Annotated in this window: 49 protein-coding genes and 2 pseudogenes (2 of these 51 running past the window's edge); 22 read left to right on the forward strand and 29 right to left on the reverse strand. The window is 46.3% G+C overall.

The genetic code is table 11. The features are described 5' to 3' along the window. From D0A34_02455 to D0A34_02475, 5 genes are all read right to left on the reverse strand, one after another. Positions 1 to 988, reverse strand: the 5' portion of a protein-coding gene (locus D0A34_02455) for a ferredoxin:protochlorophyllide reductase (ATP-dependent) subunit N (protein ID UNU22135.1). 413 nt of this gene lie to the left of the window's left edge; 988 of the gene's 1401 nt are visible here — the first part of the coding sequence; its start codon is at positions 986 to 988; its stop codon lies beyond the left edge, outside the window. Beyond that, positions 978 to 1274, reverse strand: coding sequence for a hypothetical protein (locus D0A34_02460; GenBank protein ID UNU17873.1), 297 nt, complete (start codon positions 1272 to 1274; stop codon positions 978 to 980). Before D0A34_02460 ends, D0A34_02455 begins: the two co-directional genes overlap by 11 nt. A 198-nt stretch (positions 1275 to 1472) precedes the next feature. Then, positions 1473 to 3026, reverse strand: a complete 1554-nt coding sequence (locus D0A34_02465; GenBank protein ID UNU17874.1) for a hypothetical protein — start codon at positions 3024 to 3026, stop codon at positions 1473 to 1475. Positions 3027 to 3060: 34 nt separating this feature from the next. Then, positions 3061 to 3927, reverse strand: a complete 867-nt coding sequence (locus D0A34_02470; GenBank protein UNU17875.1) for a ferredoxin:protochlorophyllide reductase (ATP-dependent) iron-sulfur ATP-binding protein — start codon at positions 3925 to 3927, stop codon at positions 3061 to 3063. A gap of 941 nt (positions 3928 to 4868) precedes the next feature. Next, positions 4869 to 6974, reverse strand: a complete 2106-nt coding sequence (locus D0A34_02475; protein ID UNU22136.1) for a CBS domain-containing protein — start codon at positions 6972 to 6974, stop codon at positions 4869 to 4871. A gap of 206 nt (positions 6975 to 7180) precedes the next feature. On the opposite strand from D0A34_02475, the gene D0A34_02480 reads away from it, so the two are divergent. After that, positions 7181 to 9742, forward strand: a complete 2562-nt coding sequence (locus D0A34_02480; protein ID UNU17876.1) for a PhoD-like phosphatase — start codon at positions 7181 to 7183, stop codon at positions 9740 to 9742. A gap of 120 nt (positions 9743 to 9862) precedes the next feature. Here D0A34_02480 and D0A34_02485 read toward each other — a convergent pair whose 3' ends face one another. The 5 genes from D0A34_02485 to purS form a co-directional block, all read right to left on the reverse strand. Continuing rightward, on the reverse strand, positions 9863 to 10102 hold the full coding sequence (locus D0A34_02485; GenBank protein UNU17877.1) for a hypothetical protein: 240 nt from the start codon (positions 10100 to 10102) through the stop codon (positions 9863 to 9865). A 249-nt stretch (positions 10103 to 10351) separates the two neighbouring features. After that, on the reverse strand, positions 10352 to 12562 hold the full coding sequence (locus tag D0A34_02490) for a WD40 repeat domain-containing protein (protein ID UNU17878.1): 2211 nt from the start codon (positions 12560 to 12562) through the stop codon (positions 10352 to 10354). Beyond that, positions 12559 to 14649: an ATP-binding protein gene (locus D0A34_02495; GenBank protein UNU17879.1), complete on the reverse strand. Its 2091-nt coding sequence runs from the start codon at positions 14647 to 14649 to the stop codon at positions 12559 to 12561. The genes D0A34_02490 and D0A34_02495 overlap by 4 nt, the downstream gene beginning before the upstream one ends. Before the next feature lie 385 nt (positions 14650 to 15034). Continuing rightward, on the reverse strand, positions 15035 to 15736 hold the full coding sequence (gene purQ / locus D0A34_02500; protein ID UNU17880.1) for a phosphoribosylformylglycinamidine synthase subunit PurQ: 702 nt from the start codon (positions 15734 to 15736) through the stop codon (positions 15035 to 15037). 277 nt (positions 15737 to 16013) lie between these two features. After that, on the reverse strand, positions 16014 to 16298 hold the full coding sequence (gene purS / locus D0A34_02505) for a phosphoribosylformylglycinamidine synthase subunit PurS (GenBank protein UNU17881.1): 285 nt from the start codon (positions 16296 to 16298) through the stop codon (positions 16014 to 16016). Positions 16299 to 16441: 143 nt separating this feature from the next. Between purS and D0A34_02510 the strand changes: the two genes are divergently transcribed. Next, a complete protein-coding gene (locus tag D0A34_02510) occupies positions 16442 to 16834 on the forward strand; it encodes a transcriptional repressor (GenBank protein UNU17882.1) in 393 nt (130 codons plus the stop codon). Between the two features lie 290 nt (positions 16835 to 17124). Here D0A34_02510 and D0A34_02515 read toward each other — a convergent pair whose 3' ends face one another. Together D0A34_02515 and D0A34_02520 are read right to left on the reverse strand one after the other, a co-directional pair. Then, entirely contained in the window at positions 17125 to 19335 is a 2211-nt protein-coding gene (locus tag D0A34_02515; GenBank protein UNU17883.1) for a peptidase domain-containing ABC transporter, read from the reverse strand. A gap of 477 nt (positions 19336 to 19812) precedes the next feature. Beyond that, a complete protein-coding gene (locus D0A34_02520) occupies positions 19813 to 20040 on the reverse strand; it encodes a secretion protein HlyD (protein UNU17884.1) in 228 nt (75 codons plus the stop codon). A gap of 335 nt (positions 20041 to 20375) precedes the next feature. Between D0A34_02520 and D0A34_02525 the strand changes: the two genes are divergently transcribed. From D0A34_02525 to D0A34_02545, 5 genes are all read left to right on the forward strand, one after another. Next, positions 20376 to 21491, forward strand: a complete 1116-nt coding sequence (locus D0A34_02525) for an HlyD family efflux transporter periplasmic adaptor subunit (protein UNU17885.1) — start codon at positions 20376 to 20378, stop codon at positions 21489 to 21491. A 239-nt stretch (positions 21492 to 21730) separates the two neighbouring features. After that, positions 21731 to 22741, forward strand: a complete 1011-nt coding sequence (gene trpS, locus D0A34_02530; GenBank protein ID UNU17886.1) for a tryptophan--tRNA ligase — start codon at positions 21731 to 21733, stop codon at positions 22739 to 22741. Positions 22742 to 22879: 138 nt separating this feature from the next. Next, the gene (locus D0A34_02535) at positions 22880 to 23770 is read left to right on the forward strand and encodes a 5,10-methylenetetrahydrofolate reductase (GenBank protein ID UNU17887.1); all 891 of its coding nucleotides are present in this window, start codon (positions 22880 to 22882) and stop codon (positions 23768 to 23770) included. Between the two features lie 113 nt (positions 23771 to 23883). Continuing rightward, a complete protein-coding gene (locus D0A34_02540; GenBank protein ID UNU17888.1) occupies positions 23884 to 24483 on the forward strand; it encodes a Uma2 family endonuclease in 600 nt (199 codons plus the stop codon). 63 nt (positions 24484 to 24546) lie between these two features. Next, entirely contained in the window at positions 24547 to 26169 is a 1623-nt protein-coding gene (locus tag D0A34_02545; protein UNU17889.1) for a mucoidy inhibitor MuiA family protein, read from the forward strand. Positions 26170 to 26259: 90 nt separating this feature from the next. On the opposite strand, the gene D0A34_02550 is transcribed toward D0A34_02545, so the two are convergent. The 5 genes from D0A34_02550 to D0A34_02570 all read right to left on the reverse strand — a co-directional run bounded on the left by D0A34_02550 (position 26260) and on the right by D0A34_02570 (position 30742). Further along, positions 26260 to 26751 carry a YajQ family cyclic di-GMP-binding protein gene (locus D0A34_02550; GenBank protein UNU17890.1) on the reverse strand — a complete coding sequence of 164 codons (492 nt, stop codon included), beginning with the start codon at positions 26749 to 26751 and terminating at the stop codon, positions 26260 to 26262. Positions 26752 to 26867: 116 nt separating this feature from the next. Continuing rightward, a complete protein-coding gene (locus tag D0A34_02555; protein UNU22137.1) occupies positions 26868 to 27278 on the reverse strand; it encodes a hypothetical protein in 411 nt (136 codons plus the stop codon). Positions 27279 to 27299: 21 nt separating this feature from the next. After that, positions 27300 to 27803, reverse strand: a complete 504-nt coding sequence (locus D0A34_02560) for a DNA recombination-mediator protein A (protein UNU22138.1) — start codon at positions 27801 to 27803, stop codon at positions 27300 to 27302. A 278-nt stretch (positions 27804 to 28081) separates the two neighbouring features. Next, positions 28082 to 29179: a hypothetical protein gene (locus tag D0A34_02565; GenBank protein UNU17891.1), complete on the reverse strand. Its 1098-nt coding sequence runs from the start codon at positions 29177 to 29179 to the stop codon at positions 28082 to 28084. Positions 29180 to 30367: 1188 nt separating this feature from the next. After that, positions 30368 to 30742, reverse strand: coding sequence for a hypothetical protein (locus D0A34_02570; protein ID UNU17892.1), 375 nt, complete (start codon positions 30740 to 30742; stop codon positions 30368 to 30370). Positions 30743 to 30988: 246 nt separating this feature from the next. Between D0A34_02570 and D0A34_02575 the strand changes: the two genes are divergently transcribed. The 3 genes from D0A34_02575 to D0A34_02585 all read left to right on the forward strand — a co-directional run bounded on the left by D0A34_02575 (position 30989) and on the right by D0A34_02585 (position 35049). Then, positions 30989 to 32506, forward strand: coding sequence for a glycosyltransferase family 2 protein (locus D0A34_02575; protein ID UNU17893.1), 1518 nt, complete (start codon positions 30989 to 30991; stop codon positions 32504 to 32506). Between the two features lie 333 nt (positions 32507 to 32839). Continuing rightward, positions 32840 to 34069 carry a succinate--CoA ligase subunit beta gene (locus D0A34_02580; GenBank protein UNU17894.1) on the forward strand — a complete coding sequence of 410 codons (1230 nt, stop codon included), beginning with the start codon at positions 32840 to 32842 and terminating at the stop codon, positions 34067 to 34069. A gap of 83 nt (positions 34070 to 34152) precedes the next feature. Further along, entirely contained in the window at positions 34153 to 35049 is an 897-nt protein-coding gene (locus D0A34_02585) for a CoA-binding protein (GenBank protein ID UNU17895.1), read from the forward strand. A 143-nt stretch (positions 35050 to 35192) separates the two neighbouring features. Here D0A34_02585 and D0A34_02590 read toward each other — a convergent pair whose 3' ends face one another. Then, positions 35193 to 35936, reverse strand: a complete 744-nt coding sequence (locus tag D0A34_02590) for an alpha/beta hydrolase (protein ID UNU17896.1) — start codon at positions 35934 to 35936, stop codon at positions 35193 to 35195. Positions 35937 to 36335: 399 nt separating this feature from the next. On the opposite strand from D0A34_02590, the gene D0A34_02595 reads away from it, so the two are divergent. After that, positions 36336 to 37997, forward strand: a complete 1662-nt coding sequence (locus D0A34_02595; protein UNU17897.1) for a hypothetical protein — start codon at positions 36336 to 36338, stop codon at positions 37995 to 37997. 112 nt (positions 37998 to 38109) lie between these two features. Here D0A34_02595 and D0A34_02600 read toward each other — a convergent pair whose 3' ends face one another. From D0A34_02600 to D0A34_02615, 4 genes are all read right to left on the reverse strand, one after another. Then, on the reverse strand, positions 38110 to 39522 hold the full coding sequence (locus D0A34_02600) for a hypothetical protein (GenBank protein ID UNU17898.1): 1413 nt from the start codon (positions 39520 to 39522) through the stop codon (positions 38110 to 38112). A 23-nt stretch (positions 39523 to 39545) separates the two neighbouring features. Continuing rightward, positions 39546 to 39992 (reverse strand): hypothetical protein, encoded by a 447-nt coding sequence (locus D0A34_02605; GenBank protein ID UNU17899.1) that lies wholly within the window; start codon positions 39990 to 39992, stop codon positions 39546 to 39548. Then, positions 39989 to 40861, reverse strand: coding sequence for a ParA family protein (locus D0A34_02610; GenBank protein ID UNU17900.1), 873 nt, complete (start codon positions 40859 to 40861; stop codon positions 39989 to 39991). Before D0A34_02610 ends, D0A34_02605 begins: the two co-directional genes overlap by 4 nt. Positions 40862 to 40998: 137 nt before the next feature. Continuing rightward, entirely contained in the window at positions 40999 to 41544 is a 546-nt protein-coding gene (locus D0A34_02615; protein ID UNU17901.1) for a hypothetical protein, read from the reverse strand. A gap of 170 nt (positions 41545 to 41714) precedes the next feature. On the opposite strand from D0A34_02615, the gene D0A34_02620 reads away from it, so the two are divergent. Beyond that, on the forward strand, positions 41715 to 42935 hold the full coding sequence (locus tag D0A34_02620) for a tetratricopeptide repeat protein (GenBank protein ID UNU17902.1): 1221 nt from the start codon (positions 41715 to 41717) through the stop codon (positions 42933 to 42935). A 56-nt stretch (positions 42936 to 42991) separates the two neighbouring features. Here the strand turns inward: D0A34_02620 and D0A34_02625 are convergent. Then, a pseudogene (locus tag D0A34_02625) lies at positions 42992 to 43262 on the reverse strand (Txe/YoeB family addiction module toxin). Next, positions 43262 to 43471 carry a hypothetical protein gene (locus tag D0A34_02630; GenBank protein ID UNU22139.1) on the reverse strand — a complete coding sequence of 70 codons (210 nt, stop codon included), beginning with the start codon at positions 43469 to 43471 and terminating at the stop codon, positions 43262 to 43264. The pseudogene D0A34_02625 and the gene D0A34_02630 overlap by 1 nt, the downstream one beginning before the upstream one ends. 69 nt (positions 43472 to 43540) lie before the next feature. Between D0A34_02630 and D0A34_02635 the strand changes: the two are divergent. Further along, positions 43541 to 44388 (forward strand): annotated as a pseudogene (locus D0A34_02635) (IS630 family transposase). 154 nt (positions 44389 to 44542) lie between these two features. On the opposite strand, the gene typA reads toward D0A34_02635, so the two are convergent. Then, on the reverse strand, positions 44543 to 46333 hold the full coding sequence (gene typA / locus D0A34_02640; protein UNU17903.1) for a translational GTPase TypA: 1791 nt from the start codon (positions 46331 to 46333) through the stop codon (positions 44543 to 44545). A gap of 272 nt (positions 46334 to 46605) precedes the next feature. Here typA and D0A34_02645 point away from each other — a divergent pair, with 272 nt between their 5' ends. The 7 genes from D0A34_02645 (at position 46606) to D0A34_02675 (ending at position 51447) form a co-directional block, all read left to right on the forward strand. Further along, a complete protein-coding gene (locus D0A34_02645) occupies positions 46606 to 46953 on the forward strand; it encodes a type II toxin-antitoxin system RelE/ParE family toxin (GenBank protein UNU17904.1) in 348 nt (115 codons plus the stop codon). After that, entirely contained in the window at positions 46937 to 47299 is a 363-nt protein-coding gene (locus D0A34_02650) for a transcriptional regulator (protein UNU17905.1), read from the forward strand. Before D0A34_02645 ends, D0A34_02650 begins: the two co-directional genes overlap by 17 nt. A 164-nt stretch (positions 47300 to 47463) precedes the next feature. Next, on the forward strand, positions 47464 to 47676 hold the full coding sequence (locus D0A34_02655; GenBank protein UNU17906.1) for an XRE family transcriptional regulator: 213 nt from the start codon (positions 47464 to 47466) through the stop codon (positions 47674 to 47676). Positions 47677 to 47901: 225 nt separating this feature from the next. Next, entirely contained in the window at positions 47902 to 48735 is an 834-nt protein-coding gene (locus D0A34_02660) for a D-alanyl-D-alanine carboxypeptidase family protein (protein UNU22140.1), read from the forward strand. A 157-nt stretch (positions 48736 to 48892) separates the two neighbouring features. Then, positions 48893 to 49471: a pantetheine-phosphate adenylyltransferase gene (locus D0A34_02665; GenBank protein ID UNU17907.1), complete on the forward strand. Its 579-nt coding sequence runs from the start codon at positions 48893 to 48895 to the stop codon at positions 49469 to 49471. Then, positions 49354 to 50040, forward strand: a complete 687-nt coding sequence (locus tag D0A34_02670; protein ID UNU17908.1) for a DivIVA domain-containing protein — start codon at positions 49354 to 49356, stop codon at positions 50038 to 50040. Before D0A34_02665 ends, D0A34_02670 begins: the two co-directional genes overlap by 118 nt. Positions 50041 to 50394: 354 nt before the next feature. Beyond that, a complete protein-coding gene (locus tag D0A34_02675) occupies positions 50395 to 51447 on the forward strand; it encodes an acyltransferase (protein ID UNU17909.1) in 1053 nt (350 codons plus the stop codon). 14 nt (positions 51448 to 51461) lie between these two features. Here the strand turns inward: D0A34_02675 and D0A34_02680 are convergent, their stop codons facing one another. Beyond that, on the reverse strand, positions 51462 to 52193 hold the full coding sequence (locus D0A34_02680; protein ID UNU17910.1) for a glycosyltransferase: 732 nt from the start codon (positions 52191 to 52193) through the stop codon (positions 51462 to 51464). Between the two features lie 229 nt (positions 52194 to 52422). On the opposite strand from D0A34_02680, the gene ubiG reads away from it, so the two are divergent. Both ubiG and D0A34_02690 read left to right on the forward strand, forming a co-directional pair. Continuing rightward, positions 52423 to 53268 (forward strand): 3-demethylubiquinone-9 3-O-methyltransferase, encoded by an 846-nt coding sequence (ubiG, locus tag D0A34_02685; protein UNU17911.1) that lies wholly within the window; start codon positions 52423 to 52425, stop codon positions 53266 to 53268. 386 nt (positions 53269 to 53654) lie between these two features. Further along, positions 53655 to 54563, forward strand: a complete 909-nt coding sequence (locus D0A34_02690; GenBank protein ID UNU17912.1) for an alpha/beta hydrolase — start codon at positions 53655 to 53657, stop codon at positions 54561 to 54563. 81 nt (positions 54564 to 54644) lie between these two features. On the opposite strand, the gene D0A34_02695 is transcribed toward D0A34_02690, so the two are convergent. The 3 genes from D0A34_02695 to D0A34_02705 all read right to left on the reverse strand — a co-directional run. Next, positions 54645 to 55088, reverse strand: coding sequence for a DUF4079 domain-containing protein (locus D0A34_02695; protein ID UNU22141.1), 444 nt, complete (start codon positions 55086 to 55088; stop codon positions 54645 to 54647). Between the two features lie 194 nt (positions 55089 to 55282). Then, a complete protein-coding gene (locus D0A34_02700) occupies positions 55283 to 56077 on the reverse strand; it encodes a glycosyltransferase (GenBank protein UNU17913.1) in 795 nt (264 codons plus the stop codon). A gap of 437 nt (positions 56078 to 56514) precedes the next feature. Continuing rightward, a protein-coding gene (locus D0A34_02705) for an O-antigen ligase domain-containing protein (GenBank protein ID UNU17914.1) crosses the window boundary here: on the reverse strand, positions 56515 to 57671 show its 3' portion. Its footprint extends 214 nt past the window's final position; 1157 of the gene's 1371 nt are visible here — the last part of the coding sequence; its start codon lies beyond the right edge, outside the window; the stop codon is at positions 56515 to 56517.

The raw sequence follows: 57671 nt of genomic DNA on the forward strand, positions 1-57671 counted from the left end.
GCAAATTGTCCCCCATAAAGAAGACAGATTTGCCGCGAATTATTTGCAGGTAATCTTCCAAACCAGCCCAAATTTGCGCTTCCCGTTCGTCCAAACCTTTTGGTTCAATTCCTAACACTGAGCAAATCTTTTCAATCCAAGCCCGAGTTCCGTCAGGGCCGATGGGGAACGGAGCACCAATTAGCTTACACTTGCGACGGCGCATCAACGTAGAAGCAGTACGCGACAAGAACGGATTCATGCCCGATACATAATAACCTTCTTCCAAGACTGGCAATTCAGTGTAGCGCTTGGAAGGAAGCCAACCGGAAACTTTGATTCCTTGCTTCTTCAATTCTAGAGTTAGCTGAGTAACAACCGGATCGGGCAAAGAACCGAAAAGTACCAGCGGTGTGTGCTTGACATATTCCGATTCATCTGCTGCAACTTCCTCTTTTTTCTTGCCGAAATTCAGCAGTTGAGAGATAGCATTTCTTTCTTGCTTCTGAGCTTCTACAACAGGAGCTTTGTCAGGGCATTTAGCAGCCATCGCGGCTAAAACGGTATCTTCCCCTTGAGTAAAAGCGTAATCCAAGCCGTTAGCACGGGCTGTGACGATGGGAATGCCAATTTCTGCTTCGAGTTTCGGTGCTAACCCTTCCAAATCCATTTTGATGATTTCGGTGGTGCAAGTACCGATCCAAACAATTACACTCGGGTTACGATCGCGCTTAATTTGCAAGCACAGCCGCTTCAACTCATCATAATCGTTTAACTGAGCGGAAATATCGCCCTCTTCCAACTCAGCCATCGCATAGCGAGGCTCAGCAAAAATCATCACGCCCATTGCGTTTTGCAAGAAATAGCCGCAAGTCTTGGTACCGATGACCAAGAAAAAGCTATCTTCAATTTTTTGATAAAGCCAAGCTACGCAGCTAATCGGACAAAAAGTGTGATAATTGCCCGTTTCGCATTCAAAGTTTAAAGCTTCCGGTTCATTAGTAGTAATAGCAGTCATATCTCAAATATTCTCCCTTTAAATTGTTTTTCGTCTCGAACAGGACTTGCGGCGGAGCGAGGAAACACCTGGATTTTGCGATCATCTCGGTGCGATCGCCCAGGAGAGGAATAGGTTGTTTTTCCTCTCGATCACGAACAGACGCAGTGGCGAGAAAACACCTGTTTTGCGCGATCGCGACGCACAGCGAACAATAAATAGAAATACCTATTTTTGGGCTAATTCCTCTGAAAAATAGATGCAGGCCACTCAATATTTCCGCAGCCGCAGCATCCAAAATTTGAGCTAAAAAATTCTGCGCGAGGGCCTATAATCCCTCACAGCAGGGATTTAGTTTTCTTCAACTCGCTAAGGCAAAAAGCCTTTTGGCAGTTGTGAGTTGGAGCTAATTAAAAATTAACAACTCGCAACTCACAACTCACAAATAGAGCGGGAAGCTTCAAGACTCGAACAGATGCGGGCGATCGCAACAACCTCACTTAAAATCCGACAAAAAGCCCGAAATTTCTTCATCCTCATCGTCGGAATCCAAATCACCGAGACCTAGAGCATCTAAATCATCTTCATCGGGATCTCCGGTAGTTGCTTCCCCCAGATCGTCGAGTCCGAGATCGTCGAGGTCATCGTCATCAGATACAGAGAAATCGTCAATACCGTCATCGTCCAAGTCGCCCAGATCCATGTCTAGGTCATCTGAGGTCGCTGTCCCAAAAGGATCGGGTATTTCTTCGGCGACAAACTCTGCATCTTCTTCCCCAAACGGATCGGAAATCCCCGCTTCGAGATCTCCAGAGGTCAAAGTCCCAAATTGTGAGGCTTCTTCTTCCTCGTCATCGCCGAGGTCGAGACCGCCCAAAGCCGAGGCTTCTTCTTCCTCGTCATCGCCGAGGTCGAAACCGTCCAAAGCCGAGGCTTCTTCTTCCTCGTCATCGCCGAGGTCGAGACCGCCTAAAGCCGAGGCTTCTTCCTCATCGTCGTCCATGTCAAAATCAGATACGGCATCTTCCTCGTCGTCGCCGAGGTCGAAGTCAGATACGGCGTCTTCCTCATCGTCACCCATATCGAAGTCAGATACGGCGTCTTCCTCATCGTCGCCGAGGTCGAGACCGTCCAAAGCCGAGGCTTCTTCCTCATCGTCGTCCAGGTCGAAGTCGGAGACTGCTTCTTCCTCATCGTCGTCCAGGTCGAAGTCGGAGACTGCTTCTTCCTCGTCGTCGTCCAGGTCGAAGTCGGAGACTGCTTCTTCCTCATCATCGCCCAGGTCGAAGTCGGAGACTGCTTCTTCCTCGTCATCGCCCAGGTCGAAGTCGGAGACTGCTTCTTCCTCGTCATCGCCCAGGTCGAAGTCGGAGACTGCTTCTTCCTCAAACTCATCGAAGGATTCGTCGTCGGAGCTCAGTGCTGACGCAGCAGCAGCCAGACCGGCGGCTCCGGCGACTCCGGCGACTACTCCGGCTGCTGCTAAGGCCGCACCGCCCAATTTATTAGATTTGGCATCAGCGGGTGCAGCAGTTGCAGTTTGAGCTGCTGCGGGTGCAGCAGTTGCAGTTTGAGCAGCAGCAGGTGCAGCAGTTGCAGTTTGAGCTGCTGCGGGTGCAGCACTTGCAGTTTGAGCCGCTGCGGGTGCAGTTTGAGCCGCTGCGGGTGCAGCAGTTGCAGTTTGAGCTGCTGCGGGTGCAGCACTTGCAGTTTGAGCCGCTGCGGGTGTTGGAGATGTGCCGGCCGTCTGCGGCGCGATATTTGAGGGCATACCCAGCGCTAGGTCCGGGTCAAAATTTAGCCCCAAAACTTCGATCAGGCTGTCTGCATCCGGCTTGAGTTTTGAGAAGGGCAGCATTAATTGCTGGAGTTCCGGCTCCAGGGCAGCCGCAATTCCCAGGATGAGGTAAGAAACCGGCCTTTTCCCGCCGTCGGGTGTGGCGACCGTGTTGTCAGCCGTCATGTGCAGGAGCAGCCAAGCCCGATTTACCTGGTAGTAGTCCAACCACTTCTGTTTGAGAGCAACTGAAAAAGTATCAAAAAAAGCCATAACCTCTTTATCCTCATCCTGATCGCTAGACCTATTAAACCATCATCAGGTCTAGCTCATCTTCCTCCTTCTTGACCACCGGTTGCACTGGATTTAGATAAAAATCTGAAAGTAAGGCGAATAATTCGCGATCGGGCGTGTCGTTGGGCACTACTCCTTCGGGCATTGCCAAAATCTGGTCAGCGATGTTGAGGTAGTAATCGCAGACGTAGTTGAGGGAAGGATCGCTTTCGGCCATCTCAAACAATGTTTTGCCTTTGACGCGAGAAACGCGGATGTCTTCAATCAGGGGCAGCACTTCCAGCACGGGCATCGGTACAGAGTCAATGTACTTGTCGATCAAGTCGCGCTTTGAGGTGCGGTTGCCAATTAAACCGGCGAGCCGCAACGGGTGAGTGCGGGCTTTTTCGCGGACTGAGGCGGCGATGCGGTTGGCTGCAAATAAAGCGTCGAACCCGTTGTCGGTAACAATCATGCAGTAATCGGCGTAGTTCAAGGGGGCTGCAAAACCGCCGCACACTACGTCACCGAGCACGTCGAACAGAATGATGTCGTATTCGTCGAAGGCATTGAGCTCTTTGAGGAGCTTGACGGTTTCACCGACTACATAGCCGCCGCAGCCAGCTCCTGCGGGAGGGCCACCTGCTTCTACGCAGTCAACGCCGCCGTAGCCTTTGTATATGACATCTTCGGGCCAAACGTCTTCGTAGTGATAGTCCTTTTGCTGAAGGGTGTCAATAATTGTGGGGATCAAGAACCCAGTGAGGGTAAATGTGCTGTCGTGCTTTGGATCGCAACCGATTTGCAAAACTTTCTTGCCGCGCTTGGCTAGGGCAACGGAGATGTTGCAGCTTGTTGTCGATTTGCCAATTCCACCTTTTCCGTAAACTGCGAGTTTCACTCTTTGTTCTCCTATAAATTTCTATCAAAACGATGAGGGCTGGGTTTTCATGCTTTTTTCGATCGCCCAATTGCAATAGCCCAATTGCAATTCCCTTACTGTCAGTCGATTTGAGATTTCAGATTTGAGATTAAAGAATGAACTCCACAGATGAATCTGGGGCTTCTCTCTAACTAAAATTTTCGATCTCGACGACTTTTGTTTGGGGCTTCTATCCTTCTTTGGGTTAGGCCAATTTTGGAGTCCGCCCTTAGTCACCTCGTTGAAAGCATTATTAGCTAACTTGCGATGAAAAGAAAGGGGGCGTCTAAATGAAAATGCTAGTAAATTTGTTTATTTTGCACCTCTGAGAATCTTAACTGGTTTTTTGACATAAAAATCTATTTTTATAATTTTTTTAGCTTTTAAATTGATTTTAGAATACTTTCTTAATATAAAGAGGTACAAAAATAAAACAAAAATTAACTTCTCAAACAATCTGGGCTTTTGGCTTTGGGGCTAGGATGCAGGCAGTTGAGGGCTTGTGCGGGTAACTGGAACGGTCATAAAGGCGCTAGTGGATGAGGCAAACTCGAAGTGAGTTCGCATCAGTTGGGTCAGGGGAGGCCAAAGTTATGGGATTTTAGATTTTAGATTTTAGATTTTAGATTGGGAAAGATTGACTTTGCTTGGGTTTCTGGTGTTTTGTAAAAAATTGTGAATTTTTAGGAAATGGGGGGAGTCGGAGAGTGGGGGAGTGAGTCGGGAAGAGGGAGAGTGGATGGGGAGAGTGGAGGAGTGGGAGAATATCATGTCTTCCCCATGACTACTGATACCAGTTGAAAAAAAGAATGCAACTGTACGCCCGTGATCCCAACCCCGGGCTTCATGAGTCATTTCCCATCCTTAAATTGTTCAATCTAAAATCTAAAATCTAAAATCTAAAATCGTATGACTGCTGACTAATGACCACTGACTATCGGAATCTCGATCGCAAATTCAGTGCCCCGTCCAGCTTCCGAAACGCAGTCGAGCCGCCCCCCGTGCTGTTCGACGACTAAATGGTAAGAAATCGACAGTCCCAACCCAGTGCCCTTGCCGACTGGTTTGGTAGTAAAAAACGGGTCAAATAATTGGCGGCGAATCTCCTCCGGTATGCCCCGCCCGTTGTCGGAAATGCGGATCGCCACAAAATCGCCGCCAACAACTTCAGTGCGAATTGTAATTGTGGGAACAGTCAATGGAGAACTAGGATGTGACAGGGCTGAATTTTTCGCATTTCTCGTCGCCCATTCCCCTTTCTGGATTTCTTCATCCAAAGCATCAATAGCATTGCCGATAATATTCATGAACACCTGATTGATCTGACCGGCACAGCACTCGATGTGGGGCAAATTGCCATATTCTTTAATAATCTGGATAGCTGGATGTCCGCCGTGGGCTTTGAGCCGGTGCTGCAAAATCAACAAAGTGGTTTCGAGTCCCTCGTGAATGTCAACGAGCTTGATGTTAGATTGATCCGATCGCGAAAAATTACGCATCGACACAACTATTTGGCGGATGCGCTCGGTTCCTACTTGCATAGAAGACACTAGCTTAGATAAGTCTTCTACCAAAAAATCGATTTCCATCTCTGCTGCTGCTTCCCGAATTTCCGAGACTGGTTCGGGATAGTGCTGCTGGTAAAGTCCCAAAAGTTGGAGCAATTCTTTGATGTAGTGGCTGGCGTGGGAAAGGTTGCCGTAGATAAAATTAACAGGATTGTTAATTTCATGAGCGATACCGGCAATCATTTGTCCCAAAGAAGACATTTTTTCGGTTTGCACTAATTGAGTTTGAGTTTGCTGCAACTTTCGCACAGTTTGCTCTAATTGCTGCGCTTGATTTTTCAAGCAAGTTTGCTTTCGCCGCAGCACTTCTTCGACTCGCTGGCGCTTGATAATATCGCGTCTCAACAATTCATTGGATTCTAAAAGTTGAGCGGTGCGTTCTTCAACTTGTTTTTTTAAGTCGTCGTGAGCTTGGCGCAGGGCTTCTTGGGCCCGCTGCCGCTCTAAAATTTCTTGCTGCAAAAGTTCGTTGGCTTTCTGCAATTGGGCGGCTCGATCGTCCACTGCTTGCTGCAAAAGCTCGATCGTCCCATACATTTCAGATTGGTTAAAAACTTGGGGCAAACTTGTCTGAGAGACAACGCCCAAAAGTTCTCCCTGGCTGCCAACTACTACCAAACGGCGGACGCAGTGCCGCTGCATGGACTGGTGGACACTCCAGAGGGAATCGGCGGGAGATATGCAAAATAAAGGCGCACTCATGGCCCTTGCTGCCGGGATTTCCGAGAGGTTTAATTCGAGGGCGTGAAACTGCACGATGTCGCGCTCGGTGACAATGCCGATCGGAATTTTATAATTTTGTGTTGGTGCGATCGCCAGCTCTGGATGCTGAGTTTGCTCTTTGACAATGACGACGGAACTAACTCGATGCTTGACCATGAGCTGGGCTAAATCGAGGGCTGAGGCAGTTGTTGGGGCAGAAATGACTTCTTTCGTCATGACATCTGCTGCACAGCGCAAATTGGTTAGCAAGTTAATCGGTTGCAGGGCTTCGTGAATGGCTTCGCGGGTGATGATGCCGAGAAGTCGCGAGTCCTCGTCCACTACGGGCAAATGCCGGATCTGGTGCTGGCGCAACGTGAACATAGCTGTGAAAATATCTTGAGACTCGGATTGTTTGAGGGTAATGGGCGATGGAGTCATTACGTCAGCAATTGTCAGTCCGACTGTACAAGCTGCCACGGTAGTTAGCTTGACGATATCCCGTTCTGTAAAAATGCCGATCGGTCGATTATCTTCCACGACTAAGACGCAACTGCGCTTGGCTGCGCTAGCAACAGCCTTTTGTTTTTCGCCACAAAGCTGACAGGAGACGCGCATCGGGTTCATGAGAGCCAACACCTGGGCGATCGGGGTTTCTGGAGCGACGGTGAGGGGGTGGCGGTCGATCGCCCGATCTAAAGGTGAGGAGTAGAGCGCTTGGCTGTTGGGCCGTCCCGCGGGTTCTGATGATTTAATTGCTGGCAACTGGGGGGCTGAATTTACGAAATGCTGTAATTTTTGTTCTTGGAGCATGGTTGATTATTAATTTTACTTAATGAATTGTTACAATTTTGCAGACTTAGGTTGGCAGACTTAGCATTAATTAAGCGGGTGATAGATGCTCGATCGCCTAAAATCTGATTGCTAGAACACTCTTATTTAATTTTTATTTTTTAAATCCTATGTCGTGGACTCCCTTAAGTCATCGAATTCATCACTTGCCGCTGATCCTTGCGGGTCCGATTTTGCGCCGGACTGAAAGTCGGGCCGTGACAGTTTGGCTGGCGCTGAAAGCACCCCGCAAAGTCGAACTCAAGGTTTATTCGACTGAGGGCGGAATCGGCGAAATTGTGGATCGACCATTGCTCCAAGGTGCGAGATCTACCGTGCAGCTCGGCAAATACCTGCACGTAGTGGCGGTGACTGCTAAACCAATTAATAGCAATGTCTTGACATCCGGGCAAATTTATGCTTACGACATAGAGTTTGCTGGGAATCGCGAGTCGCCGTCGGGGGTTGCAGTCCCAGAAAATGAGAAAGAAAATCTCATTTCTTCTCTGTGGCCTGCTTCTCCTGATTTGTCGGCTTTGGGACGGGAGGCGATCGGTTATTTCGCTCACCAGTTGCCGACTTTTGCCCTGCCGCCGAAGGATTTAAACTATTTGCGTATCGTTCACGGTTCTTGTCGCAAGCCCCACGGAGACGGCAGAGATGCGCTGCCAATCTTGGATAATTCGATCGAACAGTTTGCAGGTACAGCAAATAGCAGGCCCCACCAACTGTTTTTAACCGGTGACCAAATTTACGGCGACGACGTTGCCGATGCGATGCTGTGGGCTTTGACGGACGCTGGCGATACACTGTTGGGCTGGGAAGAAAGTCTACCCCTGATGGATGATGCCCAAATTAAAAAGAATTTGTGTATCAGTATACCTAAAAATTCGGAAAACGAAAATGCAGTTGGCCAAGAGAGGGAAATTTTGAGAGAGTCCCCTCTTCAGAAACTCTCTGAGGCTGATGAGTATCAGTACAAAAAACCAATTCAGTTACAGCCGGGGACTCGCAGCGATATTGCCAGAGATTTTGCCGGCTTTACGGGGATGTTGGTGAATAAACCGGACAAGGCTAAAAGTCACTTGTTTAGCTTGGGCGAATATTATGCGATGTATTTGTTAGTTTGGTCACCGATACTTTGGTGCGCGCGTTTTCCGAAGGGTAAGGATATTTGTCCAAATTCTAAGCAGGCAAAAGTCTGGGATAGAGAAGTTGTTGAACTTGACGGTTTTGCCCGCAATTTGTGGAGGGTGAGGAGGGCGCTAGCGAATATTCCTACTTATATGATTTGCGACGACCATGATGTTAGCGACGATTTGTATTTGAATCGAGAGTGGTGTTACCGGGTGCTGGGGAAGCCGCTGGGACGGCGGGTGGTGCAGAATGCTTTGCTGGCTTACGCTGTGTTTCAGGCTTGGGGAAATACGCCCGCACAGTTCGATCGCGAAAAACCGGGAGATAAATTATTAAAAGCTGCTGAAAAATGGTCGGAGTCGGCGGGAACTGATGTTTCTGCTTGGGAGGATGCCGCTTCGTATGTGGGAATTCCAGGACTCGATCCGAAAACTCATTTGCCTAAGTTGAAATTAGATGAAGATGTTTTTATTTTGGATCGAGATGACCAGGGTGTAAATGAGGTTTTGAATTGGCATTTTACTGTGAGAAGTTTTAAGCACGAGGTAATTGTGCTGGATACGCGGACTTGGCGGGGGTATCCGGTGGAAAGCCCGATCGATCCGCCGATGCTTTTGACTCACAAAGGTTTTGAGGAGCAAATTCAGCAACCTTTGAAGGAGACGGATTTGCTGAATAAAACTGGGGAGTTTGAGATTGAGGCGACGCTGGTGGTTGTGCCGACAAATTTGGTGGGTTTGTGGATTATTGATGCGGTGCAAAAGTGGGATGTTGCACAGGGGAAGGTTTTTAGTAGTGATGCGGGGGATGCTTGGAATTTTCATGAGTTAGCTTTTGTGAAGCTGTTGGTGGAATTTTTTAAACAGCGCGATCGGGTGATTGTGTTGACGGGGGATATTCACTATGCTGCTGCTGTGCGGCTGAGTTATTGGTATGATTGTCATTTTGGCGATTCTCGACCGAATATTGAGCCTTTGAGGGGGGCGAATTATAAGTCAAGTTGTCAATATTCTGTGCTGGCGCAGTTGACTGCTAGTGCTTTTATCAATGAGGAGTGGACAACGCATTTAGTTCATACTAAGATTAAGTCGCTGCTTCCTGAGCGATCGCACCAATGTTTGGGATGGAATGAGCCGCTGGAATTAATGAATATTTCGAGGATGACCAGAAAGAAAGCTGTGGCGGCTGGTTTCAAAAATAGACAATCTATGCCTGACTGGGGCTATCAAATTGACTGGATTAAACGGCAAAGAGCTCGGGTGTTTTTGCAAGAAGAAAAGGGAACTCCGTCAAGTAGATCGCATAAAAATAAACAATTGCCACTGCTGCATAGGTTGTGGAATTTTATATCGCTGTTGTGGCGCAATCGCTGGCTGCAAGAGGGTGATGAGATTGTGGGATATAGCAATATTGCGATCGTCAGTTTTCAGTGGCCTGCGGATGGTGATGGGGAGAAGGCGGTGATGCAAAATGTTTATTGGCGACCGCTTTGGGAGCCGGATAGTGTGGTTTACAGTCAATATTTTGTGCCGCTGGGATTGGATGAGGATGATTAGATTACCGATTTCTTGAAGAAGTCGGGGATTTGGATATTGGTACAATATTGTGATGAGTTGGTGGCAGTTTCCGCCGGGGGTTGAAACCCCCGTCTCATAGCTAAAGTCGGTTGAAACCGACTAAAGATTCGCCTCAAACCAATGTACATCAACTAACTCTTCAGTCCTCTTGAGAGGACTTTCGCTTTGAGACAGGGGTTTCAACCCCTGGCGGACTCGCGGACGAACCAACTGGCCTTCCCTGCGCGGACAAACTAACGGACTAACAAATCGAATTCGATCGCACATTTCTCTCAAATTCGATCGCCCGATCAACAAAAAACCCGATCGCCCAATCAACCCAAAAACCCGATCGCACATTTCTCTCAAATTCGATCGCCCATCACCAAAAAACCCGTGAAGCGTGGCTATCCCGTAGGGAATCGCCCATCACCAAAAAACCCGATCGCGGGGCCCCAGAAACCTGGTTTTTACGACAATACCTCGTTATAACCCACAGATTCGGACAAAAACCCGGTTTCTTGGATCGGCGGGTGACCCAGAAACCTGGTTTTTACGGAAATACTTGGTTACAACCGACAGATTCGGGCAAAAACCCGGTTTCTTGGATTATCGCCCGCCGCTAACTCCCTCCAATCGCAGGAAATGCACCCGGCCCGACGAATCCCCCGCTACAACTGTCACTCCATCAAGCAAAATTGCACAGCAAATGAAGCTAGAATCTCCGCTGAAACTAGCAATTTCTTTGCCACTAAGCAAATCCCAGATTTTTAGGGTGTTATCCCTAGATGCGGAAATCGCGGTTTTGCCGTCTGGTGCGATCGCCACTGCTGTTACCCATTCAGTATGACCGGTGAGGGTTCTAACTTCGGTACCTGTCTCGGTGTCCCAGATTTTCAGGGTTTTATCCCCTGAAGCGGAAATCGCGGTTTTGCCGTCTGGTGCGATCGCCACTGCTGTTACCCATTCAGTATGACCGGTGAGGGTTCTAACTTCGGTGCCTGTCTCGGTGTCCCAGATTTTCAGGATTTTATCCCTTGAAGCGGAAATCGCGGTTTTGCCGTCTGGTGCGATCGCCACTGCTGTTACCGGGTTAGTATGACCCGTGAGGGTTCTAACTTCGGTACCTGTCTCGGTGTCCCAGATTTTCAGGGTTTTATCTGATGAAGCGGAAATCGCTGTTTTACCGTCTGGTGCGATCCCCACTGCATTTACCAAGGTAGTATGACCGGTGAGGGTTCTAAGTTCCCTACCTGTCTCGGTATCCCAGATTTTCAGGGTTTCAGATGAAGCGGAAATCGCTCGTTTGCCGTCTGGTGCGATCGCAACTGCTGTTACCCAGTCAGTATGACCGGTGAGGGTTCTAACTTCGGTTCCTGTCTCGGTGTCCCAGATTTTCAGGGTTTTATCCCCTGAAGCGGAAATCGCTCGTTTGCCGTCTGGTGCGAGATCCACTGCTGTTACCCAGTCAGTATGACCGATGAGGGTTCTAACTTCGGTTCCTGTCTTGGTGTCCCAGATTTTCAGGGTGTTATCCCCTGAAACCGAAATCGCTGTGAGGGCGTCTGGTGCGAGATCCACTGCATATACCGAGTTAGTATGACCGGTGAGGGTTCTAACTTCGGTTCCTGTCTTGGTGTCCCAGATTTTCAGGGTTTTATCCCATGAAGCGGAAATCGCTATGAGGCCGTCTGGTGCGATCGCAACTGCATATACCGAGTCAGTATGACCGGTGAGGGTTCTAACTTCGGTTCCTGTCTCGGTGTCCCAGATTTTCAGGGTTTTATCCCCTGAAACCGAAATCGCTGTCAGGCCGTCGGGTGCGAGATCCACTGCATATACCGAGTCAGTATGACCGGTGAGGGTTCTAACTTCGGTTCCTGTCTCGGTGTCCCAGATTTTCAGGGTGTTATCGTATGAAGCGGAAATCGCTGTGAGGCCGTCTGGTGCGATCGCCACTGCTGTTACCGGGCTAGTATGACCGGTGAGGGTTCTAACTTCGGTACCTGTCTTGGTGTCCCAGATTTTCAGGGTTTTATCCCATGAAGCGGAAATCGCGGTTTTGCCGTCTGGTGCGATCGCAACTGCTGTTACCCAGTCAGTATGACGGGTGAGGGTTCTAACTTCCGTACCTGTCTCGGTGTCCCAGATTTTCAGGGTTTTATCCCATGAAGCGGAAATCGCAGTGAGGCCGTCTGGTGCGATCGCCACTGCATTTACCGAGTTAGTATGACCGGTGAGGGTTCTAACTTCCGTACCTGTCTCGGTGTCCCAGATTTTCAGGGTTTTATCGTCTGAAGCGGAAATCGCTGTATTGCCGTCTGGTGCGATCGCCACTGCTTTTACCGCGCTAGTATGACCGGTGAGGGTTCGCAGACATCCTTCTCCCGGCCGCTCTAAATTAGCCCTCAAAGCCCGCAGCCAAACACTATTTTTCGATTGCTTCGCCTGTTCCAACATCCCCTTAATCTGGGGTATTTCACAATCGAGAAACCTCCCCCACAAATGCTCTGCTAGTTGCGTTTTATCTCTTTCCAAAACGTGCGCCGACTTGCGAATTGCCCCTTGAATCAACTTCAGCGTTTCAGTTTGCCCCTCCGACAGCAACACATCTGCATTTCTCCCTAAATCGTAATCCTCAATTAGCGGCTGCACCCCCAACAATTTTAACTTCGCCTCAATAAAACCAAAATCCGTCATCCAACGATAATAACGGTTGAAATCTCGCCCAATCTCAATGAAATCCCTGGGTTGATGCTTCAACAAATATTCTCGCTCCGATTTACTTTGCTTCGCCAACCACACACCCAAATCGCTCATAGAGGCGCCCCTTCTATCCTGTTATTCATACCTTGGCGGTTAAGTTCTTCAACATTAACTCCCGCAGATTGCACGGTTTCATCTTTTGCCAGAAACTCGCGAAAACTGTTGTGATAAATGCTGTAGCGAATTTCGCCGCTGACTTGCTGCCGCAAAAATGAATCCCATTTCTTGAGTACCTGCTGTACTTTAAAATCTGTCTCGCCTACGGATTTAGCAATCCAGCCGCGAGAAACAGCTTCGCGCGCTTTCGAGATGACGTAGATAATCTTAACTTTCATTTCCAACAGCGGATCGTCTTCCCTGCCCATCATCTGTGCCCAATGCTTCCGATAATATCCTGTCAACTCCCTAGGCAAATCTTCCAAAGAAACATCCCTGTACTCGCCGTTTTCGATATCATTCAGCACGTAGCGGAGATACATAAAATTGTTCTGGCTTTTTTGGGCCACCGCCCCCACAAACAGTTCCAGGCTCAAATCATGACTGGCAATCCAATTCTGAATCGACGCGCTATTGCTGGTGCGTTTTGCAATATAAGCCTTCGTATCTTCCAGACTTTCTGCATCGTACTGCATCAAATCAAACGGCAGATGATCCATCGGCAAAGGCAAAGATTCCGGCCGCTTGGAAACAATAAAATAAACGTTATCCGGCAAAACTTCCGGCAAATAGAGAACGTTGCTGCCGCTGCTTTGCAAACTCAAATCGACTTCATCGAGGGCATCTACCACAAAAATCAACTTTTTCCCGCCCAATGTAGCGCTGACTTCCCCCAACAGCCGCCCTAAAAAATTGCCGTTTGCCGTCGCATTTTCCGGCAGTTGCGGATACTTATCCCTGAGTTTAAAGCCCTCAATTAATTGAAGGCAGGCATTTTCGAGAAATGTTTTGGCATCAACAATCCCGTCGGATCGCGAGTTAAAATGAGTAACGCAGCGCCGCTTCAGCAGCAGCACTAACTTTGCCATAATTGAACTTTTACCGACACCCGGTTCTGCTTCTAAAACAAAATAGCCTTTCGGATTTTTATGCAAGAAACGGCCAATTTCTTCAAATACAAACTTGCGCCCGGTAAAGTCTTTAGTTCGGTCTTCAATAATCGTCTCGGACTTCAAAGAAATCGGCAATCGGGGCGCGGAAGTATCGATAAATGTTTGCAGCAATTCCCGAACTTGCGCCAAATCGTCCCGGATGCCAATTTCTATGGCTGACAATTTCTCCATCACTTGACAAATCTGCTGCCCAGTTGCCACGGCCTCCAACTTTTGCAGAATTTCCCCATTTTGCAGCCCCAAATCTTTGAGTTCTGCCAAAGCAATTTGGTGCAGTTTAAACAGCATCGCGGCAAACTTTTCTCCTCCCTTCGCCGCATCCTGTTTCAGCACTTTGCGGTACGCTTTGGGGAAAGTTGCGTACAGTTTTTTCGCGACAAATTCCACGATTTCCGCATCCAAGGATTTGCGCTCGCGCCGGGCGAATTCGTTGAGGAAACTTGCCCAATCTGCCGTTGTCAATGCGGTAACTCGATCGAACTCCTCGGCATCCGCAGAAAAAATCAGGGTTAACTGGTCTTCGGAAATATTTAAACCCCTTGACAAATCGGCTGTATTTGTGTTAATATTCAGCCAGTATTCAGGAGTTTTCTCGGCTAATTGACCGAGATCCCTTTTAGGATCGGGCAAATTTTTGCTAAGTGCGATCGCAGTTAATTGAGGGTACGAAGCAACCTCTCTCAAAATATAGGCGATCGCCTCACCCGCAGCCTCAATCAAATCGTGATTATCGAGAATATTCGGATTTTTGCTCAACCCTTGGGTCATCCGATTTCCGAGGTCATTAGCCGCGATATTCCCCGCTATATCACCAGCAATTGCCGCCAAAATCGAAACTCCCCCAAGGGCGATCGGGCCGCCGATAATACCCGCTGCTGCTTGAGTTCCCGGATTGGCGATCGCATATGAAATAACTTGTCCAATAGCCATCACCGCACTGCATCCAATTACCCTAGTTTTAAAATTAGCTAAGTCCATTAGTGGTATAAAATAAATATTCTTCTTTTCAAAAGTTGATAAGCTGTCCCGCATCTAAATTGTATTTCTTTGGGCGGGCAAGATGCCCACCCCACAATCAATTTAATCTACTGTGGAACAGGCATCTTGCCTGTTGATTTTGGGCGGGCAAGATGCCCACCCCACAATCAATTTAATCTACTGTGGAACAGGCATCTTGCCTGTTGATTTTGGGCGGGCAAGATGCCTACCCCACAATCAATTTAATCTACTGTGGAACAGGCATCTTGCCTGTTGATTTTGGGCGGGCAAGATGCCCACCCCACAACAAATTTAATCTACTGTGGAACAGGCATCTTGCCTGTTGATTTTGGGCGGGCAAGATGCCCACCCCACAACAAATTTAATCTACTGTGGAACAGGCATCTTGCCTGTTCCTAAAATCAGAGACAAATATCAACTACAAAACAGCAGCAACACTTGCCATCAACAACCCTTGAAACAATTTCACCCCATCTGTTTCGCCCAACATCGGATCGGAAGCCCTCTCAGGATGCGGCATCATTCCTAACACATTGCCTTGGCGATTGCAAATACCGGCAATATTATTTAACGAACCGTTGGGATTGCCAGCATCGCTAATTTTGCCCGCCTCTGTGCAGTAGCGAAACAGCACTTGCTTGTGCTCTTCTAGTTCTGCTAAAGTATCGGCATCGGCATAATAGTTGCCTTCCCCGTGAGCGATCGGCAAATCGATGATTTCACCCGTAGTATAAGCCGCAGTCCAACGAGTATTACCGCGCTCGACTTTCAAAGAAGCGCGATCGCAAATAAAATTCAATCCCGCATTCCGCACCAGAGCACCGGGCAACAAACCAGCTTCAGTCAACACCTGAAAACCGTTGCAGATGCCTAATACAAGCTTTCCTTTTTTCGCGTGTTCCGCAGTAGCCCGCATCGCCGGAGAAAAACGGGCGATCGCGCCGCACCGCAAATAATCTCCGTAACTGAAACCACCGGGAATTACAATGATATCAATATCCGAAATATCGGTATCTTCGTGCCAAATCATCCGCGTCGGTTGGTGGAGTAACCCTTGAGTCACCCACACCACATCGCGATCGCAATTTGAGCCCGGAAAAACAATAACTCCAAATTTCATAAGCTGAAGGAAGAAGGAAGAAGGAAGAAGGAAGAAGGAAGAGGTGTCAACATAAGACTAAAATCTTATGTTTTTCTCTCTTGTATCGAAGTCTCGCTCCCCCTAAATCCCCCTTAAGAAGGGGGACTTTGAGTCGTTCTAGTTCTTATGTTTTTAACGAAGACTTTGAATGCTCTTCCGCGTTTTTAACAAAGACTTTGAATGCTCTTGTCCCCCCCTTATTAAGGGGGGTTAGGGGGGATCTCCGGGTTTAAAAACACCCTAGGGACGATCCCATTTATGCTGCCGCTGTCTCCACGGCAACAGGAATTTCAGTCAAATCAAAGCGATAATTTTCAATCACTGGATTGGCCAAAAGTTGGTCGCAAACGCGATCGAGTTGTTCGCGGGCCTCCGACTCAGCAGCAGCAGTCAGCGTCAATTCAACGTACTTCCCGATTCGCACACGCTCAACATTGTCGTATCCCATGTGTTGCAAACCAGACTGTACGGCTGTGCCGGCGGGATCTAAAACAGAAGGGCGGAGGGTAACATAGATTTGGGCAAGATATTTCTGAGTCACGGGAATGTTGCGGTAGGTGATGTGAAAGTTAGCCCCATTGTATTCTACAACCGAGCTGCACGCCGATCGCCATTTGGTTAGCCCAAGTAAGATAGCCTAGAAATAGGGACAGATGTGATTCCAGCAGATTCGAGAAAAAAATTATGAGAACCAACCACACCCGCAGTCAGGAGCGTATTTTAAACTTGCTCAAAGTCCTGAATCGATCGCTCTCAGCGCAAGATATCTACTTAGAACTGCGTAACAGCGACCAAAGCATGGGCTTAGCAACCGTTTACCGCTCCCTCGACGGTTTAAAGCGAGAGGGGTTCGTTCACGTCAGAACCCTCGCTAGTGGCGAGTCTCTCTACGGTGCAGCCCACCAAGACCAACATCACTTAACTTGTCTGGAATGTGGCACCTCCATTACGATCGACGAATGTCCCGTCCACCACTTAGAAAGCCAACTACAACAATCTCATTCTTTCAAAATTTATTATCACACTTTGGAGTTTTTCGGATTGTGCGATCGATGTACTTTGGCTCAAGAATCTTAGAGAAGTTATTAGTCATGAGTGATCTCAATTTCGGTTGCACGACCGAAATGATTGTTGACTGTTAACGGTTGACTGTTGAATCTGGCCGAAACACTGAATGGTTGAGTGTTAACTGTTGACTCGATTTTATTATTCCCATGCAACCGCCAACGATATAGCAATCCTCGCATCATTTGTGAATTTCTTACTCCATCAGAGCGGGTTCGGGGAGGGTTGGGGTGGGGTGCAAAAGTGAGATGCTCCCGGTGGTGTTTGTGTAGCAACAGATTTCAACCTGTCGTTTTATTAACTCAAGGATGCAAAAACTCTAAATGGTCTCCTGGAATCGATCGCAATTTTGCAGCCGAGCCTTGCATTTTCAATCGGCCCCGTTCTAACATGATAATCCAATCGGCGCGATCGATCACTCGCGGCCTGTGACTGATAAAAATCGTCGTTTTCCCGTGCCGGTACATCAACAATTGTTCTAAAACTTCCGCTTCGCTTGCCGGGTCAAGCCCTGCGGTAGATTCGTCTAAAATCAATACGGGCGGGTTGTTGAGAATGGCGCGGGCGATCGCCAATCTCTGTCTTTGTCCGCCAGAAATATTCGCTCCAAACTCCCCTAAAACAGTTTGATATTTATCCGGCAATTGGCTGATAAATTCATCCGCCCCCGCAATTTTGCAGACTTTAACAATCTGTTCAAAGCTGATATCTGGACTGCCCAAACGAAAATTTTCGAGAATCGATCGGCTCCAAAAATGTGCTTCTTGAGGAACCAATACTACCTGCTGTCTGAGACTGTCGAGAGACAAATCCTGCAAGTTGTAACCGCCAATTCTAATATTACCAGATTGCAGCGGGTACAGACCAGCAATTACTTTTGCTAGCGTACTTTTTCCGCAGCCGGAATGGCCGATTAAAGCAATTGCTTGACCGCCGGGAAATGTGACAGAAAAATTTTCCAGCAAGTCAAGTCGGCCGGGGTAGTGAAAATTAACACTTTTGCAAACAATACCGTCGCGGTTCTGAATTGTTACGAAAGGTTTATTCATATCGTCTTTAGTTTCCGCTTCAGCATCAATGACTTCCGACAGCCGTTGAGTAGCTGTCTGCACGCGAGTCATCTCATCAGTAAATCCTACTAGCGAATTCACCCAAGTAGTAACGTTTTGATTCATGCTAATAAACGCTAGCAACTGACCTATACTCAATACCTTGTCAATCACCAAACCGCTACCCAGCCACAGCAGAGTAATGCTGCCAGCAGAGGCAACAAAACCAGAAAATATATTGTTGAGAATGCCAATTTGTGTAGTGCGGAAAGTTATATTTGCTAAGCGACCGAAGCGGCTTTGAAATTCTTCCCAAAGTTGCTGACCGCTGCTAGTAGTTTTGACAGTCAGCGCGCCTTTAAAAGTTTCTACTAAAACGCCTTGAGTTTCTGCTTCCAACACCAATAAACTGCGCGTTTTTTGCTGCAAAACGGGCAGGAATACCACTGTAGAGGCCGTCATCAACAGAGCTATAGCTGTAGCTGCTAACGTCAGTTCCTTGCTGTAAAATAACATAAAAATAAAAGAAACTACAGCTATAAAAAATTGACTAGGCAAGCTGATAGCGACTTGAGAAATTAATTTATTTATTTCTTGGATATCTTGTAATCTACTGACAATTTCGCCACTGCGTCTAGTTTCGTAAAAACTCAAAGGCAATCGCAGGAATTTGCGCGCAAATTCCATCACCAGTCCCAGTTCTAAACGCTGGGAAAACTGAGCAATTAAGTTCGACTGTACCAATCCTAAACTGCTGCTAAAAAGGTTCATAACGATAACTGCGATCGCCACACTTGCCAGGAGTTGTCTGTCGCCCCGCACCAGGATGTCGTCGGTGAGCATTTGAACTAGAAAAGGCGAAGAAATTGACAGCAAACCCAACACTGCATTCAGCAAAAATGCTTCCATTAAAATCGGGCGATAAATCCCAATCCGGCGCATCCATTTTTGTAAGGAATTGGCGGGCGGTTGACCCTCTGCGGCCGCAAAAAACCGCTCAGCATCAGGTTCTACTAGCAAGCACAGCCAATCTGTCCAAGCTGCTGCTAATTCTGCTTTAGAAACATAGCGTATACCGACAGCCGGATCGCCGATCGCATATTGGTTGCCCTGTTTTCCGTACAACACAACCCAGTGAGAGCCGTTCCAGTGAATAATCATCGGTAGAGGGGCATCATCGAGCTTGTCTAAAATTGCAGCGGCCGCTCTCACCGATCGAGCATTAAAGCCGATCGCCTCAGCGCCTTGTTTCAAGCCAAGTAAACTCGTCCCTTGTTGCCCAGTGCCGACAAATTCTCGCAAGCGGCTAATTGTAAAATTCTGTCCGTAAAATTTAGCGATCGAAGCCAGACAAGCTGCACCGCAATCTTCTTCGCTCTGCTGGAGAACAACCTGATATTTCATCAGCCTGTTTACTTGTCCGAAGAAAGGCATTTCTCGGATAAAAGGAATGTTTTTTAACATTTGGCAAAATGAATAATGAGTAGAGCCTAATGAACATTACCCCTCACCCAGTAGCCAATCAGAACAAAGCACCCATAAGTTTATGGGTGCTTTATTAATTAACATTAATCGAGCTGAAGTGACAGCACTAAAACTTACCAGTAACGGTACACTACTCTTAAGGAGCCGTCGAAATCCCGGCGGTACACGACGTGACGGGTAGGACGGTAACAGTTGTATCGATTAGAATAATAGTGACCGCCGTTGACGCTAGCTGATTCTTCAGATGTAAGTTCAGTAAACAGTGAATTGTCGTTTGTTTCTTCCATGATTTGACTCCGTTTAAGTTGAGAAAAGTGAAGGGAAGCTAGAAATCTTATCTAATTTCTAGAACCTCGTGTAAATACTGACTAATACTTCTGGTAGTGCTGTGCGACCTCCGGAATATTACGGAGAAATATTCAAAATTTACTTGATCGCACAACTTGACTCAGCTATCTAAACCACTATGGTTTTGAAAGTGCGATAGTCCTTCGGATTGTATTGATAAAACTGGCTAGCCGGCGGCAGGAAAAACAGCATATTCAGGCGATAGCTGCTGGTGTTATCCGTCTCGCTGTTGCTTTTAGCACCGCCCACACCGCTGGTAATGCTGCCACCGTTGACAGTAGCAGATTCTCCATCGGTTAGTTCCATGAAGAGTGAATCTTGTTGATTTTCTGACATAAAGAACTCCTATTAATACCTATGTACTTACTACCTACGCATACAAGAAAAACCCGGTAACAGCGCCAAAAGTCATTGCAAAAATCCCATATTTTCCTGACTGTAGCCCGTTGGCTTCACTCCTCTTGATATTTGGCGAAGTTTGTGGGTGACAACGGCAAAGCTGTGCGGATTTTTACCTTTACCCTGTGAATTTTGATTTAGACTTCTAAACCTATGCTTGGTTTCCGGAAAGCTGATCATAAAGGTGACAAAAGAAATCAGCGATCGATCTCTCCCTCCCCCCTAACTCAAAACTCCAAACTCCAAACTATTCCCCTCTCCCCCTTGCCGCCATGTCTCTCACTCCCGAAGCCACACCCGCTGAAACCTTTGATAACGACCAGTTTTTGCCCCCTGTCAGCCGCTGGACGACTTTGGGGGGCATTTTGATGGTGGCGACCTTTGGCGGGGCGATCGCCCTCGCTAGCGTCACCAAATACAGCGCTACAGTCAAAGCAGACGCGATCGTCCGTCCAGCCGGAGAAGTGCGCGTCGTGCAAGCCGCAACCGAAGGAACCGTCGAAAGCATTGCTGTCAGCGAGAATCAGACAGTAAAAGAAGGAGATGCGATCGCAGTTGTAGACGCTTCGCGTTTGGGCGCTCAACAACAGCAGTTACAAGAAATAATTAATCAGTCTCAAACAGCAGCACAGCAAATCAACCAGCAACTGCGCGACTTAGAAAATCAAATTTTGGCCAGCGCCCAGTTTAAAAGCATCCAAAGTGAAAGTTCCGCCCAACAGGAATTAATCGAATCCGCTTTAGTAAAATTCGCCACATCGCTGCCAGATGTCGCCGAGAGACTGGGCCGAAGTCGGCGGGTTTTGCTCGTTAAGCGATCGTCCCTTCAACAACAATTAATTCAAGCTAAAAAACAACTAAATCAAATTGACTTAAAACTCGAAAATAGCGTGATCCGCGCCCCCGCTGATGGTACAATTCTCAGATTGGAAGTACGAAATACTGGTCAAACCGTACAAGCCGGCAGTGCGATCGCCCAAATCGTCCCCACCGACGTACCCTTGGTAGTCAAAGCCAAGGTAACATCCCAAGACATCGCCCGCATCCAAATCGGCCAACCCGTACAGATCAGGATTTCGGCTTTGCCTTTCCCCGATTACGGCACATTAAAAGGAACTGTCAGCGAAATCGCCCCAGATGCGATCGCCACTCAAAATCCCACTAATAATTTAGGTACAGCTTATTACGAAGTGGCAATTAAGCCCGAGCAAACTTATTTAACAAAACTCAAATCCGCCAACAGCCAATTCTTCGGAAACTCCCAGGCTAATGTCCCCCGCCAGTATTCGATTCAATCGGGAATGGAAGGCAGAGCCGATATTATTACCGGCGAAGAAACAGTTCTGACATTTGTTCTACGCAAAGCAAGGTTGCTAACAGATTGGTAATTGCTTTCAAGCCCATTTTTTAAATGCTACGGCTAAGGACACGACCTTGCCGTCTCCCTACAGATATTTAAATATCTGTAGGGAGACGGCAAGGTCATGTCTCTACAGATGTCTTAAAAGTGGAACGGGCTTCTAGCCCGTTGCTGACAATGGTGCAAGATGTGAATTTTAACCAAGAGTATCTTAAATCAAAATAACGTGTCAATATAGAAATGTGAGTTCAATTCTATTCTTTCCTCATGGGCAAACAGCGCGTTCTTTCAGGAGTTCAGCCAACAGGCAATCTTCACCTCGGCAATTATCTCGGTGCCATTCGCAACTGGGTAGAAGGTCAAAGTCAGTACGAAAATTACTTTTGCGTAGTCGATTTGCACGCAATTACCGCACCGCACAATCCAGCAACTCTAGCCTCCGACACTTACACGATCGCCGCACTCTATTTAGCCTGCGGCATCGATTTAGAATATTCTACTATTTTCGTGCAATCCCACGTCTCGGCGCACACAGAACTAGCATGGCTGCTCAACTGCATTACGCCGATTAACTGGCTCGAAGATATGATTCAGTTTAAAGAAAAAGCAGTTAAACAAGGTGAAAATGTCAACGCCGGTTTGCTAAATTATCCCGTGTTAATGGCAGCCGACATTTTGCTTTACGATGCCGACAAAGTGCCAGTGGGAGAAGACCAAAAACAGCATTTGGAACTCACCCGCGATATTGTCATCAGATTAAATCACCAATTCGGCACACCCGAAAAGCCAGTATTGAAACTTCCCGAACCGTTAATTCGCACTGACGGTGCAAGGGTAATGAGTTTGACAGATGGCACGCGCAAAATGTCGAAATCTGACCCTTCCGAACAAAGTCGAATTAATTTATTGGATTCGCCAGATACGATCGCCAAAAAAATCAAGCGCTGTAAAACAGATGCCGTGCGGGGTTTGACTTTTGACGACCCCGATCGCCCCGAAGCTAGAAATTTGCTGACACTTTATCTCCTGCTTTCCGGCAAATCTAAGGAAGAAGTAGCAACAGAGTGTGAAAACATGGGTTGGGGAGATTTTAAACCCTTGCTGACAGAGACGGCTATTAATGCCCTCAAGCCAATTCAGGATAAATACAAGGAAATAATGGACGATCCGGGATATTTAGAGTCTGTACTACGTCGCGGAAGAGAACAAGCAGAAGCTATTGCTAATCAAACTCTAACTAAGGTTAAGACAGCTTTCGGTTATTCTTTACCTGTTTAGTTGTGAGTTGTTAGTTGTTATTGGCTATTGGTTACTGGTTAAGAATGACAACTGCCAACTGCCCACTAACAACTGCCAACTGTCAACTGTCAACTGTCAACTGTCAACTGTCAAATAACCAATAACAGACAAATAATCATGAACCGTTTTCGCACAGCCTGCACCACCCCCGGAGAATTTATAATTACCGCCGAAGTTGCCCCGCCAAAAGGTGGCGACATAACTCACACAATTCAAATGGCTGAACGCCTCAAAAACAGAGTGCACGCCATTAATATCACCGACGGGAGTCGCGCAGTTTTGCGAATGTGCCCCCTAGCAGTTTCGGCGATTTTAGTGCAGCACGGAATTGAGCCCATTTGTCAAGTTGCTTGTCGCGATCGCAATCTAATTGGCCTGCAAGCTGATCTCATGGGAGCCCACGCTTTAGGCATTCGCAATGTATTAGCACTTACAGGCGATCCCGTCAAAGCGGGCGACCATCCTAAAGCAAAAAGTGTATTCGATTTGGAATCAGTTCGGCTATTGCAAGTTATTCAAAAAATGAACGGTGGCCAAGACTGGAATGACAAACCTTTAACCGACGGAGTTACTGATTTATTTGTAGGTGCAGCAGTCGATCCGCAATCCCCCAGTTGGTCGGGTTTGCAAAGTCGATTCGAGAAAAAAGTAGAGGCTGGAGCACAGTTTTTTCAGAGTCAATTAATTACAGATTTTGAAGTTTTGGATAAGTTTATGCACCACGTTGCAGCGGGCTGCAACAAGCCAGTCTTAGCAGGAATATTTTTGTTTAAATCCGCTAAAAATGCTGAATTTATTCAAAAATACGTGCCGGGAGTTCACATCCCACAAGAGACTATCGATCGTTTAGCAAAAGCTCCCGAACCCTTGCAGGAAGGCATAAAAATTGCTGCCGAACAAGTCAAACTAGCGCGGCAGATTTGTCAAGGAGTTCACATGATGGCTGTCAAACGAGAAGATTTAATTCCTCAAATTTTGGATTTGGCAGGAATCGAGCCACTGAGCTAAGATTAAACGTAGGGGCGGGTTTTACCAATTATAAATTCCTAAAACTAACGATTTCCTAAACTCATAAACCCGCCCACTCCCGCGCTACCATTTTGAACATCAATAAAACACCCATGCTTCAAACTGTAGACAATCCAACCACTTCTCCCGCAGTCGAACAACGTTTCACTTGCCACAGTTTGACATGGCATAAATTCAAGGCCATTCAAGCTGGCTTTGAAGACGTGGCGAATATACGCTTATTTTATTGTGAGGGAGTTCTAGAAATTGTCGGTACTGGAAGGTTGCATGAAGCGATTAGGTGTTTGATGGGCTTGCTCACGGGACAGTATTTTATGAAAAAAAGAATTGTATTTTTTCCCAGCGGTACTTATAGTCACATTGTCGAAGAGCAAGTCGAGTATCAGGCAGATTTGTCTTATTGTTTCGGAACTATTAAAGATGTTCCAGATTTATGTATTGAGATTGTTATCACTAGCGGTAGTCCGATTAAACTTCAGAAATACCGACTGATGGGAGTCCCAGAAGTCTGGTTTTGCGAAGATGGCCCTCTAGAGCTTTACCATCTGCCAGAGGAAGGTTACGAGCGAATTGCTAGCAGCGAAATGCTGCCTGAGTTAGGCTTATCTTTGCTGAAAAGCTGCATTTTATTTGGTTCGCCTTTGGATGCGCTTGAGGAGTTTGCTAAAGGAATGGGCGATCGGGAAAATTGACCAATAAACTAATTTTGAAATAGCTCGCTCGACTAAACGGTTATTAAATAGGAGCAACTGGCAATGACTGACTCAGAAATACTTAATTCTGATACAATTAAAACACTAAAGACTAGCATATCAGAAGTTACAGTTTATACTGATCGCGCTTTGGTGACCCGGCGCGGTACGGTATCTCTGACGGGAAACGAGCGAGAATTGGCGATCGCCTCTGTACCGGCAACCCTCGAAACAGAGTCAGTCAGGGCCACGGGTGCGGGTACAGTTGCAGTGCGATTGCTGGGAGTGCGAACCGAAACAGTGTTTAGCAGCGAACCGGTGGGCGATCGCACTGCCGAATTAACCCAACAAATTAAGGAGTTACAAACCCAAAGACGGGGAATTAACGACAAAATAACCGCCCGAAAAATTCAGCTCCAATTTGTCGAAGGTTTGAGCGAAAAAAGCGTCGGTTTCTTTTCTAGCAGCATCGCCAAACAGCAGGTAGGTTTAAACGAAACTGGCGAATTGCTCAATTTTTTAGGAACTAATTACCTAAAATATGTAAGTGCGATCGCCCAACACGAAAAACAGAAGCGCGAAATAGACAACCAAATAAAAGCTTTGCAGCAGCAGGTGGGGCAAGTACAAACTCCCCATTCCCAGCAAAGTTTTAACATCATTGTTGCCATTGAACCCAGTGGCAGCGGCAATTTTGAACTAGAAGTTTCCTATGTAGTCACGCGAGCCCGTTGGACTCCCCTTTACGACTTGCGAGTAAACACTATCAACAACCAAATTAATCTCAATTACCTAGCCGAAGTCAATCAAAATACAGGCGAAGATTGGACGGGAGTAGCGCTGACTTTATCTACAGCAAAACCCGGAATGGGAACTCTCCCACCAAAACTAGAACCTTGGTATATCGATAAAACCGAGCCAGAGCAATTTTTTGGTAGGGGTGTATCAGAGGATGATTTTTTAGACCTAGAAGAAGTATTATCTGAAGGTTTTGCAGGCGGCGGTTCACGCTCCATAACACGAGCGCCCATAGCAGCTCAAATAGCCACAGCCCAAGTATCCAGAGAAGGCGGTACAGTCTCATTTCAAGTAGGCGGAAGTACCAAGATTCCCAGCGACGGTACACCGCACAAAGTTACTATTTTCAGCGAAAATTATCCCTTTAAGCCTGAATATATAGCCGTTCCGCGATTAGTCAGTTTTGCCTATTTGCAAGCAGTTGTTGTGAATCCGCTGACAGGCGCAACTCTGCTTCCCGGTAAAGCAAATATCTTTCGCGACAACACTTTTGTCGGCCGTGTGCAGTTAGAAAATGTTTCCCCCGGGCAAGAATATAAAGTTAATTTAGGAATAGATGAACGGTTAAAAATAGAGCGGGAATTAGTAGAAAGACAAGTAGATAAAAAACTGCTCGGTCAGCAGAGGCGCACGAGTTACGCTTATCGCTTAAATGTGACAAACTTGCATCAGGTGCAGGTACACCTGACACTAAAAGAACAATTGCCAGTCAGCCGCAATGAACAAATTAAAGTGCGATCGACTCTCACTAATCCGAAGATAGTAGCAGGTGAAATGGGACTGCTAGAATGGATAATGTCTCTGCCGCCGCAAGCAAAGCAAGAGTTATATTACCAGTTTGTTGTCGAACATCCTCCCGACTTAACACTCACGGGTTTAGATATTTAATATTAAGTAGGTAAAAAGTTGTTTCTAATCAGGACTTGAGTCCTTATTCGCCGGAACTATGAGGACTGAAGTCCCGATAAACTCTCAAATCTAGCGGTAATTTGTAAACTGCAAAGCTACCGGATAATCTTCTTGCTTCAAGCGTTGAATCACCAACTGCAAATCATCCTTATCCTTAGCAGACACCCGCACTGCATCTCCTTGAATCGAACCTTGAATCTTCTTAAATTCATCGCGGATTAACTTAGTAATCTGTTTCGCGATTTCCTGACTAATTCCTTTTTTAAGTTTAATTTCTTGACGCACCCGACTGCCGCTAGCAGGTTCAGCTTTGCCGTAATCAAAAATTTTCAAAGATAAATTGCGCTTGGCGGCTTTAGTTTGCAAAACAGTGTGAATTGCGTCGAGAGTAAATTCGCTGTCCGTATTGACAGTAATTGATTCTGCGCCCAATTCCACGGTAGTTTTGGTATCTTTCAAATCGTAGCGGCTTTGAATTTCCCGCACAGTTTGGTCAACAGCGTTAACTAATTCTTGCCGATCGAACTCGCTGACAATATCAAAGGAATAACTAGCAGCCATAAATTAGTAATTGGTAATGGGTAATTGGTAATGGGTTATGGTAATTAGTCATTACTTAAGCGTCTCTTAACTAATGACTAATGACTCATGACTACTGATTACTGACTAATAATTAATTAGCCATTAACAGCCATTAAACTGAAATAGAATAAAGTAGCTGTGCAAGAAGAACTAATCGCAAACATGAGCGATCGCGCCAGCGGCACATTCAGAATATAGAAAACCGAAAACAACAACCGGGCGATCGTAAAAGCGATCGCAGCCCAACCCGCCGCTTCCGAATCTACCCCCGTCACAAAAGCCATCAAAGCCGCCGCTGAAAACAGCATAAACGTCTCAAACGAATTTTGGTGAGCCCAAGTTGCGCGCTGAGCGTAAGCAGGCAACCTCTCAAACATAGCGCGGGGGGCTGCTTGGTCGTAGCCTAGCTGCAAGCGGGCGAACGCAACCACCAAAAACGGTGCGTAAACCAGCGCAGCAGCAGCAGCAATACAATCAAGCAGAATAACCGAAACAGGCAATCCCAACACCATCATCCGCCTCGCAGTTCAATCAAAATAGAACAGAGTAACCACCTTGCGCTGTTCCTCCGCATCCTGGCAAGTTTTCAGCAAAGTGTGGCTTTCGTGAAAAGCAAAACAGATCAGTTGCTGGCAGCGAGAAATAATCTCCTGATTGCACATGGCGCTTGCTTCCGGGAGAGACAAGCTATCATTTTTGGGATTTTCTACCAAATGTATCACTTGTTCGAGTTGGTCGCGAGACTCCCGAGGCTGGCGACTCATGCTTTGTGGCAAAATCACCGTCAGCAGATTAGGATCTGCTCGCATTGCCCCCCGAATTGCGGCTGAATTGGTGCCTGTAGCGCCAGAAGTGATGAGCTGATTGCCTCCCAGAACTATGGCGTAGCTCAGCATCTCAATTAGCTGCTGGTGGGTAATAGGAACGTGGCGAGAACCCAAAAGAGCAATCCGCTTGGAGCTGGTTTGCTGGATCGCCGCAAGTTCTTGTAAAAAATCATCTACTCTGGGTAGCTCAATTGATTGACTCAAAGAATTTATTAAATTAAATAAAACTACGTTGTGGATTTTAGCAGACTCACTAGCCATTGCCGCCAAAAAGAAGTTAAGAATTGCTGATTGACGGGCTCAGACTAGAGGCTCTGGAGATTTGAGGAAGCCAGAAGGCCGAAGGTCTGAAGACATTCGGCAGCCGCAGCTCAAAATAGAATTCAAGAAAAATTGAGAATTTAAGAATTTTGGCTTTTTATTTATTTAAACAAAAAGTTCTCTCTGCCGAATACCTTCTTCCCTCAGCTCCGGCTGCCTTCTTAATGGACTTGATCGCTCAGGCCCAAGGATGCCATCATGCCATCAAGGTCAAAATGTTCTGCCATTAGCTGAGTAACGCATTCCACCTTGATCGGTTCGTGCAGGCGCACGTTGCCAAAGGTGCTGTCGATAATTTCTACCGTGGTTAAGGTATCCAAATCAACAGACAAAACCGGAATTTCCATTTCTTCTGCCCTGCCAATCACTAGGGGAGAAGGAGGCAAGTGGCCTGTCAAAATTAAGCACTGAGTCGAGCTCTCCAGAGCCGCTAGCTGAATGTCCGTGCGATCGCCCCCCGTCACCACCGCCATATTTCTCGCTTTGCGGAAATACTTCAGAGCAGAACTAACATTCATCGCGCCAATGGTCAAGGTTTCCACCATCAAGTCCAAACGGTCTCGACGGCACAGCACATCAGCTTTCAATTGGTGCACCAATTCTTTGACGCTGACACTTCGCAGCAAAGCACTTCTCGGCAGCATTCCCAAAACTGGAATACCCGCAGCCTCCAGAAAAGGCCGCACAGTCGCCGTTACGGATTCGAGTTTGTCCGAGGGAACGTCATTGAGTACCACGCCCAGCAACCGCGAACCCAAACGCTGTTTAGCCGACAGCAAATCGTCTATATAAAGATCGATCGGGCGGGCTACCAACAGCACAGAGGCATCAACTGCCTCAGCGACTTGAGCCAAAGACAAGTCAAACAGACTGCCTTCCTCCAAATTAGCTGGGCCTTCTAACAGCACCAAGTCTCCGCTGGGAGCTTGCAAATATTGCGCTAAAGACTGGCGGTAATCTGTCTTGTCTTCTCTCCGCAAACGCTTGTGAACGGTCTCTTCATCCAAATACAGCAGTGTTGACGGCATCTGACTTTGTGAGAGCTTCAGCGTCTCTACCGCGAACCGCACGTCTTCCTCCTCAAGCCCAGCTCCCTCGGAGCTGAAACAGGTTCCCAGAGGTTTGCCGTAGGCGACGGCCAGTCCTTTTCCCCGGAGTCCGAGTGCCATCCCCAGGGCGATGGCCGACTTGCCGCTGTAAGCTTTTGTGGAACCGATCAGCAAATATTTAGTCAATTTGGGTACGCCTTCAATCCTCAATTTGCACCTGTCTATTTCAATAAATTTAGTTTTTTCTACAGTATTTCTAAACTGCGACTCAATTTGGCAATACTATTATACTCTATTTTGTCGCTTTTGGGCAGATTGTTTTTTTACTAAAAAATTTTATTCACCCGTTCGCAACCCTTTTCTTACCATTCTTTTTACTTGATTTTGGGAAATCCGCTTTTAAATTGTTTGTTTTAGCCGCCGTTTTTGATAATAATTTATCGTCCCTGTTTCCTTTAAAACCGATTTTAATTATAAAATTTTTAGCCAATCTTATGACTGACATTAGATATTAATACCGACTTTTATAAAATAAAAATAACAGGGTAGAAGTGGTGATTTCACTAGAAAAACCTATGGAGACGGCTTGGTGCAATTTTTGTTTGGTATATAGCACTCCTCGTCGCATCATGTGTGAATTTCTTACCCCCTCCCCTTCGTAAGGGGAGGGTTGGGGTGAGGTAAAAAAAATACGACTCATTTATGATTGCTATCATACAGGTATTTTGTAGGAATAAAGCCGGGTGCTAGCCTGATCATTTTTGCATATAATTGAAAATCGATAGGTGGTATTATTAGTTATTAATTATTAGTGCGATCGCCCGCGTTCAAACTGATCGGTGGCACTGCGAGCAATAAGCTGCTTAGGATCGGGCTTCTAGCTTCTAAACACATAAATTGTCGGGCACAGCACCCATGTCCGAAATTGGCTTTTGGGCTTCTCCCACAACAAATACAGCAGTTTTCAATTAGATGAAATACAGGTAGGGACTCAGGCTGGACCTGAGTCCCTACGCGAAATCTGTATCACCCTCAACAGAAAACTGCTGTAGATTTACTTTAGCAATGGGGATAAGTGCTGACCCCCAAAAGGATTATTGAGAATGATGCCACAACTCACTTACTATTTCCGCTTCTCAAATAGGGCTGGCGCACCAATCATGTAATGTTGCCGTCGAGGCGTTACACTATTGGTGCGCCAGTTATAGCGCCCGTCAATCGATTTTAGATTTTAGATTTTAGATTTTAGATTGAAGAAAGCGACCCCACTGGTAAATCCGGGGGCTGGCGATCGCGAGCGAGGAGCTTTTTTCTCGATCCACGAATCAATCCCGGGGCCCCGGATTAAATTGCTTGATTGTCAATTGCGGACTTTCGGGAGTGTGGCTGCGGTGAAAGTTATTCATCCATTCGCATCAGCTTGCGATAAAACGTTTTAGAAAAATCGACAGTACGAGTCCGCTGAAAAGTCAGGAGAACCTCAATTAAGCAACTAACAAACTCAGAGCTTTGCATAGTCACTTCGTAGCTGAGTTCAGCATTGCCGTCAAACAACACCCGACAGCGGGTTAAGTCGATCGGCAGCGACGAGATATTCCAACTAGCGACAAACGGCACGCTCTCCCCGCCGTCAATTTTTCTTGCCCCCTCCAAGCTTTTGAGCTTGTAGAGGCCAATAGCGTGCGGTAAAAACTTGCGCCTGGGCTCTTGACAGAAAGGTGCGTAGACTTTCACTTCTTTGTCATCGGCTGGCTTGAGTTGAGGAATAGACATATTTCCACCTCAGACAATTATTACTAACAGATAGTTTAGATCCCCAGAAAAAACTAACAGATATTCCTGGTCGATCGCAAGCAAAAGTCAACCAAAATACTCGATGCAGTACCCGTTTACCAGGGTAGTACAAGCACCGAACCCGCTGGTTGTCCTCCCGTCCGCTTTCGACAAAAGTCCAGAAACTGATACAGTAGATGCTTATATCTAAAATCAAAAACTATTGGTGGTTGAATCAAGTAACCTATGCAGGAGAGTTCTTGGCCAGAAAACGACGCTCGCAGCGAGCTTAACTTGGACATCTCTGATTTAGCTCAAGAAGAGCTCAAGAGTTTGACCTCGAACTCGAAGCTCAGCAAAGTATTTGCTATACCAGACATTGGCGACAGGGTGTTTGACGCGGAAACAAAAGCAGAGATCCCGGTTGCGGTGTCTGTGCCGGGAACTCCCTCTTTTCCTCAAAATCTGTATCGGGGACGCCGCGGAAAAGCTGCCGCAGTGCTGACTGCGATTTGGGCCGGCACGATCGCCCTGCACTTGATTTCTTGGGGTGCGTGGGTAGTGTGGGGGTTGACGGGACTGCTGTGGATGCAAGCATTTCGAGTTTTGTTTGCTTCGCCCAAGCCCGCACTGCCGCCTCTTGCCGATGAAAGTCGAGAGGATTGGCCTTATGTGTCGCTGCTGGTGGCCGCAAAAAATGAGGAAGCGGTGATTGCCCGATTCGTAGAATCCATCTGCAATGTAGATTATCCGATCGACCGCTACGAAGTTTGGGCCATCGACGATCACAGCAGCGACGCCACGCCGCTAGTATTGGAACAGCTAACCAAAAAATACCCCCAGCTCAAAATATTTCGCAGAGGAGCAAATGCCAGCGGTGGCAAGTCGGGAGCCCTGAATCAAGTGTTACCGCTGACTCGCGGGGAATTTGTGGGAATATTTGACGCCGACGCGACGGTAACGCCGGATTTGCTGCGCCGGGTGCTGCCAGTGTTCCATGGAGAAAAGGTAGGAGCTGTCCAAGTCAGAAAAGCCATCGCCAATGCTTCGGTAAATTTTTGGACTCGTGGCCAAGAAGCAGAAATGGCTCTCGACAGTTTTTTCCAACAGCAGCGGATTGCGATCGGCGGCATTGGAGAATTGCGCGGTAACGGGCAATTCATGCGTCGCACCGCCTTGGAAAGCTGCGGAGGCTGGAACGAGGAGACGATTACCGATGACCTGGATTTGACGGTGAGGCTGCACCTAGACCGATGGGACATTGAATTTCTCGCTTTCCCAGCCGTGTCAGAAGAAGGAGTCACTAACCCTTGCGCTCTGTGGCACCAGCGAAATCGCTGGGCAGAAGGTGGCTATCAGCGTTATCTTGACTACTGGCGGCTAATTTTGCGGAACCGCATGGGAACTGGGAAAACTTGGGATTTATTTGGATTTTGGGTATCTCAATATTTCTTACCCACAGTAGCGCTGCCCGACTTTGTGATGTCAATTGCGCTGCGCCGGATGCCGATCGCCAGTCCCATAACTTTTATGACCCTTACATTGTCGGTGGTGGGAATGTTTGTCGGTTTGCGCCGCACTCGCAAAGAGACCAAATTTGACGTTAAAAGAGTTTTTGTTACTTTGCTGCAAACGTTGCGGGGTACTGTGTATATGTTCCACTGGCTGCTGGTAGGGACTGTGACGGCTCGGATTGCGCTACGGCCCAAGCGGCTCAAATGGGTCAAAACCGTCCATCAAGGCGCTGTTAATAGCATCAAGTAAGCAATTCGCAAAAATATCTCGGCACAGGATCGCCGAACGTCCGAAGATTTTCCGAGACAAAAAAACACCAACGCTCGCCAAATATCTCCCCGCCAGAGCCGACAGTAAAATTTGGCAATTCCGAGAAAAAAACACTTTGAAACAGCTTAGGTAATAGGTAATCGGCGAGCGGTAATGAATAAGTAATCGGTCATACACCCGTCGAAAAATAAAAGATAAAAGCGATAATTTTTAACTTTTAACTTGACAAAAAACCAATTACTATCTATTAATTATGAATTGCCAATTAGGACGAATTGCTTGTTGCCAACTACCCGTCACCCGTAATTGATAATGGATTTGTTAGAGTACCAAGCTAAATCTTTATTTCGCCAGATGGCAATTCCGATTTTGCCGTCGCAGCGGATTGACAATCCCGCCGACCTCAAAGGACTGAAAATTCCCTACCCCGTTGTACTCAAGTCGCAAGTGCGGGCTGGGGGACGAGGCAGGGCGGGCGGTATTAAGTTTGTAGAAAATACGATCGATGCAGTAGCAGCCGCTCAAACAATTTTTAATTTGCCGATCGAGGATGAATATCCCCAAGTCCTGCTGGCAGAAGCAAAGTACGACGCCGACCAAGAATTGTACTTAGCGGTACTCCTAGACCCCGTAGCGCGCCGCCCCGTGCTTCTGGGTTCGAGACAAGGAGGTATGGATGTCGAAGGGTCGATCGAGCAAATGCAGCAAGTTGCCGTAGATCAAGAATTTTCCCCATTCTACGCGAGGCGTCTCACGCTGAAAATGGGATTGCAGGGAGACTTGATTCAATCGGTGAGCACCATTGTCGAAAAAATGTACCGGCTGTTTGTTGAAAAAGATTTAGATCTAGTAGAAATCAATCCTCTCGGCATCAGTCCGACGGGAGAGGTAATGGCTTTAGACGGTAAAGTCACCGCCAACGACGATGCCTTGGGGCGGCATCCAGATTTGGCCGCACTATCGGGAAAGAGGCAAAGCAGCGGGTTGGCACGGGAAAGGAGAAGTACCCATGCCTCTGGCGATCGCCCCCATTCCCACTCGAAGGCTCAGCAGTCGCCGGAGTTTGACCCCAAATCTAAATCGCCAATCTCGAATTCCGAATCCCTGCAATTAATCGAACTAGACGGGAATATCGCGATTTTGTGCAACGGAGTGGGCCTGACAATGGCAACTCTAGATGCTGTAACCCACCAAGGAGGAAAACCAGCTAATTTTGTGAATATTGGTTCCCTAGACCGCTACGATGCAGCAAATGCCCTTCGCGATCGCGCGGAGTTGGGTCTGGAGTTAGTCGCTCAGGATAAAAGCGTTAAGGTGATACTTGTAAATATTTTGGGCAGCGCCTCCAAGACCGAGGAAATAATCGCTGCAGTAGCCGGCTATTTGGAACGGAAAGCTCGCGCTAACCGCCACATCCAAGTTGTGCTACGGCTGGTAGAGATCGATGCTGATGCTGTTAAGAAGCGTTTGGGACAGTTGCCGGTGCAGCTAGCTAGCACTTTGGATGAGGCCGCGGCCGCTTCTGTATCCTCCGCCAAGTAGCGGCAGTCGAGCGGCAAAAAACGAGATTTCTGTACAGATGAAGGCCTTCTGCTTTTTACAGATCGAGTGTTAAGTGGGAAAAAATGAATTTAACTCCTGAAAGCAAAGTCCTAGTACAGGGCATTACAGAATCTCCCGCGTCCACCCGCGCCGCCCTGATGATGAAAGCATACGGCACGAATGTAGTCGCCGGTGTCAGTCCCGGTCGAGGGGGGCTGGAAGTGGAGGGGATTCCGATTTTTGATTTGGTAGAACAAGCAGTGGCGGCAGTGGGTCACGTTGACACTGCGGTAATTTTGGTAGACGCTTACTCGGTGCTGGATGCGGCTCTAGAAGCGATCGCCGGAGGAATTCGGCAAATCGCGATCGTTACTGGGGGAGTGCCTCCTCTGGATATGGTGCACTTAGTCAGAAAAGCAGAAGCCACCGAAACTTTGGTAATCGGGCCCAACAGTCCGGGGATTATTGTGCCCGACAAACTCCTGCTGGGAACTCACCCCAAGGAATTTTACACTCCCGGCCCGGTGGGAGTGATCAGTCGCAGTAGCACTTTGACTTACGAAGTTGCCCTAGAACTGACGGAGGCTGGGTTGGGACAGTCGATGGCGGTTTGTATTGGCTGCGACGCGATTGTCGGTTCTTCTTTTATGCAGTGGCTGCAAATTTTGGACGAAGACGACAGTACCGAAGCGATAGTTTTGGTAGGGGAAGTTGGCGGGTGGAGTGAACAAGCTGCTGCTTCTTACATCGCCTCAGCGATCGACAAACCCGTGGTTGCTTATCTGGCCGGCCGCTACGCTCCCAAGGGGCCGTCTTTGGGCCACGCCGGCATCCTGATCAGTTCTCGGGCCGCTGCCCAGAAAGCCTTTGGAGTTACGGCCCCAAACAAAATGGCTGCCTTTGAAGAGGCGGACATACCTGTGGCGGCTCGACCTTCAGAGATCCCTAAGTTGCTCAAAAAATTGCTAAAGAAAAATTGATTGCTTTGGGAGTTTTCACAAAAGTCCTAACCCTCTTGGGGGTTGGGATAGGGGTAGGGCGGGGGCGGGTTTGGTCTCAAAAGTGTCGGCAGAATGCCACAACAGGCGCTTCAACCCGCCTTTAGGACACATTTATAATTTTTTTACCAAAGCCCTCTGACCGGCGTCACAGGCTGCGGTGCGGGTGCTGGCAAGGGGGCGGCACGGCGCGGCGCTGGAGGCGGAGTTGTTGGCTGCACGCTGCGGCGAGGTTCGATCGGACTTTCGGGGCGAGTTGTTTCAGTTGTGCGAGTTGTCGATCGCATCACATCTTGAAGCAGGCTTTGCAGAGTTCCGGCTATACTCTGAACTTTCCCAACAGCGGTACGAAGGCTGGCAACATCTACGTAAACCTCGTTGAGAGGATACTTTTTCAGGATTTCTAGCAGCGATACCTTACCGTCGTCCCCGGCTGCCAGGATCATCGCCGCCCGCAGCGCTTTGCCACTTTCTGTGCGGCGCTGAGTCCGAATTGCTTGACCGATTTGGTCAGTGATTTTTTCTCCCGGGGTGCTATAAACTACCCTAGCCAGATTAGCAGGCTTTAAACCAATTTCTAGACCCATGAACCCCCGCAATACTTGCGCGTCCATTTTGGAGAACCGGATAATTTGTTGCAGGGTTGGCGTCGTCGTGCCCTCTTTAGCAAAGTCTTCTAAGTCGCTGACATTGAGGGCTTGTCTGATCGGGCCAAAGGTGAGGACAACTTTTTCGGCCCCTAATGCTCTACTGCTGCTCGATAATATGCTCCCGCTTGCTCCTAACATTAGGGCAATGCCGATCGATACAAAATTTGTTAATTTCATATTCACCGCTAGATTAAAATTATTTTTTTGAGATTTGTACATTATAGATGCAGCAGTTATATTCTACAAGGTCGCCAGTGTAATTTGTGCCCGCGTCACACCCACAATCTCGACCGAGACTTTTTCTCGATCTTGACTTTAAGAATAAGTCACCAACTCTACCGAAATATTTTTGCTTCTATTCATTCTGCTTTCTACCTTCTATATCTCCAGCTTTTTACATCAGAGTGTGTTCCGCCTTCAACATAAGTGCCTTATAAAAATTCTAGGAACTGCCCTGACGGGAAGACGTTCTTAATTGCACAAACATAAGGGGTCGATTGCTTCTTCTTTCTCTCTTAGGGAACTAACTCCCTTTTCCTTCTTCCTTCTTCCTTCTTCCTTCCTTCTTCCTTCCCTCTTCCCTCTTCCTTCTTCCTTCTTCCTTCTTCCTTCTGCTATATGTTGAAAACCCGCAAAGCCAAAAAATCCAAAAACAAGCATAGCGAAAAAACCACAGCGCTGAGCAAAAAAGAAGTAGCTGCACAAAAACGCAAAATTTCAGAAAAGCGCAATGAATTGGTGCAGGCGATCGCCATAAGCTGCTTAGTCACCGTTTCTCTCAGCATTCCCCTGTTGTTCGTAGCCGGCCCTAAGATTGCTATTGCAGGAGGCGCAGCCGCAGCCATCTTGCTGCTTTCCTACAAATACCCCCGTCAAGCTTTGTGGACTTTTCTAATTTACCTGCCTTTCAGTGGTACAATTACTTACGCAATTGGCGGCGGGAATGCTGCATTTCAAGTAGCAAAAGATGCTTTCTACATACCAGCTCTCATCGCCCTAATTCAAAGCTGCAAAAAGAAACAGTTGCCCCTGTTCATTCCCAAACAAATGCTTTCTACCTTTAGCATCCTGTTGATGATGGCAATGCTGACTTTAATTTTTGTCAACGGGGAAATGCAGCTCAACCCTATGAAGGGTGAGAAACCAATTCTGCAAGGAATTCTCGGCTTAAAAGTATTGATAGGTTACATACCGCTGATGGCTTGTACCTATTATCTGCTCCGCACCAAGAAGGATTTGGTATTTTTTAGTCGAATGCACATCGTTTTGGCGATCGTTTGCTGCCTTCTCGGTTTGATTCAGTACCTGTTGCTGCAAAGTGGAAAATGTGCGGGTACCCGAGGAATGATCGGAAACGACTTATATAAAGCAACGCTGCAAGCTAGATGTTTTGTCGGCGGTTCTTTAGTGTTCAGTCCAGAAGTCAAGTTTATCCGCTTGCCGGGAACTTTTGTAGCGCCTTGGCAGTGGGCTTGGTTTTTAATTTCTAATGCTTTTTTAACCTTTGCCTCTGCCTTTTGCGACCCTTCATTCTGGTGGCGAGTTATCGGTTTATTGGGCATGGCATTAGTATTTGCCAATGCAGTTATTTCCGGTCAAAGAGCTGCTTTAGTTATGGTTCCCGTTGCTACGGCAATCCTGCTAGTTCTCACCGGTCAATTAGTTAATTTAAAACGATTTATTCCCATCGGTGCAGGACTGGCGATTCTGCTGTTTGTCGGTGCAGCAATTAACCCGGGAATTATCGAGCAGCAGCGGGAGAGTTTTGTTAACCGCTGGAAGGCTGCACCGCCCCAGCAGTTTCTATTTAATCAGTTCCAGCAGAGCCACAATTTTATCAGTGACAGACCTCTCGGTAGAGGTGTGGGACGAGCAACTAATTCAACGCGAATATTTGGTGCTACGCAGCTAATTGAAACTTTCCAACCTAAGTTGATCTACGAACTCGGTTATCCGGGAATGATTGCTTTTCAAATCATGGTTTTACACTTGGCTTTTCTAACTTTTAGAGCTTACCGTTCTGTGAAAGACAAAAGTTTGCGGAGTTACGGAGCTAGTTTTTGGGTGTTTGTTGGATTTATTACGATCAATACTCAATACTATCCGCTGGATGTAGATCCAGTGTCCGTGTATTATTGGGTTTTAGCTGGAGCGATTTTAAAGTTGCCCAAAATTGACAAACAGGTGCAGGATGAAAAACACCAGGAACTTGAGTCAAATGATTTGCCAGTTCACCAGCAATTAAAGGAGAAAAAAATTCTTGCATCTGCCCCAATTTGACGGTCTTGGACGCAGAAACTCTCTCTTGCAGGTTTGCAGGGCGCACCTTACCGCTATAAGCAGCACATTCAACCACTTGTTCCGTAAGTCCTGTAGTAATTAACCCGTAAGTTTACTGCGGTTGCCAAACCGGAGAGCTAGCATTCAAATCTTTGTCGTTTGTCAATTTAGTCAATGCCGAACCGTCCCGATTAATTACATACAAGTTGCTTTTGTCGCCTTGGATTTCATTAAATATAAAAGCAATTTGCTGGCTGTCAGTAGACCAAGCTAATTGTGAAATTTCCGACGGTTTTAGCCGGGTAGCTAGTTGATTTAGCTGGTTCCCGTCAGCATTGATTGTGTAGAGTTTTTGATTATTGAACTCTCCAGCGACGAAAGCAATAAATTTGCCATCCGGCGACCACGAAATTTCGTCGTAGTTTCTGGGTTTTTGGGTGAGGTTCTTGGCTGTGCCCCGGTTAATGTCGAGCAGGTAGATATCTTGCTGTTCCCCTGCTGAATCGCCGGGTTTATTATAATAGTAAGCCATGCGGCTACTGTCGGGCGACCAGAATAGTTTGACGTTGTAAACCTCATTTTGCGGGTTGTTCGTCAAATTCTTGAGGTTGGTTCCATCGGCATTAATTGTGTAAATTTGCTGTTTCGGATAAGCGCCGAACAGGAAAGCAATTTTTGTGCGATCGGGCGACCAAACAAGTTCACTTCCGCCGGATATATATTCGCCGGGACTTTTAGTTAGTTTGGTCATTCCCGAACCGTCGGCATTCATTTTGTAGATATTTTTCTCCTTGACAAATGCTACTTGCTGGCCGTCCGGCGAAAGGTAAAATTCTGATGAAATTTCCGTTTTAGGCGGATATCCTCCTACTTCCAAATTCCTAACTAATTTAGTTCCTTTAATGCCAGAAGTGTTGCTTGTATAAAGTGATTGGCTGCCGGGATCATCAGAGGTAAAACCGTCGCAAGAACGGGCAAAAACAAGTTTCTGGCTGTTGGAAAACCAAGCTATTTCAAAATTAGCTGCTTTGCAACCAGCCTCAGCAAACTGTTTAGTTAGTCGAGAACCGTCAGCATTGACTGTATAGATGTCGCTGTATCCGCCAACGAAAGCCAGTCGCTGGCCGTTGGGCGACCACACTAGGGGAGCGATAACATCTATATTACGTGTAAGTTCGCGGCGAGCGGAACTGGTAGCATTGACCGCAAATAAAGTGGATCTGTTCTCGCTGCCGCGCATCTGGAGGGCGGTAAACGCTAGTATCCTTGGTTTTTGGGCTGCGGTTGGGGGAGGGCTGTGAAGGCTCAAAAACAAGGTGATTGAGAGTGTTAGGGAGATTAGGCCGATCGCACTTATCGGCCATAATTTATTGAAGCTGAAAAGTTGGAGAATTTGCAACAAGCTTTTCAGGGGCGGCCAAGATGCCCACCCCGCACTCAACTTAAACTCTTGTGGAACAGGCTTTTGTGGAACGGGCATCTTGCCTGTTCGATATCGCAGCGGGAAATCCAAGTTAAAACGCATTTTATCGATTCCTCTGCTAATTTTTAAAGTGTTTGTCTGTCGATATGTCTCGACAGCCTCAAACTCTGTTTAATTCTGCCAATAATTAGCTCGAACATTTTTTTGCGGGACGGATTCTTGCTGCTGGGCGGCATCCCTAACTCGCAACACATCAAGTTCAAGTCAGTTGCACTCATTGCCAACAATTTTTTCCTCACCTCTTCTTCATTTCCATTTTTAGCTTGTAAACGCAGTTCTTCATAAGTTTCTAGAACATTTCCAGCCGATAAATTAGCAGGTTTATTAACATCAGCACCCCTGGGAATATCCGAAGTTTTTGAGCCAGCAGAAATCACTCCCCGCTTGACTTGAGTCTCAAGCCGGGTTAATTTTCGAGCAACGTCCCGCAAGATTTCCTTAAGTTCACCAATTTCTTCAACTAACCCCCCGCTTTCTTGTTCGGAAGCAGCCAAAATTTCTTTTTTACTCATTTGAGATACTCCTCACACTCGCGCCATAGTTTTTCAAATTCTTTAACTAATTCTCGCGGCAGTTCTCCCTCATTAATCGCCCGTTTTAGCCCGACGCTTTCGCGAATCGTCGATTCTAAAAATCTAACTTCTATATTATTGTCTTTTGAGATCTCATCGCAAAGTCTCTTTACTTCTCTCATGTAAAACTGAACTTCATTTGTCAGCAATCCTCCATAGGTTTTAGCTTTATTCATAAAGACTGCTATCTTGGGAAACGGATAAGGCTCAATCCGTTTCTGGAGCGAATTTAAAACTAAACTCAATCCCCTCGAACCAAAATAATCGGGATTGACGGGAATCAATATTAAGTCGCAGCAAGAGAGTACGCTGTAGGTGAGGAGACTGAAGGAAGGCGAACAGTCAAAAAGCATCAAATCGTATTTGGGGAGATTGGCAGAGTTGGCGATTTTGCCTATAAATCTGCGGATGAAGTCTTTAACACTTTTTCCCTCAAAGCCATCGATATCCAACCAATACAATTCTTCAACTGAAGGGACAAAATGCAACTGTTCGTCAATCTGATAAATGGTCTCGAAACCAACGGGAAATTTAAAATTCTGTCCGGCTTTTTTAAAGACTTCTAGAGCGTCGTAAATTGTAAGTCTATGCTTGAGAGATTTTTCGTACCACTTACCAAATTTGTCATCTAAATGACCTGTATTTTCGTTAAGCCCGATCGCCTCTGTGAGCGACATTTGCGGATCTAAGTCTAACATCAAGACTTCTAAGTCTGTTCCTTGGGATATAATATTTCCCAGACTCCAAGTGACGGTAGTCTTTCCGACACCGCCTTTGAAGTTGATTACGGCTATTGATTTAGGACTCATGGCTGGCTTTGTTTGGATTTTGCTCAAATATAAATTAAAACATAACGATCGCCCAATTAGCGTTTGCTAAGTATTATTACTCGAATAATGGCGATCGCCTACTCAAGGCGATCGCCAGATTAACAGCGAGTCTCTTTTTAGAAAAGAACGTCAGGAAACTTGAAAACGTGACTAGCAATATTCCGCACCTTTACTAATGGAACAGGTAATCCAGTTACACTGTAGCCTCGATTTGGTACTACTTTCTGCGCGAGTTCTGGCTGTTGTTGCGAAACTAACAACCTGAATTTACCCGGTTCGACGACCAATATCTCCTGTTGAGGAATGAAAAATATCCAGAGATCGGCTTGCGAAGTCCATCCCCAACAGGGACGGTTGCGATCGTCAAAAGCTTCAAAAAACAAGTTTCCAGTTTGCTTGGCTTTTAAATCAGTCTTGTACTCAGCAGTTGCGGTTGAACCGTTTGGGCGAATTAGTACGCGGTCAATACCTGCTTTCTGATACTGTGGCAAATCTGAGACATCCTCAATGCGATAGCCATGAATCTGCAACCACTTGTCTACGATCGCCTCTCCTGTCTTTCCTACTTTCTTTTGAGTTTGGAAGTCGTATTCCTGTTTTTGGGAAAGCGGGGGTAGTGGCTGGGAGAATTCGGCTTCGTTGTGCTGATTGTTGTTGTACATGATTAATTTCGTCAGCTAACTTTTGAGTAGTGAATCACTACATCCTTAGCTTCGCAGAACTTTCTCTGGCAGCTACCAAACAAGTGTTAGGAACTTTCTCTGGCAGCTACCAAACAAGTGTTAGGAAGTTTGTTAGGATTGTTTGTTAGGAACTGAATAACACCCTAGAAATGGCACAGAATTCACCCGAAGAACAATTCATCCTAGCTGCTAATGACTGGGATTTAGAAAGGTTGTACAAAGATTTGGCAGATGCCAAGCAAAAAGTAGCACCGCATAAGCGGGAACTTACAGAAGTCGAGAAGCTGCATTTACGTGGATTGCTTTGTGATTGTAGTCCTAGTGACATAGCTAAAAAGCTTCACAGGGAAGAGAGAGGATTGACAGCCGACCTAAGTGAGACTGTGTATCGGTATGTCAAACAGCTTACTCAGGGAAAAGTAGACATCAGGCTAAACAACTGGAGATGTATCCTTGCTTGGCTTGAGCAAGCAGGATACAAAACCCGGTCATCTAACTCAGTTGAAAATAAGCCTGAGATTACACCTTCTGTTTCGGAGAGTGATATTGATGATCTGTTGGAGAGGGTGCGATCTAACTCTCCTCTCTGTGCTGAGGATTTCAATAAACTGGGAATAAAAAAGGCTGAGGAAGGAGATTTTGAGGGAGCACTTGAAAATTTCGATCGAGCAATTAAGCTCAATCCTGATTATGCAGATGCCTACAATAACCGGGCTAGTGTTCGCCATGAACTAGGAGACGATGCCGGAGCAATTGAGGATTACACAAAGGCGATATTGCTCAATCCTGATCGTGCAGTTTATCACAACAACCTGGGTATTATTTCTTATAACTCAGATGATTACCGAGGAGCGCAGGCCGATCACACCCGAGCAACTCAACTAAATGCTGGCGATGCTCAAGCCTACAATAACCGAGGTTTTGCTCGTTTACGCCTGGGCGATCTGCAAGGGGCACTTAAAGATTTTACCCAAGCAATTGAACTAAATGCTCATGATGCCCTTGCTTGGAATAATCGAGGTGATGTCTACTTCTTGAAATTAGGCGATATGCCAAAAGCGCTTGATGATTACACCCAAGCAGCTCGGCTGAATCCTAATAATCCTAAAACATTCTACTACCTGGGAGTTATTCACTCTCGTTTGGGGAACAAAGAGAAAGCGCTTGAGGATTTCACCAAGGCAATTGAGCTTAAACGAGACTTTGCTGAAGCTTATCAAAACCGAGGTATTGTCCACTATGAACTGGGCGATTCCCAAAAAGCAAATGTCGATTTTCACAATGCTAAAAATTTATATCGTGTCCAGGGAAAAGAAGAAAATTACCAAAAGTTACTTGATATAATAGAAGGACTTCAGCAAGAAGATTGAGAGCGATCGCCTTTAGTAAAGGGAGAAAAAGAGCGATAGGTACATTGCTTAAAGCTTCATTCACTGTAATGATTCTTACAAGCTGCGATCGCAATTTCTTCATCTGTAACTTGGTAAACCAAACGATGTTCGTTATCAATGCGCCTCGACCAAAAACCACTTAACTCGTATTTCAGAGGTTCAGGTTTGCCCAATCCTTCAAAGGGCGAGCGATCTATATCTTTAATCAATTCTACAATTTTGCGATAAATCTTTTTGTCTAATTTTGCCCATTCATTAAAAAAAATCTGCAAAAGCAGAAGATTCAAAAATAATTCTTCTACTCATTACAAATCCTGTAAATCGACTTCAACTAAATTTTGTCTGTCTTTAACATTTTCAATAGCTTTCAACAGTTTGTTTTTATTGATTTCCGATTTCAAAAGATATTCGGTTTCATCGCATTCTGAGACAATTATTTCAATCTCTTTATCTCCAAAAATCGCTTTGATTTGTTCTAAAAATTTACGATCTAGTTCGCTGGCTTTTATAGTCATTTCAAATAAATCTGAGACAAATGCAAGATGATGTAAAATCAAGAAAAATTGTTAACTCGGAGCCGAAAAATGGCATACAGTCTAGATTTAAGAAAAAGAGTAGTGGATTATGTGGAAAATGGAGGGGGTATAACTAAAGCCGCCGCCCTGTTTAAAGTAGGAAGAGCAACAATATACAGATGGCTAGGGAGGGAAGACCTTCGAGCCACTAAGGTAGAACACCGTGAGCGAAAGATAGACTGGGAAGCGCTCAGAAAAGATGTAGAAGAAAATCCCGAAGCAAGATTAATAGAAAGAGCAAGGAAATTCGGGGTGAGAGCGAGTGCCATATGCTATGCCTTAAAGAAAATGAAAATTACGAGAAAAAAAAAGAATATCGTTATAGAGAAAGGAATAGAGAAGAAAGAATACAATACTACCAAACACTGAGAAATTTAATTAAAGCTCATGGGAGTAAAAGCCTTGTATTTATTGATGAGTCAGGGTTTGAAGAGTTTCATGCTTGTGTTTATGCGTGGTCAAAAAAAGGAAAAAAAGTATATGGGGATAGACAAGGAAAACGCGGAAAGAGAGAAAATTTAGTAGCAGGAAGAAGAAAAGGAAACAAGGACTTGATTGCACCTATGGTCTTTACAGGGAGCTTGAATGCAGAAAGTTTTGAAGGGTGGTTAGCTTTATATTTATTGCCATCTTTAACAATACCATCAATATTAATCATGGATAATGCACCGATTCATCGTAAGACAGCAATTAGACTGCTGGTGGAGGAAGCAGGCCATCAGATACTTTTTTTACCAAAATACTCTCCTGACTTAAATGATATTGAGCATGATTTTAGTGCATTAAAGAGAGCTATAATGTATTCGCATTCTGCCACATCTCTTGATGAGATTATTCGCGCTTATTGTGCAACTTAGTGTCTCATTTTTATTTGAAATAACTATAAACGATAAACTGTTGACATCGTTTTTACCTATTTTTGATTGCGTTAAAATGATTAATATTGTCTTTAAATACAGTAGTTTGAAGTTGACACTAAGGGCTGGCAAAATTGCCAGCCCTCAAATTGTTTTAGCGTTTCACCAACTTCTTAGAAACCTTCCGCAAGCGAATTGATTTCGGTGTTACTTCCACCAATTCATCCTGGCCGATGTACTCCAAAGCGCGTTCCAAACTCATATCGACTGGTGCTTGCAATTGCGCCAATTCTTCACCGCCAGATGCGCGGTGGTTTGTCAACTGCTTCGACTTGCAAATATTCAGCTCCATGTCTTCATCTCGGTTGTTTTCTCCGATAATCATCCCTCTGTAAACCTTAGTTCCAGGGGTAATGAAAAATACGCCACGGTCTTCAGCATTTTTCAGTGAATAAGTAGTTGCAATTCCTTCTTCAAAGGAAATCAAGACTCCGTTGCGACGGGCGATAATTTCTCCACCGAGGGGGCGATAGTCGAGGAAGCTGTGGTTCATAATTCCAGCACCGCGAGTCAAGCGCATGAACTCGCCTCGGAATCCAATCAAACCGCGAGCGGGGACTGAAAATTCGATTTGGGTGCGACCGGTGCTGCTGACGTGCATATCTTGCATTTCTGCTTTCCGCTGACCGAGGCGTTCGATGCAGCCGCCGACTGCTTCTTCGGGTACGTCTAACACCAAACATTCAAAAGGTTCGCAGGGACGACCGCCGACTTCGCGGAAGATTACTTGCGGTTGAGATACTTGGAATTCGTATCCTTCGCGACGCATATTTTCGATCAGGATTCCGAGGTGGAGTTCGCCACGGCCTGATACGAGGAATTTGTCGGGAGATTCGGTTTCTTCGACGCGCAAGGCGACGTTGGTTTGGAGTTCTCGCATTAGTCGATCGCGAATTTGACGCGATGTTACCAAACTTCCTTCTTGACCGCAGAACGGCGAATCGTTCACCGAGAAAGTCATCTGCAAAGTCGGTTCGTCTACCTTGATTAAAGGCAGCGCTTGCGGGTCGTTGGGACAGGTAATTGTCTCGCCAATATACGCATCAGCAAAACCGGCAACGGCGACAAGATTACCAGCAGAAGATTCTGGGATATCAATCCGCTTCAGGCCTTCAAAGCCCATCAGTTTGGTAATTTTTGATTTGACAATGGCGCCGCTTTCGGTGATTAAGACTGCTTGTTGACCGATTCTAATCGTGCCGTTGTGGATGCGGCCGATGACGATGCGACCGACGTATTCTGAGTAATCTAAGGTGGTTACTTGCAGTTGTAGTGGCTTGTTGGGGTCGCCGACTGGGGGTGGTACGTGGTCTAGGATTTCTTCAAAGAGGGGCTTCATATCTAGCCCTTCGTCTTCGAGGTGTTTTTTAGCGTAACCGCTTAAGCCGGAACCGAAGAGATAGGGAAATTCGCACTGATCGTCGTCAGCACCTAGTTCGAGGAACAGATCCAAAACTTTATCGACGGCTTTGTGGGGGTCGGCTCGCTCGCGATCGATCTTATTCACAAAGACGATCGGGCGCAGTCCTTTTTCTAGGGCTTTTTTGAGCACGAACCGGGTTTGCGGCATCGGGCCTTCGTTGGCGTCTACGATCAGCAGACAGCCGTCAACCATGCCGAGAACTCGTTCGACTTCTCCGCCGAAGTCCGCGTGTCCGGGGGTATCGACGATGTTGATCAGGGTTTCTCCGTACCTGACGGCGGTGTTTTTGGAAAGGATGGTAATGCCACGCTCGCGCTCGATGTCGTTGGAGTCCATGACGCAATCTGGGATTTCTTCCCCTTCGCGGAAGATCCCGGACTGTCTGAGGAGAGCGTCCACAAGGGTGGTTTTGCCGTGATCGACGTGAGCAATGATGGCGACGTTGCGAATGGGAAGACTCATAATGCGTCTGGAACGTTAAACGGATCTAACTAAAGATTTCTTAATATATTGTAGCGCATGGAGTCAAGGGGCGATCGGGCGGCTGCCAGATTGGAGTGCGATCGTCGCTAAAATCAAGATTATGGAAGCGCAACCGAGAGAAATTGAGCATTACACTAGCCCTGACGGCAGAGTTCCTTTCGATCGGTGATTTTGAGTTAGCCATGGTGAAGAAGGTTTGATTTGGGTCGATCGCCCGTATTAATGATGAGGGTGCAAGTACGATCGACTTTATGGAAGTACAACCGAGGGAAATTAGACGTTATATTACCCCAGACGGTAGAAATCCTTTCGCAGAGTGGCTTAGTTCCCTGCGAGATTTGAATGCGGTAGTTAAAATTGAGCAAAGGCTTGACCGAGTTCGCTTAGGGAATTTAGGAAACAGCAAGTCTGTTGGGGAAGGAGTCTGCGAATTAAAAATTGATTTTGGGCCGGGGTATCGCGTGTACTTTGGACAATTGGGGTCAACAATAGTTCTTCTTCTGTGCGGTGGGGATAAAAGCACTCAAGAACAAGATATCCGCAAAGCTAAGGAGTATTGGAAAGAATATGGAGAACGCGAAAATGCCAACGAGCGATAGTTACCAGGGCTATCTGATAGAAGCGCTCAAGGATAAAATACACGCTGCGGCTTATCTAACAGCGCATTTGGAAGACGAAGAGCCTGAACCTGGTTTGCTGGAACTCGCACTTAGCAATGTATTTGAGGCTCTTGGCGAACCAAATATGTCTGCTGAAGATGCTAAATTGCATTTGGAAAAATTCGATCCTTTGTTGTCGCAGAATGGAATTGCGACAATTTATGCTTTGGCAAGTTGGCTGAATGCTCTGGGATTGAAGTTAACAGTTGCGGTTGATGAACGGGATAAAGGGGAAGAGAAAGATTCTGTTGGTGGTGGTAAATTGGCGGAAGTTGGTAATATTTGATGAGGCGCCAACTTCCCAAACATGGCTTTTGAAGTTTTTTTGATTTTAGGGGAGCACTAGGTCAGAAACCGAACTTGATTTAGTATCAATAGCCACGAGAGTATTGCAGCTTGAAGAAGAGCAAGTTATTCTGAAAAAAGGTAAATACTTGCCCTTGGTCAAGCATGGGATTGGTGAGGTTGTGGATTCGAGAGTTGGCTGCCGAGAACGGTTGGACTCTGACAGAGGTTGCCACTCGATCGGGCGTTCACTACAGCACTCTGAAAAGTTATGCCCGATCGCCCGGTATGGCAATGGCTGACATCGGTGCTCTGCTAAAATTGGCCCGGACGTTTGAGGTCTCGATCGAAAAATTGTTGGATTTTGTCAAACAGTAACAAATTACACTTAAAATAAACCAGCGCTACCAGCGCCAACCAGTTCGACCTCGCAGGGACGATCGACTGTGGGCCCAAGCAACAGATGCGAGAGTTGGCGGATGGGACGGGGCGAGGTCAGAAAGAGATGATATATTCTCAGCGGCAATTGTAGCTGTTCGATCGCCCATATCGGTCTACAATTTTTAACGTTGAGCCTTATTGAAGTGCAGGAGTGGAGCTGGCTTGGATAACGCTAGTCTGTCAAGAAAACCCCCGCAAGCCTCGGAGCTTGTCGCCGACGAAATTCCAGAAGCAGTGCGAGACCACCCATACCTAGAAGCAGGGCAGAGTCAGTCCAAGAAAAAAGGGCTGATTTGGAAACTGCTAGGGTTGGCCGCATTAGCCTGTGGGGTCAGCATCTGGCTGCACCTCAACTTTAACTTGTTCCCAGCCACCAGTCAGGCAGAGCAAACTCAACAAAACCCAGCACCGGTGAGTTCGCCGTCTGCATCGGTCGCGAGTCCAGCTACCAACCCCAAAGCCACCGCCCCCGCAACCCCAGAGAACCTGCTGGGACATTTGCCGTACCCAGAAGCACCAGCAAAAGACTTGGTAAGCGTCACCCCCGACGGTAGCGTCAAACTCCGCACCTCAGCAGCAGCAAAATATCAGGAAATGGCCAACGCCGCAGCGGCATCAGGCATCTATTTCGCTCCCATATCCGGCTTTCGCTCCCTGCAAGACCAACAGCACGTATTTTTTGACGTGAAAGCCGAACGCAGGCAAAACGCCAGCAAGCGAGCCGAAGTCAGCGCCCCACCAGGTTACAGCGAACACCACACCGGTTATGCGATCGACATCGGCGACGGCAGCGCCCCCGAACACAACCTCAGCCCCAGTTTTGAAAATACCGAAGCATTCAAGTGGTTAGAAGCCAACGCCGTCGCCTTCAGCTTTGAAATGTCCTTCCCCAAAAACAATCGCCAAGGCGTCAGTTACGAGCCTTGGCACTGGCGGTTTGTGGGCGACAAGCAAAGCCTCGAAACTTTCTACAAAGCTCATTCCATGAAAAAGTAGAGGGAAGAAGGAAGAAGGAAGAGGGAAGAAGGAAGAAGGAAGAAGGAAGATTTTCCACATCTCCGGCTTTGCCACTCTCCCACTCTCCCACTGCCCCACTCTACCCACTCTCCCATTCCCCCACTCCTCCACTCCCCCACTCCGTTGAGCCAAACTCGTGATTGCAATCTATCCAGGCAGCTTTGACCCCATTACCTTCGGTCACGCAGACATTATCGAGCGGGGATCTAAACTGTTTGACCGGGTAATTGTTACGGTAGTCAGAAACCCCAGCAAAACCCCTCTGTTCACCGTAGAGGAACGGATCGAGCAGATCCTGCGCTCTACCCAACACTTGCCAAATGTAGAAGTAGACAGTTTTGAGGGTTTGACAGTAAACTATGCTAAGATTCGACAAGCCAAAGTGCTGCTGCGGGGGCTCCGGGTATTAACAGATTTTGAAATGGAACTCCAGATGGCCCACACCAATAAAACCCTTCTGGGTGAAATTGAAACAGTTTTTTTGGCAACTTCTAACGAGTACAGCTTTTTAAGTAGTAGTGTAGTTAAAGAAATAGCCAAGTTTGGTGGCTCCGTAGATCATCTTGTTCCGAAACACGTCGCCCTAGATATTTACAAATGTTACGCCAGCAGGAACCAACTCGCATCGAACCCGATAGTACCGGCCTCGGCACTGAGAACGAATCACCTCAGAACACAGCCGCCTTCGGAGATCCCACCCGAACCGCAGGAGTAGACATCCAGCGGGAATTGAACAGGCTTGAGGAAATTGTTCTCGACAGCCCGCGAATTCCCCTGACCAGACGCACTCTGGTGGATGAAGAACAGTTACTCGATCAATTAGACTTGGTGAGGCTAAATTTGCCGATCGCCTTTCAGGAAGCCGAGACGATCATCCGGCACAAGGACGACTTGCTTCAAGAGGCGGAACTTTACGCTCAGGAAGTGATAGAAGCAGCAGAACAGAGAGCAGCAGAAATTTTAAACGATATGGGCCTGCTCCAGCAGGCGAAGATAGAGGCAGATCAGTTGCGCCAGCAAGTTTTGCTCGACTGCGAGGCAATTCAGCAGGCAACGCTGGCGGAAGTCGAACAAATTCGCTACCAGGCTCAAGAGGAATTGGAAGAGATGAGAGTCAGGGCGATGGCTGAATGCGAGGAAATTCAAAACGGAGCCGATGATTATGCCGACCAAGTGCTCGATAATATCGAACATAAGTTGAGCGATATGCTGCGCGTGATCCGCAACGGGCGCGACCAGTTGGATAGTGTTTCTGCGTCGCACATCCATCACAACAACGGTTAGCCGACAGTGAACTCCTTGCTTGAATATTTCTAAAAGTCTACCTAATTTAGGTAGATTTTTTTTCGCAATAGTCTCTATAGTCTTTATTCCTCAATCCCAGCACTGGGTGACTTATTTTTGCCGACATAAGGTTTGGGGAGATAGGAGCCAATATAACCTTTTATGCTATTGTACTGCTGATATCAAATCCGGCTTAAAGATCCCCTTTATCTCTTAGTCCCCCTTGGCTCGGACTTCGTTTGACTCTATGCAGCGGTTTCAACCGCCGAATGATAAAAGGGGTAGCCAATCGGGATTTGGTATCAGACAAAAAATTCCTAACTTGATTCCAATTTTTACAATCTAATTTTTACGATGCAAAAAGTTTCTAATCGGTTCGCTGAATTTGATTTGCTCAGAGCTTTAGCGATCGTCAGTGTGGTGATTACTCATGCTGGGTTCTTTACATTTCGTGATCGCAGAATTTTATTTGTGGCGATCGATACATTGCAACTATTTTGCGTACCTGCATTTTTACTGTTGAGTGGTTTTTTTCTCACCAACAAACGGGAAAATCAAAATAATCCCGCACTGGTAGTCAAAAAAAGACTGTCAAAAATTATACCCCCTTATCTGTTTTGGTCAGTAGCTTTGTACATCTTAAATAATTTGGGAGAAATCCAAAAATTTGATTTACTTTCATTACTCAGAGATATCTTGACGGGTTCAGTGATGCCTCCCTATTACTTCATCGTTGTGATTGTTCAATGCTACGGCTGGTGGTGGCTTCTCGTGAAATTAAGATTTTTAGAACCCAGAAAAGTTTTGGCTTTGGGCTTAACAATTCAAACAATTTTTACAATCTTCTTCTACTTAACCGCTTTCCAATACATATCCATACCTCTACCTTTGATGGAGCGATGGATTTTCAGTTGGATTTTGCCATTTTCAACTGGCCTATTTTTGGGTGACTCGTATGACAAAATTCAACCCGTTCTCGAACGGAAAAAAATGCCAATTTTAGGGGCAACGATCCTTTTTTATCTAGCTAGCATTTGGGAATATTACCTAAAAAGTGGAGTTAATTCGGAGGCATGGTTTCTCCGATCATTTTTTAAACTATCTGCTCAAGGATACGCAATTTTGTTCGTATTATCCATCCTCGCATTTTCTAAGAGTATCGCACTTCCCAGTAGAGTATCTGGGTTAGTCAAAATATTGGCTGCTTACTCATTCCCTATATATATCCTGGATTCGACAGTAGTGAAATATGTCTTGTTAGTGTTTTATAAGTTTATTGACCCGGTAAATCCGCTGTTGAAGCTCGGCTTTTTAGTTACGGGGACTTTGTTAGGTTGTTGGGCGATTATTTACCTGTTGGAAAAAGTTTTGCCCAAAAATTACAGGCAGTACATTTTGGGAATTTAATCAACTTTTGTGTTTCAGCGGATGTCTTCATAAAACTGCTTGAGATACCTTGGGGAAACGCCAAAACCCCACAAAAAACCAATCGAAAGATAGATCGCAATAGCTTTAAACTCGCCCCAATTCGCAACTCGACGATCGCTACTTTCTACTACCCGATTGACTAACTTAAGTCTCCCCCGTCGCACTAACTTCAGACACAAATCCGCTTCCTCCATAATTGGCAGCGCAGCATCGAAACCCTCGCATTCCCAAAAATCGGTACGGCGACAAAAAATAACTTGGTCGCCAAACAGCAGGCGCAATCCTTGAAAAAATAAATGAGGTCGAAATAACAGCGGCGCGTAATAAGTTTTCAGGTAATTGTGGAGGGAAAAACCCCATCTTGTTTGCTGCGAACCAGCCATAAGGGAGATAAATCCGCCGCCGGAAATTTCGGCATCGGACAATGTTTTCTGGATGACTGCTACAAGGTCATCGGGAACTAAAGTATCGGCGTGCAGAAAGCACAGAATTTCACCGGTGGCGACTTGAGCACCTAAGTTCATTTGCAGGGATCGTCCGGCTATACTGCTAGAAATAACGCGGGTGGCGGCGGAAAGTGCGATCGCCGCTGTGTCGTCTTGACTGCCGCCGTCTACCACCAACACTTCCCAAGCGGGAGGATTGAGAATGCTGAGTTGGCGGAGGGTGCGTTCCAGACAAGTCGCTTCGTTGAGGGCTGGGATGATAATAGAAACGCGATCCATCGGGTTGAAATTTATGCCAGAGATATTATAATAAAAAACTGTGGCGATTCACAACTAACGAGAAAATAGAACTTACGCGCGCGGATTCACAAACCCGGTGTCTGCCTGCCCACTCGTCACGAAACCTGGGATTTGTCACAGAAACCAGGTTTGTTAGAGTCATTGCTATAAAATCAGGAAAAAGTGCAATCGCCCTCTATATTTTCCACTAATCAGGACTGAGAAAATCGTGCAGAAAACAGAAGTAAAAAATGATTTAGAATTTTATGATGAAAATGCCGATAATTGGTGGGACGAAAATGCTAAAATTTATGCATTATACCATCTAAACAAACCCAGATTTGAGTTTTTCGACAGACACGCAACTAATTGGCGAGGGCTGAAAACCTTAGATGTCGGATGCGGCGGCGGCTTTTCGTGCGAGTTTATGGCCGAGAGAGGTGCTATTGTTTCTGGAATAGATCGATCGGAGAAATGTATTGTAGCAGCTCAAAATCACGCAGTTACCAACGGTTTTGAGATTGACTACAGGCAAGGTTTTGCCGAAAATATGCCCTACGACGACAATACCTTTGATGTTGTAATCTGCGTGGATGTTTTGGAACACGTGGCCGATTACAAAAAAGTTGTTTCTGAGGTTCACAGGATTCTCAAGCCTGGGGGACTGTTCTTTTTTGATACAATCAACCGAACTTTTTCCTCGCAAATTGTGATGATTGGACTGATGGAAAATATTTTGCAGGAGATTAGGCGGGGCGTTCACGATTGGGAAAAATTTATTACCCCGGAGGAACTATGTGTGGTAATGCAGGATATTGGTTTTGGCAATATTCAAATTAAAGGTTTTGATATGTTTGGCGAAATTGGCGCTATGTTAGCCGAGATGCACAGGTTTTGGGAAAATTTTACACGCGGAAAGCAGGTGTTTCCTTCGGCGGGTATTTTAAAACAAGTATCTCAAACTCTAACATCTAATCTAGCTAACTATATGGATTACAAAAAGTCTGGGTTGTTTAAAATTAAAATTAATGAGGATCAGTCGATTATGTATGTTGGCGTTGGGGCGAAGAATTAGTCAGTTAATTGTTAACTGTTGTCATTGGGGGCGAGTTGGAGACGGATTTTTGCGATCGAGAAGATCGAGAAATCCGGCTAAAACCCGCCTCTATTGCATTTTTGAGGGTACGCACGCAGCGGTACACCTTATCCTGTGGAGTGCATACAGATATTCCGTGGCGACACGGCACGACGCCGTATCCTTACTGTATTGCTGGCAATTGAGAATTGCTATATTGGCGATCGCACTACAAACCTAAGCCTGGGCTGAGGGATACTGAGTATTGATCGAATTTTAATGACTCGCCCCAACTCCTCAAATAGCGATCTAGCAAGCATATATACTTAAATGTTAGGGCGAACACAGTGGCACCGCCCCTACCGATTCACAATTTATCAAGAATTATGCCAGCAAGCTTTCTCCCAAAATCGATCGCACAACTCACAGAATCTACCTCAATTGCCTTAGCCCAAAGCATTCAACGACAGGCAATTACAACTCCCCTATCTCCTGGGCCAATTGCCACAACCTACGTGCGCCAAGGCAGCGGCAACACACCAATTTTGCTAATTCACGGCTTCGACAGTTCCTTGTTTGAATTCCGCCGCCTGTTGCCACTGCTGGCTGCCGAAAATGAAACTTGGGCGGTTGATTTGTTGGGTTTTGGCTTTACAGAAAGATCGGCAGGTTTGGCATTCAGCGCGAGGGCAATTGAAAGTCACCTTTACTATTTTTGGAAAACGCTAATTTCGCAGCCTGTAATCTTAGTTGGTGCTTCAATGGGAGGTGCAGCCGCAATTGACTTCACTCTCAATTATCCCGAAGCTGTGAAACAATTAGTGTTAATAGATAGCGCAGGTTTTGCCATCAGTTCTAATAAGGGAAAGTTTTTAATTCCTCCTTTAGGATATTTAGCAACTTCATTTTTACGCAATCCCAAAATTCGCCAGCGAATTAGCGTCAATGCTTATTTCGATAAAAATTTGGCTTCTCAAGACGCTCAAACTTGTGCTGCTTTGCACTTGGAAATGCCCAACTGGAATCAAGCTTTAATTGCGTTTACCAAAAGCGGCGGTTACGGAGGTTTCGGGGAAAAATTATCGCAAATTCAGCAGCCGACGCTGATTTTGTGGGGAAAACAAGACCGGATTTTGGGGACGGCGGATGCGGAAAAGTTTGCAAGGGCGATCGCAAATTCTCAACTAATTTGGATACCCGACTGCGGGCACGTTCCCCACTTAGAAAAGCCACAGACTACCGCGCAGCATATTTTAGAATTCATCACAAAAAGCGGACTCAGGCAAAAAAATTAAACCTAGGGTGCGCTGTGGCGCACCTTAAATATATGGTTTCCCTGGCACATTTGGTATAGTTTGAGGTCAAATAGACAGGTTTCAAACTTTCGGCAAATACTTTTGTACTATCGTCCATCCTGTGAGCAACACAGTCACAAATCCCCCAAACAAGGCCAAATTAGTGCCGATATGCAGGGGGCGCGCCCAAGGATGTTTAGGGCCAATTTGCAGCCCGCTTCCAACAGAAACCAACACCAAAGCCACAACAGCTAACCCCGCCGGTAAATGAGCCGAGTGACCCAAATTGCCGTAGTATCCTAGCGTACCGACTACACCAATTCCCAGCAGTAAAATTACCAAAGTCGCCATCCCCGCACCAGTGGCTAAATGAAAGGGACGCAGCCATTTTGGGCGCGGTTGTTTGGTACTCCTAGTGGCAAACATCCACGTTCCAGTAACGGCCAGCAACAGGTAAGCCAACAGGGAAACACCCATTGACCAAGCCGCTATTTTCCACAACCACAAGAAAGAAGGCAGATTCATCGGTTGCATCCCTAATTAGGATTTTCCACAAAAGGTTTCTTTCCGATTTTACCTGGACTTGAAAGCAAAAATGAATTATTTGGAGAGAAAGTGCGATCGGACTATCCACAGATGGGATCAGTCTTACCTGGAAGTCAAACGCACTTTTTCTGATACTCAGCTTAATTTACGCTAGAGATTTGTCGCTGCCCTTTTTAGGAGCCACCTTCCCATTTTAGATTGCTGGTTTTGCTCTCCATGAAAGGCATTTTATAAAACCCCAATTTTTGTTCTAAGATTAATCGGAAAAAAGGCAAACCTTCAATCAAATATCTTTTCCACAACCTTCTCGGTTCACTTAACAGTCGGTACGCCCATTCTATGCCGACTTCGCTCATCCATTTGGGAGCTCTTGCTTTGCAACCAGCTTCAAAATCAATGGTTGCACCTACGGCTAAGAATATTTTGACGTGTGTTAATTTGCTCCTGTATTTAACCAACCACTTCTCTTGCTTGGGCGCTCCCACTCCTATGGCGAGAACTGTAGCTCCTGATTTATTTATCTCGTCAATTATTTTTTCACATTCTTCTTCATTTTTTTCAAAGCCAAAAGAAGGAGAAAGTGCTTCAACTACTATTTGTCTCCCAATTTTTTGGTTAATTTTTTCTTGGGCTTTCTTAGCTATACCTTCAGCAGCTCCTAGCAAAAATATTTTAATCTTCTCGTTATCTTTGTGATACATATAAAATGCCGGAAACAAATCCGAACCAGAAATTTTCTCTTTGAGAGGAGTACCCAAAAACTTGGAGGCATACATCAATATTTGACTGTCGCAGACTCTATAAGTAGATGTATTGTAAGCTTCATAGAAGTCGCGGTCATACTGCAACTTAATCAAGTGGTCTACATTGGGCGTAAATACGACACCACCTTCGCCGTCGAGTTTTTCAAACAACTCTGTGATTGACAAGTTATCTATCGAGACATTCAATAAATTAACTGTTTTCATTTATGATGCCCTTCCCGGTTTATATTAAACTACAACTCAAACTATTATAGCCCACAATAGACTTTCGTGTTTTCACTACTTGGGCGCTTCAGTGAACCTACTTTTCTCAGTATATCCTCCTAGACCATACCTGTCTAGTCAGGATTTTTAAAGATTATGTAAAGAATCAGCTAGTTTTAGAAAAAGTGTATAAAGCCCATTTTTGTTTACAAGTCGCAACACAGTTTTAAGAAAAAAGCCATCCAGTGCTAAGACTTGAAGCACTGCAAATGAATGTAAAAAAGAGTTTATGAGATTAAAATTTTAACCTAGTGAAAAATATCTCACCACTTCCGAACTTGATTTTATACAAAAATGGTATATTTTGTAGTTTTTGTCTCCAGGGAAGGCAAGATAGTTTCAAGCTTGAAGTGAAGCAGCGATCGCATTCCCGAAAATCATCCTGATTTTTGGTGAACCAGCGACTGTCTTCTTGGTGGCGAACTCGTTTTCTTTGCCTTAAGACTTTCTGGAGCTTTTAAGACCAGACCTGATATTCCTCCAGCAATCAGCGCAAAAATCGGGTTAGTCATAGCATTCAAAACACAGTCAAACACGTACATACTTAAGGCTACTCCCAGGGTGGCAGCAGGTGCTACTTTGGGATTAGACCAGGTTCTGGCGGGATACTTGAACACGCAAAAGACGATAACAGGAAGTAACAATGAAGAAAATAAACTAACTAAACCGACTGCACCGTTGACGCCAAATGCAATAATCCATAAGCTGTCGGTGACCGAGATATCTTGACCGTAGTCGTTATACACGCGGTTGCCGCCGGAATCTCCCCAGCCAAACATAAATCTTTGCCGCGCCTTTTCCCCCAATATCTCTTCATTGTCAAATCTAAACTTCAAAGATGCGGCTCGTTCTTCGCCAAATATTTGATTGATGAATCCAATCACGTCTTTGCTCGAAAATTGGCCCGCTGCAGCTATGTACAGATAAAACACTATATATCCAATTATCAAGAGCAGGGGCAAAGACGTGCGAAACAACTTGGCAGAGAATAATACGATCAACGCCATTCCAAATAAACTGTAGGCGCCAGTAGAACGGCACAAGAAAAAAGCGATAGTTAATATAATTGCTAAAGGCTTGATGTTACGGCCCATAAACTTTTTGAGTGTCCCTGTTTGCCAGAGCCAAACAGCAATTAAGGCGGCTGTCATCATCCACAGGCCCACCATCAAACCATGCTGCATAAATACTACGGGTCTCCACCCCCCCAAACGCCTTGCTTGACCCCAGTCCTCAAAGGCATTGACGCCGTAAATCATTTGGTGCAGAATTGGGCCCCTAACCCCTTCAACTAAAGTAAAGGGAATGTAGGCTAACCCACCTGCAAAAATCCCGATCGCCAATTGTCGCAGCCCCTCTAAACTACCTACATACAAGCGTCCTAAAAAATAAGGCAGACCCCAAGTAACAATTTGGTTCACAGTCGGAGAAATCGGGCTGCCGCCATTACTAACTTGTGAAATAATTGGACACAAACAGTAAATTACCATTGGCACGTCCAGCCAACCGGGCTTAAAAGAGGTGAGGCGCGCAG

Origin of the sequence: Microcoleus vaginatus PCC 9802 (assembly GCA_022701275.1) — a bacterium.
Taxonomy (GTDB): domain Bacteria; phylum Cyanobacteriota; class Cyanobacteriia; order Cyanobacteriales; family Microcoleaceae; genus Microcoleus; species Microcoleus vaginatus_A.

What these genes read in the sequence shown, in the direction of transcription:
- D0A34_02600 (UNU17898.1), bottom strand. Translation starts at nt 39,522, where the DNA reads ATGCGTTTTAACTTGGATTTCCCGCTGCGATATCGAACAGGCAAGATG.
- D0A34_02690 (UNU17912.1), top strand. Translation starts at nt 53,655, where the DNA reads ATGCCAGCAAGCTTTCTCCCAAAATCGATCGCACAACTCACAGAATCT.
- D0A34_02550 (UNU17890.1), bottom strand. Translation starts at nt 26,751, where the DNA reads ATGGCTGCTAGTTATTCCTTTGATATTGTCAGCGAGTTCGATCGGCAA.
- D0A34_02570 (UNU17892.1), bottom strand. Translation starts at nt 30,742, where the DNA reads ATGTCTATTCCTCAACTCAAGCCAGCCGATGACAAAGAAGTGAAAGTC.
- D0A34_02480 (UNU17876.1), top strand. Translation starts at nt 7,181, where the DNA reads ATGTCGTGGACTCCCTTAAGTCATCGAATTCATCACTTGCCGCTGATC.
- D0A34_02490 (UNU17878.1), bottom strand. Translation starts at nt 12,562, where the DNA reads ATGAGCGATTTGGGTGTGTGGTTGGCGAAGCAAAGTAAATCGGAGCGA.
- D0A34_02655 (UNU17906.1), top strand. Translation starts at nt 47,464, where the DNA reads ATGGGATTGGTGAGGTTGTGGATTCGAGAGTTGGCTGCCGAGAACGGT.
- D0A34_02620 (UNU17902.1), top strand. Translation starts at nt 41,715, where the DNA reads ATGGCACAGAATTCACCCGAAGAACAATTCATCCTAGCTGCTAATGAC.
- D0A34_02495 (UNU17879.1), bottom strand. Translation starts at nt 14,649, where the DNA reads ATGCGGGACAGCTTATCAACTTTTGAAAAGAAGAATATTTATTTTATA.
- D0A34_02535 (UNU17887.1), top strand. Translation starts at nt 22,880, where the DNA reads ATGAACCGTTTTCGCACAGCCTGCACCACCCCCGGAGAATTTATAATT.
- D0A34_02595 (UNU17897.1), top strand. Translation starts at nt 36,336, where the DNA reads ATGTTGAAAACCCGCAAAGCCAAAAAATCCAAAAACAAGCATAGCGAA.
- D0A34_02645 (UNU17904.1), top strand. Translation starts at nt 46,606, where the DNA reads ATGGAAGTACAACCGAGGGAAATTAGACGTTATATTACCCCAGACGGT.
- purQ (UNU17880.1), bottom strand. Translation starts at nt 15,736, where the DNA reads ATGAAATTTGGAGTTATTGTTTTTCCGGGCTCAAATTGCGATCGCGAT.
- typA (UNU17903.1), bottom strand. Translation starts at nt 46,333, where the DNA reads ATGAGTCTTCCCATTCGCAACGTCGCCATCATTGCTCACGTCGATCAC.
- D0A34_02540 (UNU17888.1), top strand. Translation starts at nt 23,884, where the DNA reads ATGCTTCAAACTGTAGACAATCCAACCACTTCTCCCGCAGTCGAACAA.
- D0A34_02580 (UNU17894.1), top strand. Translation starts at nt 32,840, where the DNA reads ATGGATTTGTTAGAGTACCAAGCTAAATCTTTATTTCGCCAGATGGCA.
- D0A34_02510 (UNU17882.1), top strand. Translation starts at nt 16,442, where the DNA reads ATGAGAACCAACCACACCCGCAGTCAGGAGCGTATTTTAAACTTGCTC.
- D0A34_02515 (UNU17883.1), bottom strand. Translation starts at nt 19,335, where the DNA reads ATGTTAAAAAACATTCCTTTTATCCGAGAAATGCCTTTCTTCGGACAA.
- trpS (UNU17886.1), top strand. Translation starts at nt 21,731, where the DNA reads ATGGGCAAACAGCGCGTTCTTTCAGGAGTTCAGCCAACAGGCAATCTT.
- D0A34_02610 (UNU17900.1), bottom strand. Translation starts at nt 40,861, where the DNA reads ATGAGTCCTAAATCAATAGCCGTAATCAACTTCAAAGGCGGTGTCGGA.
- D0A34_02585 (UNU17895.1), top strand. Translation starts at nt 34,153, where the DNA reads ATGAATTTAACTCCTGAAAGCAAAGTCCTAGTACAGGGCATTACAGAA.
- D0A34_02545 (UNU17889.1), top strand. Translation starts at nt 24,547, where the DNA reads ATGACTGACTCAGAAATACTTAATTCTGATACAATTAAAACACTAAAG.
- D0A34_02485 (UNU17877.1), bottom strand. Translation starts at nt 10,102, where the DNA reads ATGTGCGATCGGGTTTTTGGGTTGATTGGGCGATCGGGTTTTTTGTTG.
- D0A34_02670 (UNU17908.1), top strand. Translation starts at nt 49,354, where the DNA reads ATGTTACGCCAGCAGGAACCAACTCGCATCGAACCCGATAGTACCGGC.
- D0A34_02520 (UNU17884.1), bottom strand. Translation starts at nt 20,040, where the DNA reads ATGTCAGAAAATCAACAAGATTCACTCTTCATGGAACTAACCGATGGA.
- D0A34_02650 (UNU17905.1), top strand. Translation starts at nt 46,937, where the DNA reads ATGCCAACGAGCGATAGTTACCAGGGCTATCTGATAGAAGCGCTCAAG.
- D0A34_02680 (UNU17910.1), bottom strand. Translation starts at nt 52,193, where the DNA reads ATGGATCGCGTTTCTATTATCATCCCAGCCCTCAACGAAGCGACTTGT.
- D0A34_02575 (UNU17893.1), top strand. Translation starts at nt 30,989, where the DNA reads ATGCAGGAGAGTTCTTGGCCAGAAAACGACGCTCGCAGCGAGCTTAAC.
- D0A34_02605 (UNU17899.1), bottom strand. Translation starts at nt 39,992, where the DNA reads ATGAGTAAAAAAGAAATTTTGGCTGCTTCCGAACAAGAAAGCGGGGGG.
- D0A34_02525 (UNU17885.1), top strand. Translation starts at nt 20,376, where the DNA reads ATGTCTCTCACTCCCGAAGCCACACCCGCTGAAACCTTTGATAACGAC.
- D0A34_02465 (UNU17874.1), bottom strand. Translation starts at nt 3,026, where the DNA reads ATGGCTTTTTTTGATACTTTTTCAGTTGCTCTCAAACAGAAGTGGTTG.
- D0A34_02630 (UNU22139.1), bottom strand. Translation starts at nt 43,471, where the DNA reads ATGACTATAAAAGCCAGCGAACTAGATCGTAAATTTTTAGAACAAATC.
- D0A34_02695 (UNU22141.1), bottom strand. Translation starts at nt 55,088, where the DNA reads ATGAATCTGCCTTCTTTCTTGTGGTTGTGGAAAATAGCGGCTTGGTCA.
- D0A34_02700 (UNU17913.1), bottom strand. Translation starts at nt 56,077, where the DNA reads ATGAAAACAGTTAATTTATTGAATGTCTCGATAGATAACTTGTCAATC.
- D0A34_02615 (UNU17901.1), bottom strand. Translation starts at nt 41,544, where the DNA reads ATGTACAACAACAATCAGCACAACGAAGCCGAATTCTCCCAGCCACTA.
- D0A34_02590 (UNU17896.1), bottom strand. Translation starts at nt 35,936, where the DNA reads ATGTACAAATCTCAAAAAAATAATTTTAATCTAGCGGTGAATATGAAA.
- D0A34_02675 (UNU17909.1), top strand. Translation starts at nt 50,395, where the DNA reads ATGCAAAAAGTTTCTAATCGGTTCGCTGAATTTGATTTGCTCAGAGCT.